General features: G+C 73.4%; 53 protein-coding genes. 25 read left to right on the top strand and 28 right to left on the bottom strand.

The window, feature by feature from the left end:
* Positions 1–181: 181 nt before the first annotated feature.
* The 9 genes from AB0D67_RS27230 (at position 182) to AB0D67_RS27190 (ending at position 11,416) form a co-directional block, all read left to right on the top strand.
* Complete coding sequence (locus AB0D67_RS27230) at positions 182–2,035, top strand: 2-oxoacid:acceptor oxidoreductase subunit alpha (protein WP_362941722.1); 1,854 nt, start codon at positions 182–184, stop codon at positions 2,033–2,035.
* Positions 2,036–2,093: 58 nt separating this feature from the next.
* On the top strand, positions 2,094–3,077 hold the full coding sequence (locus tag AB0D67_RS27225) for a 2-oxoacid:ferredoxin oxidoreductase subunit beta (RefSeq protein WP_362941781.1): 984 nt from the start codon (positions 2,094–2,096) through the stop codon (positions 3,075–3,077).
* A gap of 496 nt (positions 3,078–3,573) precedes the next feature.
* Complete coding sequence (locus AB0D67_RS27220) at positions 3,574–4,494, top strand: NAD(P)-dependent oxidoreductase (RefSeq protein WP_362941719.1); 921 nt, start codon at positions 3,574–3,576, stop codon at positions 4,492–4,494.
* A gap of 249 nt (positions 4,495–4,743) precedes the next feature.
* On the top strand, positions 4,744–5,409 hold the full coding sequence (locus AB0D67_RS27215; protein WP_362941716.1) for a polysaccharide deacetylase family protein: 666 nt from the start codon (positions 4,744–4,746) through the stop codon (positions 5,407–5,409).
* Positions 5,410–5,644: 235 nt separating this feature from the next.
* Positions 5,645–6,595, top strand: coding sequence for a glycosyltransferase family 2 protein (locus AB0D67_RS27210; protein ID WP_362941713.1), 951 nt, complete (start codon positions 5,645–5,647; stop codon positions 6,593–6,595).
* Positions 6,596–6,614: 19 nt separating this feature from the next.
* The gene (locus AB0D67_RS27205; protein ID WP_362941710.1) at positions 6,615–7,742 is read left to right on the top strand and encodes a GNAT family N-acetyltransferase; all 1,128 of its coding nucleotides are present in this window, start codon (positions 6,615–6,617) and stop codon (positions 7,740–7,742) included.
* 137 nt (positions 7,743–7,879) lie between these two features.
* Positions 7,880–9,286: a nucleotide sugar dehydrogenase gene (locus tag AB0D67_RS27200; protein WP_362941707.1), complete on the top strand. Its 1,407-nt coding sequence runs from the start codon at positions 7,880–7,882 to the stop codon at positions 9,284–9,286.
* Positions 9,276–10,472 (top strand): glycosyltransferase family 4 protein, encoded by a 1,197-nt coding sequence (locus tag AB0D67_RS27195; RefSeq protein WP_362941703.1) that lies wholly within the window; start codon positions 9,276–9,278, stop codon positions 10,470–10,472. Before AB0D67_RS27200 ends, AB0D67_RS27195 begins: the two co-directional genes overlap by 11 nt.
* 176 nt (positions 10,473–10,648) lie before the next feature.
* The gene (locus AB0D67_RS27190) at positions 10,649–11,416 is read left to right on the top strand and encodes a class I SAM-dependent methyltransferase (RefSeq protein WP_362941698.1); all 768 of its coding nucleotides are present in this window, start codon (positions 10,649–10,651) and stop codon (positions 11,414–11,416) included.
* Positions 11,417–11,531: 115 nt separating this feature from the next.
* On the opposite strand, the gene AB0D67_RS27185 is transcribed toward AB0D67_RS27190, so the two are convergent.
* Positions 11,532–12,362 carry a glycosyltransferase gene (locus tag AB0D67_RS27185; RefSeq protein ID WP_362941695.1) on the bottom strand — a complete coding sequence of 277 codons (831 nt, stop codon included), beginning with the start codon at positions 12,360–12,362 and terminating at the stop codon, positions 11,532–11,534.
* Positions 12,363–12,582: 220 nt separating this feature from the next.
* Between AB0D67_RS27185 and AB0D67_RS27180 the strand changes: the two genes are divergently transcribed.
* The 3 genes from AB0D67_RS27180 to AB0D67_RS27170 all read left to right on the top strand — a co-directional run bounded on the left by AB0D67_RS27180 (position 12,583) and on the right by AB0D67_RS27170 (position 16,556).
* Positions 12,583–13,146, top strand: coding sequence for a dTDP-4-dehydrorhamnose 3,5-epimerase family protein (locus AB0D67_RS27180; protein ID WP_362941690.1), 564 nt, complete (start codon positions 12,583–12,585; stop codon positions 13,144–13,146).
* On the top strand, positions 13,143–14,075 hold the full coding sequence (locus AB0D67_RS27175; protein WP_362941685.1) for a hypothetical protein: 933 nt from the start codon (positions 13,143–13,145) through the stop codon (positions 14,073–14,075). Before AB0D67_RS27180 ends, AB0D67_RS27175 begins: the two co-directional genes overlap by 4 nt.
* 321 nt (positions 14,076–14,396) lie before the next feature.
* Complete coding sequence (locus AB0D67_RS27170; RefSeq protein ID WP_362941680.1) at positions 14,397–16,556, top strand: DUF4082 domain-containing protein; 2,160 nt, start codon at positions 14,397–14,399, stop codon at positions 16,554–16,556.
* A 70-nt stretch (positions 16,557–16,626) separates the two neighbouring features.
* Here the strand turns inward: AB0D67_RS27170 and AB0D67_RS27165 are convergent, their stop codons facing one another.
* Positions 16,627–17,565 (bottom strand): LysR substrate-binding domain-containing protein, encoded by a 939-nt coding sequence (locus AB0D67_RS27165; protein WP_362941675.1) that lies wholly within the window; start codon positions 17,563–17,565, stop codon positions 16,627–16,629.
* Positions 17,566–17,635: 70 nt separating this feature from the next.
* Here AB0D67_RS27165 and AB0D67_RS27160 point away from each other — a divergent pair, with 70 nt between their 5' ends.
* Both AB0D67_RS27160 and AB0D67_RS27155 read left to right on the top strand, forming a co-directional pair.
* Positions 17,636–18,577, top strand: a complete 942-nt coding sequence (locus AB0D67_RS27160) for an NAD-dependent epimerase/dehydratase family protein (protein ID WP_362941670.1) — start codon at positions 17,636–17,638, stop codon at positions 18,575–18,577.
* Positions 18,574–19,488 carry an aldo/keto reductase gene (locus tag AB0D67_RS27155; protein WP_362941664.1) on the top strand — a complete coding sequence of 305 codons (915 nt, stop codon included), beginning with the start codon at positions 18,574–18,576 and terminating at the stop codon, positions 19,486–19,488. The genes AB0D67_RS27160 and AB0D67_RS27155 overlap by 4 nt, the downstream gene beginning before the upstream one ends.
* Here AB0D67_RS27155 and AB0D67_RS27150 read toward each other — a convergent pair.
* From AB0D67_RS27150 to AB0D67_RS27140, 3 genes are all read right to left on the bottom strand, one after another.
* On the bottom strand, positions 19,431–20,924 hold the full coding sequence (locus AB0D67_RS27150) for an O-antigen ligase family protein (protein WP_362941654.1): 1,494 nt from the start codon (positions 20,922–20,924) through the stop codon (positions 19,431–19,433). The genes AB0D67_RS27155 and AB0D67_RS27150 overlap by 58 nt on opposite strands.
* A gap of 110 nt (positions 20,925–21,034) precedes the next feature.
* Positions 21,035–21,706 (bottom strand): hypothetical protein, encoded by a 672-nt coding sequence (locus AB0D67_RS27145; RefSeq protein WP_362941647.1) that lies wholly within the window; start codon positions 21,704–21,706, stop codon positions 21,035–21,037.
* Positions 21,707–21,766: 60 nt separating this feature from the next.
* Positions 21,767–22,789 carry a hypothetical protein gene (locus AB0D67_RS27140; RefSeq protein WP_362941645.1) on the bottom strand — a complete coding sequence of 341 codons (1,023 nt, stop codon included), beginning with the start codon at positions 22,787–22,789 and terminating at the stop codon, positions 21,767–21,769.
* Positions 22,790–23,230: 441 nt separating this feature from the next.
* On the opposite strand from AB0D67_RS27140, the gene AB0D67_RS27135 reads away from it, so the two are divergent.
* A complete protein-coding gene (locus AB0D67_RS27135; protein ID WP_362941779.1) occupies positions 23,231–24,358 on the top strand; it encodes an acyltransferase in 1,128 nt (375 codons plus the stop codon).
* 42 nt (positions 24,359–24,400) lie between these two features.
* Here AB0D67_RS27135 and AB0D67_RS27130 read toward each other — a convergent pair whose 3' ends face one another.
* From AB0D67_RS27130 to AB0D67_RS27095, 8 genes are all read right to left on the bottom strand, one after another.
* On the bottom strand, positions 24,401–25,327 hold the full coding sequence (locus tag AB0D67_RS27130; RefSeq protein WP_362941642.1) for a glycosyltransferase family 2 protein: 927 nt from the start codon (positions 25,325–25,327) through the stop codon (positions 24,401–24,403).
* 36 nt (positions 25,328–25,363) lie between these two features.
* Positions 25,364–27,091: an oligosaccharide flippase family protein gene (locus AB0D67_RS27125; protein WP_362941639.1), complete on the bottom strand. Its 1,728-nt coding sequence runs from the start codon at positions 27,089–27,091 to the stop codon at positions 25,364–25,366.
* Positions 27,092–27,251: 160 nt separating this feature from the next.
* The gene (locus tag AB0D67_RS27120) at positions 27,252–28,439 is read right to left on the bottom strand and encodes a hypothetical protein (protein ID WP_362941636.1); all 1,188 of its coding nucleotides are present in this window, start codon (positions 28,437–28,439) and stop codon (positions 27,252–27,254) included.
* Positions 28,436–29,695, bottom strand: a complete 1,260-nt coding sequence (locus AB0D67_RS27115) for a DUF4910 domain-containing protein (RefSeq protein ID WP_362941633.1) — start codon at positions 29,693–29,695, stop codon at positions 28,436–28,438. The genes AB0D67_RS27120 and AB0D67_RS27115 overlap by 4 nt, the downstream gene beginning before the upstream one ends.
* A gap of 209 nt (positions 29,696–29,904) precedes the next feature.
* Positions 29,905–30,963 (bottom strand): SDR family oxidoreductase, encoded by a 1,059-nt coding sequence (locus AB0D67_RS27110; RefSeq protein ID WP_362941630.1) that lies wholly within the window; start codon positions 30,961–30,963, stop codon positions 29,905–29,907.
* Positions 30,948–31,622 (bottom strand): PIG-L deacetylase family protein, encoded by a 675-nt coding sequence (locus AB0D67_RS27105; protein ID WP_362941627.1) that lies wholly within the window; start codon positions 31,620–31,622, stop codon positions 30,948–30,950. Before AB0D67_RS27105 ends, AB0D67_RS27110 begins: the two co-directional genes overlap by 16 nt.
* The gene (locus tag AB0D67_RS27100; protein ID WP_362941624.1) at positions 31,619–32,536 is read right to left on the bottom strand and encodes a sugar phosphate nucleotidyltransferase; all 918 of its coding nucleotides are present in this window, start codon (positions 32,534–32,536) and stop codon (positions 31,619–31,621) included. Before AB0D67_RS27100 ends, AB0D67_RS27105 begins: the two co-directional genes overlap by 4 nt.
* Positions 32,533–33,768, bottom strand: a complete 1,236-nt coding sequence (locus AB0D67_RS27095) for a class I SAM-dependent methyltransferase (protein WP_362941621.1) — start codon at positions 33,766–33,768, stop codon at positions 32,533–32,535. The genes AB0D67_RS27100 and AB0D67_RS27095 overlap by 4 nt, the downstream gene beginning before the upstream one ends.
* A gap of 127 nt (positions 33,769–33,895) precedes the next feature.
* Between AB0D67_RS27095 and rfbC the strand changes: the two genes are divergently transcribed.
* Positions 33,896–34,615 (top strand): dTDP-4-dehydrorhamnose 3,5-epimerase, encoded by a 720-nt coding sequence (rfbC, locus tag AB0D67_RS27090; protein ID WP_362941618.1) that lies wholly within the window; start codon positions 33,896–33,898, stop codon positions 34,613–34,615.
* Here rfbC and rfbD read toward each other — a convergent pair.
* From rfbD to AB0D67_RS27055, 7 genes are all read right to left on the bottom strand, one after another.
* Complete coding sequence (gene rfbD, locus AB0D67_RS27085) at positions 34,605–35,462, bottom strand: dTDP-4-dehydrorhamnose reductase (RefSeq protein WP_362941615.1); 858 nt, start codon at positions 35,460–35,462, stop codon at positions 34,605–34,607. The two genes, rfbC and rfbD, sit on opposite strands and share 11 nt — an antisense overlap.
* Positions 35,459–36,562 carry a dTDP-glucose 4,6-dehydratase gene (gene rfbB, locus AB0D67_RS27080; RefSeq protein ID WP_362941612.1) on the bottom strand — a complete coding sequence of 368 codons (1,104 nt, stop codon included), beginning with the start codon at positions 36,560–36,562 and terminating at the stop codon, positions 35,459–35,461. The genes rfbD and rfbB overlap by 4 nt, the downstream gene beginning before the upstream one ends.
* Positions 36,559–37,626 carry a glucose-1-phosphate thymidylyltransferase gene (locus AB0D67_RS27075; protein WP_362941609.1) on the bottom strand — a complete coding sequence of 356 codons (1,068 nt, stop codon included), beginning with the start codon at positions 37,624–37,626 and terminating at the stop codon, positions 36,559–36,561. Before AB0D67_RS27075 ends, rfbB begins: the two co-directional genes overlap by 4 nt.
* 2 nt (positions 37,627–37,628) lie before the next feature.
* A complete protein-coding gene (locus AB0D67_RS27070) occupies positions 37,629–39,083 on the bottom strand; it encodes a sugar transferase (RefSeq protein ID WP_362941605.1) in 1,455 nt (484 codons plus the stop codon).
* Between the two features lie 243 nt (positions 39,084–39,326).
* The gene (locus AB0D67_RS27065) at positions 39,327–39,677 is read right to left on the bottom strand and encodes a hypothetical protein (protein ID WP_362941602.1); all 351 of its coding nucleotides are present in this window, start codon (positions 39,675–39,677) and stop codon (positions 39,327–39,329) included.
* A gap of 117 nt (positions 39,678–39,794) precedes the next feature.
* Complete coding sequence (locus AB0D67_RS27060; protein WP_362941599.1) at positions 39,795–40,418, bottom strand: GntR family transcriptional regulator; 624 nt, start codon at positions 40,416–40,418, stop codon at positions 39,795–39,797.
* The gene (locus AB0D67_RS27055) at positions 40,415–41,290 is read right to left on the bottom strand and encodes an EamA family transporter (RefSeq protein ID WP_362941596.1); all 876 of its coding nucleotides are present in this window, start codon (positions 41,288–41,290) and stop codon (positions 40,415–40,417) included. The genes AB0D67_RS27060 and AB0D67_RS27055 overlap by 4 nt, the downstream gene beginning before the upstream one ends.
* Before the next feature lie 205 nt (positions 41,291–41,495).
* Between AB0D67_RS27055 and AB0D67_RS27050 the strand changes: the two genes are divergently transcribed.
* Together AB0D67_RS27050 and AB0D67_RS27045 are read left to right on the top strand one after the other, a co-directional pair.
* Positions 41,496–43,685, top strand: coding sequence for a nitrate- and nitrite sensing domain-containing protein (locus AB0D67_RS27050; protein ID WP_362941593.1), 2,190 nt, complete (start codon positions 41,496–41,498; stop codon positions 43,683–43,685).
* Positions 43,682–44,035 (top strand): DUF742 domain-containing protein, encoded by a 354-nt coding sequence (locus tag AB0D67_RS27045; protein ID WP_362941590.1) that lies wholly within the window; start codon positions 43,682–43,684, stop codon positions 44,033–44,035. The genes AB0D67_RS27050 and AB0D67_RS27045 overlap by 4 nt, the downstream gene beginning before the upstream one ends.
* Before the next feature lie 91 nt (positions 44,036–44,126).
* On the opposite strand, the gene AB0D67_RS27040 is transcribed toward AB0D67_RS27045, so the two are convergent.
* Positions 44,127–44,618, bottom strand: a complete 492-nt coding sequence (locus tag AB0D67_RS27040) for a GNAT family protein (protein WP_362941587.1) — start codon at positions 44,616–44,618, stop codon at positions 44,127–44,129.
* 168 nt (positions 44,619–44,786) lie between these two features.
* On the opposite strand from AB0D67_RS27040, the gene AB0D67_RS27035 reads away from it, so the two are divergent.
* Complete coding sequence (locus AB0D67_RS27035; RefSeq protein ID WP_362941584.1) at positions 44,787–45,104, top strand: hypothetical protein; 318 nt, start codon at positions 44,787–44,789, stop codon at positions 45,102–45,104.
* Between the two features lie 120 nt (positions 45,105–45,224).
* Here the strand turns inward: AB0D67_RS27035 and AB0D67_RS27030 are convergent, their stop codons facing one another.
* Positions 45,225–45,560, bottom strand: coding sequence for a helix-turn-helix domain-containing protein (locus AB0D67_RS27030; protein ID WP_362941581.1), 336 nt, complete (start codon positions 45,558–45,560; stop codon positions 45,225–45,227).
* Positions 45,561–45,894: 334 nt separating this feature from the next.
* Between AB0D67_RS27030 and AB0D67_RS27025 the strand changes: the two genes are divergently transcribed.
* Both AB0D67_RS27025 and AB0D67_RS27020 read left to right on the top strand, forming a co-directional pair.
* Positions 45,895–46,809 carry an NAD(P)-binding domain-containing protein gene (locus AB0D67_RS27025; protein ID WP_362941578.1) on the top strand — a complete coding sequence of 305 codons (915 nt, stop codon included), beginning with the start codon at positions 45,895–45,897 and terminating at the stop codon, positions 46,807–46,809.
* A 3-nt stretch (positions 46,810–46,812) separates the two neighbouring features.
* A complete protein-coding gene (locus AB0D67_RS27020; RefSeq protein ID WP_362941575.1) occupies positions 46,813–47,694 on the top strand; it encodes an NAD(P)-binding domain-containing protein in 882 nt (293 codons plus the stop codon).
* On the opposite strand, the gene AB0D67_RS27015 is transcribed toward AB0D67_RS27020, so the two are convergent.
* The 4 genes from AB0D67_RS27015 to AB0D67_RS27000 form a co-directional block, all read right to left on the bottom strand.
* Complete coding sequence (locus AB0D67_RS27015) at positions 47,691–48,944, bottom strand: RNA polymerase sigma factor (RefSeq protein WP_362941572.1); 1,254 nt, start codon at positions 48,942–48,944, stop codon at positions 47,691–47,693. The genes AB0D67_RS27020 and AB0D67_RS27015 overlap by 4 nt on opposite strands.
* A 182-nt stretch (positions 48,945–49,126) precedes the next feature.
* Positions 49,127–49,501, bottom strand: a complete 375-nt coding sequence (locus AB0D67_RS27010; RefSeq protein WP_362941569.1) for a YciI family protein — start codon at positions 49,499–49,501, stop codon at positions 49,127–49,129.
* Between the two features lie 153 nt (positions 49,502–49,654).
* A complete protein-coding gene (locus AB0D67_RS27005) occupies positions 49,655–50,191 on the bottom strand; it encodes a tetratricopeptide repeat protein (RefSeq protein ID WP_362941566.1) in 537 nt (178 codons plus the stop codon).
* Positions 50,192–50,348: 157 nt separating this feature from the next.
* Positions 50,349–50,750 carry a nuclear transport factor 2 family protein gene (locus tag AB0D67_RS27000; protein WP_362941563.1) on the bottom strand — a complete coding sequence of 134 codons (402 nt, stop codon included), beginning with the start codon at positions 50,748–50,750 and terminating at the stop codon, positions 50,349–50,351.
* Positions 50,751–50,849: 99 nt separating this feature from the next.
* Here AB0D67_RS27000 and AB0D67_RS26995 point away from each other — a divergent pair, with 99 nt between their 5' ends.
* The 3 genes from AB0D67_RS26995 to AB0D67_RS26985 all read left to right on the top strand — a co-directional run bounded on the left by AB0D67_RS26995 (position 50,850) and on the right by AB0D67_RS26985 (position 52,848).
* Positions 50,850–51,473, top strand: a complete 624-nt coding sequence (locus tag AB0D67_RS26995; protein ID WP_362941560.1) for a TetR/AcrR family transcriptional regulator — start codon at positions 50,850–50,852, stop codon at positions 51,471–51,473.
* Positions 51,466–52,401, top strand: coding sequence for an RNA polymerase sigma factor SigJ (gene sigJ / locus AB0D67_RS26990; protein ID WP_362941557.1), 936 nt, complete (start codon positions 51,466–51,468; stop codon positions 52,399–52,401). Before AB0D67_RS26995 ends, sigJ begins: the two co-directional genes overlap by 8 nt.
* Before the next feature lie 90 nt (positions 52,402–52,491).
* A complete protein-coding gene (locus AB0D67_RS26985) occupies positions 52,492–52,848 on the top strand; it encodes a DoxX family protein (protein ID WP_362941554.1) in 357 nt (118 codons plus the stop codon).
* 102 nt (positions 52,849–52,950) lie between these two features.
* Here AB0D67_RS26985 and AB0D67_RS26980 read toward each other — a convergent pair whose 3' ends face one another.
* Both AB0D67_RS26980 and AB0D67_RS26975 read right to left on the bottom strand, forming a co-directional pair.
* On the bottom strand, positions 52,951–53,622 hold the full coding sequence (locus AB0D67_RS26980; protein WP_362941551.1) for an acetoacetate decarboxylase family protein: 672 nt from the start codon (positions 53,620–53,622) through the stop codon (positions 52,951–52,953).
* Between the two features lie 214 nt (positions 53,623–53,836).
* A complete protein-coding gene (locus tag AB0D67_RS26975) occupies positions 53,837–54,181 on the bottom strand; it encodes a hypothetical protein (protein WP_362941548.1) in 345 nt (114 codons plus the stop codon).
* Between the two features lie 513 nt (positions 54,182–54,694).
* Between AB0D67_RS26975 and AB0D67_RS26970 the strand changes: the two genes are divergently transcribed.
* On the top strand, positions 54,695–55,849 hold the full coding sequence (locus tag AB0D67_RS26970) for a methyltransferase (RefSeq protein ID WP_362941545.1): 1,155 nt from the start codon (positions 54,695–54,697) through the stop codon (positions 55,847–55,849).
* Positions 55,850–56,193 lie beyond the last annotated feature (344 nt).

Raw genomic sequence — 56,193 nt, 5'->3', positions numbered from 1 at the left:
GGCCCTTCACGACCCCCTCCGAAGCCCGACTCCGCGACCCGCAGAGGACGTGTGACGCGAGCACGCGTCTTTCCGCCGTGCGGGACGCGGAACACCCGAAGCGTGACCCCGAGGGATCTAGCATGGAAAGAAGAACGTGCCACCAGCGACGGCGCCCCACCGCGTCGAGGAGGACTGAGCTGTGACCAAGCAGGTTCAGCAACTCGACCGCGTGATCATACGCTTCGCCGGAGACTCCGGCGACGGCATGCAGCTCACCGGTGATCGCTTCACGGCCGGGACCGCGGAGTTCGGCAACGACCTGTCGACCCTGCCCAACTTCCCCGCCGAGATCCGCGCCCCCGCAGGGACCCTGCCGGGCGTGTCGAGTTTCCAGCTTCACTTCGCCGACCACGACATCCTCACCCCCGGCGACGCGCCGAACGTCCTGGTCGCGATGAACCCCGCGGCACTGAAGGCCAACCTGCCCGACCTGCCGCGCGGCGGCGACATCATCGCCAACACCGACGAGTTCACCAAGCGCAACCTCCAGAAGGTCGGCTACACCGCCAGCCCGCTGGAGGACGACTCGCTGGCCGAGTGGCGGGTGCACGCGGTGCCGCTGACGTCCCTGACGGTCAAGGCCCTGGAGGGCTTCGACCTGTCCAAGAAGGACGCCGAGCGTTCCAAGAACATGTTCGCCCTGGGCCTGCTGAGCTGGCTGTACCACCGGCCGACCGAGGCGACGATCCAGTTCCTGGAGACCAAGTTCGCCAAGAAGCCCGACATCGCCAAGGCCAACATCGCGGCCTTCCAGGCGGGCTGGAACTACGGAGAGACCACCGAGTCGTTCTCGGTGTCCTACGAGGTCAAGCCGGCCAAGCTGGCCCCGGGCGTCTACCGCAACATCTCCGGCAACCAGGCCCTGGCCTACGGCCTGATCGCCGCCTCGGTGCAGGCGAGGCTGCCGCTGTTCCTCGGCTCGTACCCGATCACGCCGGCCAGCGACATCCTGCACGAGCTGTCGAAGCACAAGCGGTTCGGCATCCGCACCTTCCAGGCCGAGGACGAGATCGCCGGCGTCGGCGCCGCGCTCGGGGCGGCGTTCGGCGGCGCCCTGGGCGTGACCACCACCTCCGGGCCCGGCGTGGCGCTGAAGGCCGAGACCGTCGGCCTGGCGGTGACCACGGAGCTGCCGCTGATCGTGGTCGACGTGCAGCGGGCCGGCCCGTCCACCGGCATGCCGACCAAGACCGAGCAGACCGACCTGCTGATGGCGATGTACGGCCGCAACGGCGAGTCGCCGGTGCCGATCGTGGCGCCGGCCACCCCGTCCGACTGCTTCGACGCGGCCGTCGAGGCCGCCCGGATCGCGGTGAAGTACCGCACCCCGGTCATGCTGCTGTCGGACGGTTACCTCGCCAACGGCTCCGAGCCGTGGAAGGTGCCGAGCGCGGCGGAGCTGCCCGACATCTCCGTCGACTTCGCCACCGCGCCGAACGGCGAGGACGGCACGACGTTCCTGCCCTTCGCCCGTGACCCGGAGACCCTGGCCCGCCCGTGGGCGATCCCGGGCACCGCGGGGCTGGAGCACCGGATCGGCGGCATCGAGAAGGCCGACGGCACCGGCAACATCTCCTACGACCCGAACAACCACGACAAGATGGTCCGGCTGCGCCAGGCCAAGATCGACGGCATCGCCGCCGACATCCCGCCGCTGGAGGTCGACGACCCCGACGGTGACGCCCGGGTCCTGGTGCTGGGCTGGGGCTCCACCTACGGCCCGATCGCCGCGGCGGTGCGGCGGATCAGGAGGGCCGGCGGCAAGGTCGCCCAGGCCCACCTGCGCCACCTCAACCCGCTGCCCGCCAACACCGGCGAGGTGCTGCGCGCCTATGACAGGGTGCTGCTGCCGGAGATCAACCTCGGCCAGCTGGCGCTGCTGCTGCGCGCCCGCTTCCTGGTCGACATCATCAGCTACAACCGCGTGCGCGGACTCCCGTTCAAGGCCGAGGAGCTGGCGAGCGTGATCCAGGATGTGATCGACAGTGAGTGACCTCATCACCAACGGCAGGGGCCTGTCCCTCGTCCCCAAGTCCGACGTGGCGCAGGGCATGAAGGACTTCAAATCCGACCAGGAGGTCCGCTGGTGCCCCGGCTGCGGCGACTACGCCATCCTCGCCGCGGTCCAGTCCTTCGTGCCGGAGCTGGGCCTCAAGCGCGAGAACATGGTGTTCGTCTCGGGCATCGGCTGCTCGTCGCGGTTCCCGTACTACATGAACACCTACGGGTTCCACTCGATCCACGGCCGCGCCCCGGCGATCGCCACCGGTCTGGCCGCCTCCCGCCCGGACCTCAGCGTGTGGGTGATCACCGGTGACGGCGACTCGCTGTCCATCGGCGGCAACCACCTGATCCACGCGCTGCGCCGCAACGTCAACCTCAACATCCTGCTGTTCAACAACCGGATCTACGGGCTGACCAAGGGCCAGTACTCCCCGACCTCCGAGGTCGGCAAGGTCACCAAGTCCACGCCGATGGGGTCGCTGGACAAGCCGTTCAACCCGGTGTCGCTGGCGCTCGGCGCGGAGGCGTCGTTCGTGGCCCGCACCCTCGACTCCGACCGCAAGCACCTGCAGTCGGTGCTGCGCCAGGCCGCCGAGCACCGCGGCACCTCCCTGGTGGAGATCTACCAGAACTGCAACATCTTCAACGACGGCGCCTTCGAGCAGCTCAAGGACCCGGCGCAGCGCGACGACATCACGCTGCGGCTGGAGCACGGGCAGCCGATCGTCTCGGCCACCAAGGCGGTCCGCCGTTCGGCCGACGGCGGCATCGAGGTCGTCGCCCGCTCGGAGGTGCGCGAGGAGGAGATCCTCGTGCACGACGCCCACCGCGCCGACCCCTCGCTGGCCTTCGCGCTGTCGCGGCTGGACGAGCCGGCGTTCGAGCACGTGCCGGTCGGCGTGTTCCGCAGCGTCGACCGCCCGAGCTACGACGAGCTGATGAGCTCGCAGCTGGAGGAGGCCACCGCCCAGGGCGGCCCCGGCGATCTGGATGAGCTGCTGCTCGCCGGGGACACCTGGCGCATCGGCTGACCGCGTCCGGCGCGGAGGAGCCGCCGAGGGCGGCTCCGGAGCCCGGGGCCGGCGGAAGGCCGGCGGAAGAAGGCACAACCACGGGGCCGCTCCCATGCGGGGGCGGCCCCGTGGCTTTTCTCATTGAAGAAACAGGGAGAACTTCCCGATACATCAGTTACCCGGTACATCGCCGGGTCCGTTGCGGTATGAAACGCGTGTGCCCCTCCGAGGCCCGGCCGGAGCGTCCGGCGGCGCCGTCATCGACCCCTGGGAGACACCCATGCCGACCGTCCCGGAATCCGAACGGCCGAGCGCGCCCGGGTATGAGGGCCCCGGCGGTTCCACGGACTCCGGGGGCCTCCCGGGCTCCGAGCACCCCGGCGGCTCCGGGGGCTCCCCGGGCTCCGGAGGCTTCACGGGTTCCGGGGATTTCACGGGCTCCGGTGCCTTCGCGGGCTCCGAAGGTCCGGGAGGCTCCGGGTCCTCCGGGTCCTCCGGCTGGCACGATCGCCGCGTGCTGGTGACGGGCGCCACCGGGTTCATCGGGACCCGCCTGGTGGAACGCCTGGCCGCCCTCGGCGCGCAGGTGCACGCGGTCAGCCGCAGACCCGGCCGGACGGCCGGGCACGGCCGGACCTGGCACGTCGCCGACGTCGGCGACACCGAGGAGGCCGGGGCGCTGGTCCGCTCCGTCCGGCCCGACGTCGTCTTCCACCTCGCCAGCGAGGTCGCCGGAGCCCGCGACCCCCGGCTCGTCCCGACGATGCTCCGCTCCAACCTGGCGAGCGTGGTCAACCTGCTGACCGCGGTCGCCGAGGACCCCGGGGCGCGGGTGGTGCTGGCCGGGTCGGTGGAGGAGCTCCGCCCGGACGAGGGCGACGCCGTGCCGTCCTCCCCCTACGCGGCCGCGAAGTCGGCCGCGCGCGGCTACGCCCTGATGTTCCACCGCCTGTGGGACGTCCCCGTGACGAACCTGCGCGTCGCGATGGTCTACGGCCAGGGCGAGCGGAACCTCGCCCGGCTGGTGCCGTACATGGCGTTGTCGCTGCTGCGGGGGCGGGAGCCGGCCCTGAGCAGCGGCAAGCGCGAGATCGACTGGATCCACGTGGACGACGTCGTCGAGGCGTTCATGGCCGCCGCCGCGACCCCGGAGGCGGCCGGCCGGAGCCTGGACGTCGGCTCGGGCACGAGGACGACCATCCGCGACACCGCCGAACTGCTGGTCCGGATCACCGGCGGCGTGGCGCGTCCCCGCTACGGCGCGCTCCCCGACCGGCCGCTGGACGGCGCCCGGATCGCCGACATCGGCCCCACCGCCGACGTGCTCGGCTGGCGGCCCGTCATCGGGCTGGAGGACGGCCTGCGCCGTACCGTCGCCTGGTACGCCGACCGGTTGCGGGCCGGCGAGTTCCAGGACACGCCGGGTCCGTCCTGATCCACCGGCTCGTTCCGGGGGTCCACCGGCCCGCCCGGCGGCCGGCCGCCGTATGACGGCCGACGCCGTACGGCGACCGCGGTCGCCCGGTCCGCCTCGGCCGTGTCGGCCCGGTGCCCGGCCGGTCCCGCGTCCGCCGTCTGTAACGGGGAACGCGGGCGGCCCCGATATCCCGGACGGAGCCGGAAGACCGCACACCGCCCCGCCGTCCGGTGTGGCCGGGGACCCCGGCCGGAGAAGGGGACGCTGGTGGAGTCGGTCGTCAACCTCACGGTCCACGGCGTCGGCCCGGCCGTCCGCCCGCTCGACGAGGGCGAGGACGAGACCTGGGTGGATGTGGAACGGTTCGAGCGGGTGCTCGACGCCGTGGCGGGCCGTCCCGACGTCCGCATCACCTTCGACGACGGCAACGCCTCCGACGTGGAGATCGCCCTCCCCCGGCTGCTCGAACGCGGCCTGACCGCGGAGTTCTTCGTGCTGGCCGGGCTCCTGGGCGAACCGGGCAGGCTGGACGCCGACGGGGTCCGCGAGCTCGCCGCGGCGGGCATGCGGATCGGCTCGCACGGCTGGGCCCACCGCGACTGGCGGCGGCTGGACGCCGGCCGGGCGCGGGAGGAGATCGACGGCGCGAACCGCCTGCTCGGTGAGCTGGTGGGCGGGCCGGTGACGAGGGTGGCCATCCCGTTCGGGTCCTACGACCGCCGGGTGCTCGGCATGCTGAGACGAGCCGGGGTGACCCGCGCCTACACCAGCGACGGGGGGCGGGCCCGCCCGGGTTCCTGGCTCCAGGCACGCAACAGCCTGCGGCACGACATCGACCCGGGCTGGGCGTCCCGTGTCGTGGACGGCACCCCGCCGCTGCCGCTGCGCGCCCGCAGGGCGGTCGCCCGGGTGGTAAAGCGGGTCCGCGGCTGACCGGCGCCCGGCGGCACCGGCCACACCGGTCACACCGGCCACGCGGAGCCTCACCACGACCCCCGGCGTCCGGCGGCACCGGCCGCACAGAACCTCATCACGACCCCCGGCGTCCGGCGGCACCGGTCACACGGAGCCTCATCACGACCCCGGCGTCCTCCGGATCTCACGGGCGGGTTCCAGCGCCTTTTTGGAACGCGGTAACGGCGTCCCGCTGCGGCGCGATGAGCCGTACATGACGTCTGGTGCCCCCAGGATCGCCGTGGTGGTCGTCACCTACAACAGCGCGGAGGTCCTCCCGGGCTGCCTGCGCTCCCTCGCCGAGGGCGCGCGCGGGACGAACCTCGCGCGCGTCGTCGTGGCCGACAACGCCTCCCGGGACGACTCGCTGCGGATCGCCGGGGAGGCGACGGACCTGCCGATCCGGACCGTCCAGCTCGGCCGCAACGCCGGGTACGCCGCGGCGGTCAACGCCGGGGTCGCGGAGCTCGCGGAGCCCGCGGAGCCCGCGGAGCTCGACCTCGCCGCGCTCGACGCGGTGCTGGTGGTCAACCCCGACTGCCGGCTGCGGCCGGGCTCGCTGGCCCCCCTCGCCGAGGCCCTCCGGCGGCCCGGGTGCGGCATCGCCGTACCGCGGCTGGTGAACCCGGACGGCAGCCTGCAGCCCTCGCTGCGCCGTACCCCGACCGTACGGCGGGCGCTGGCCGAGGCGGTGATCGGCGGCGGCCTCGCGGGCCGGATCGGCACCCTGGGGGAGCTGGTCACCGACCCCGCGGAGTACGAGCGGGCCGGTCCGGCCGCGTGGGCGACGGGCGCGGCCATGCTCGTCTCCACCGACCTCATCCGGGAGATCGGCCCGTGGGACGAGTCGTTCCTCCTCTACAGCGAGGAGACCGAGTTCGCGCTGCGCGCCGCGGACCGCGGATGGACGCTGTGGTACGAACCGTCGTCGGTGTTCGAGCACATCGGCGGCGACTCCGGCGTCAACCCCACCCTGGCCGCGCTGCTCACCGTCAACCGGGTGCGGCTGTTCCGGCGGCGCCGGGGCCCTGCCGCCGGATCCCTCTTCTTCACCGTGGTCGTCCTCGGCGAGGCGGTCCGCGCGCTCGCCGGTCGCCGTACGGCGCGGGCGTCGGTCATGGCGCTGCTGCTGCCGTCACGCCGGCTCCGCAAGCTCGCCGACTGACCGGCGACGGGAGACCACGATGACCATGCCCTCGGACGCGGCGCCGCCCGCGCGAACCGTCCAGGCCGCTCAGGCCGCTCAGGCCGTTCGGACCGTCCGGACGGTGGGCTTCGACGCGCTCACCGCCGAGGAGCTCGACGCCTGGCATTCGCTGCGGGCGGCCAACCCGCTGCTGGACAGCCCCTACTTCCACCCGGGCTTCACCGCCGCCGTGCACGCGAGCGGCTTCGAGGTGCGGGTCGCCGTCGGCCGGGACGGCGGCGGCACGGTCCGCGCCCTGCTGCCCCACCACCGCGAGGGGTCGCTGGCCAGGCCCGTGGGCTGGCCGGGCGCCGACTTCCAGGGGCCGGTGCTCGCGGCCGGGTCGTCCTTCCCTCCTTCGGCCCTGCTCACCGGCGGGGTGCGCGGCTTCTCGTTCGACCACCTCGTGGAGAGCTGCCCGGACTTCGCCCCGTGGGTGGAGTCGCGGCGGGCGTCGCCGTACATCGACGTCACCGGGGGGCTGGAGGGGTATCTGGGCCGGGCCTCGCGCAGCGGCCGGGACAACATGGCGCAGGCGCGGCGCCGCGCGAGGCGGGCCGAGCGGGACCACGGCGCGGTGCGCTTCACCGCCGACGCGGCCGACCCGGAGATCCTCGGGCGGGTGGTGGCGCTGAAGCGGGCGCAGTACGCCGCCACCGGCGTCCGCGACCACTTCGCCGAGCCGGGCCGCCGCGAGCTGCTGGAGCGGCTGCTGCGGGTGCGGGGCCCCTCGTTCGGCGGGATCCTGTCCGCGGTGCACGCGGGTCCGCACCTGATCGCCGCGCATTTCGGGATCCGCTCGGGAAACGTGCTGCACTGGTGGTTCCCCGTCTACGATCCGGCCTTCGCGGGCCTCGCCCCCGGGTGGATCCTGCTGCGTGAGATCGCCGCCGCCGCCCCGTCCCTCGGCATCACCCGCGTCGACCTCGGACGGGGGGACGACGAGTACAAGCGGCGGGCCAAGACCGGTGAGACGGCGGTGTGCCAGGGGCTGGTGACCCGGAGCGCGGCCCGGCGGGCGCTGCGGCGGGCGCGCGACTCGGCGGTGGCCGCGGCGAAGGCGTCTCCCCTGGGTCCTGGGTTACAAAATATGACCCGAAAAATCCGCACATTAATGAGAAATTAATGCCATAAGAGCCAGAGCTTCCATTTTTCACTTCGTAACGCTCGCAGAAAATCACCTGATCAAAGAACGAGCAGTGCGGGGCGCGGAAAACGCCTCCCGCCCGCGGACGGCGGACGACCCCATGGAGGCGGTCCCCAGTGAGAATCAGCGTTTTCGGGCTCGGTTACGTCGGCTGCGTCTCCGCCGCCTGCCTCGCCTCCGCCGGGCACGAGGTGGTCGGCGTCGACGTCAACCCGTCGAAGGTCGACCTGGTCGCCCGCGGCCTGGCCCCGGTCGTCGAGGAGCGCATCGGCGAGCTGACCGCGGAGGCCGTGCGGAGCGGCGCGCTGCGGGCCACGGCCGACGTCGCGGAGGCGGTCGGCGCGACCGACGTCTCGCTGGTCTGCGTGGGCACGCCGTCCGCACCGAACGGCAGCCTGTCCACCGCCTACCTGGAGCGGGTCGCCGAGCAGATCGGCCGCGCGCTGACCGCCAAGGCACCCGTCACCGGGACACCGGCCGATGCAGGGGCACCCGCCGGGACGCCCGCCACCCGAACGTCGGCGGCTGGAACCCCCGTGGACGGAGCCGGGCGGCACACCGTCGTCTTCCGCAGCACCATGCTCCCCGGCACCTGCGAGGACCTGCTGGTCCCGATCCTGGAGCGGGAGTCCGGCCTGGTCGCCGGGACCGGCTTCGGTGTGGCGGTCAACCCGGAGTTCCTCCGCGAGGGCACCAGCGTGCGCGACTTCTTCGACCCGCCCAAGACCGTCATCGGCGAACTCGACCGCGCGAGCGGCGACGTGGTGGCCGCGCTCTACGAGGGGCTGCCGGGCGAGGTGTTCCGGGTGCCGATCACGGTGGCCGAGATGACGAAGTACACCGACAACGCCTTCCACGGCCTGAAGATCAGTTTCGCGAACGAGATCGGCGCGATCTGCCAGGCGCTCGGGCTCGACTCCCACCGGGTGATGGACGTCTTCCTCGCCGACCGCAAGCTCAACGTCAGCCCGGCCTACCTGCGGCCGGGCTTCGCCTTCGGCGGCTCGTGCCTGCCCAAGGACCTGCGGGGCCTGGTGTACGCGGCCCGGCGGGCCGACGTCTCGGTGCCGCTGCTGGCGCACGTCCTGCCGTCCAACGAGGACCACCTGCGCCGCGCCTTCGAGCTGGTCACCGCCGCGGGCGGCCGCCGGGTCGGGCTGTTCGGGCTGTCGTTCAAGCCGGGCACCGACGACCTGCGGGAGAGCCCCATGGTCGAGCTGGCCGAACGGCTCCTGGGCAAGGGCTACGACCTGCGCATCTACGACGCCAACGTCTCCCTGTCACGACTGATGGGGGCCAACCGCGACTACATCGCCAGCAGGCTGCCGCACCTGGGCGACCTGCTGAGCGGCTCCGCGGACGAGGTGCTCGCGCACGCCGACGTCTGCGTCGTCGGCTGCAAGGACCCCGCCGTGCTGGACGCGCTGGCCGGAGCAGGAGACCGCGCGATCATCGACCTCGTCCGCCTCCCCGACGCCGCCGCGCGCCGGGCACACCCTGGATACGTGGGCCTTGGCTGGTAGGAAAGCACTCATCCTCGTCGAGAACCTCTCCGTGCCGTTCGACCGCCGGGTCTGGCAGGAGAGCACCGCGCTGCGCGACGCCGGCTGGGAGGTGCACGTCATCTGCCCGCGGGGCACGAAACGGGACACCGAGCCGTACGCCGAGGTGGAGGGGGTGCGCATCCACCGCTACCCGCTGCGGGCCGCGACCGGCGGCCCGCTCGGCTACCTGCGGGAGTACGGCACGGCGCTGTGGCACACCTTCCGGCTGGCCCGGCGGGTCGGGCCTGTGCACGTCGTGCACGCCTGCAACCCGCCCGACCTGCTGTTCCTGGTGGCGCTGGCGATGCGGCGGCGCGACGCCCGGTTCGTCTTCGACCAGCACGACCTGGTGCCCGAGCTGTACCTGTCGCGCTTCGGCCGCGGCGAGGACCTCCTCTACCGGGCCGTCCGCCTCCTGGAACGGCTCACCTACCGCGCTGCCGACGTGGTCATCGCGACCAACGAGAGCTACCGCGACGTCGCGATCCGGCGGGGCGGGAAACGGCCGGACCGGGTGTTCGTGGTGCGCAGCGCCCCGATGGTCGAGCGGTTCCACCAGGTGCCCGTCGAGGAGGGGCTCAAGCGGGGCAAACCGTACCTGCTGTGCTACCTCGGGGTGATGGGCCCGCAGGACGGGGTGGACTACGCGCTGCGGTCGCTGGCCCGGCTCCGCGACGAGCTGGGCCGTACGGACTGGCACGCGGTGTTCGTCGGCGCGGGCGACACCTTCGACGACATGGTGGCCCTCTCCCGCGAGCTGGGCCTGGCCGGCCAGGTGGAGTTCACCGGCCGGATCCCCGACGACGACCTGCTGCGCTACCTGTCCGCCGCCGACGTCTGCCTGGCGCCCGACCCGCTCAACCCGCTCAACGACGTGTCGACCATGAACAAGATCATGGAGTACATGGCGATGGCCCGCCCGGTCGTCTCCTTCGACCTGCGGGAGGCGAGGGTATCGGCCGGGGACGCCGCGCTGTACGCGCCGGCCAATGACGAGTCGGCGTTCGCCAAGCTCGTCGCCCGCCTGCTCGACGACCCGGAGGAGCGGCGGCGGATGGGCGAGATCGGCCGGGCCCGGGTCGCCGGGCCGCTGTCCTGGGAGCACTCCCGGGCGGCGCTGCTGGCCGCCTACGAGGCCGCCCGTCCCCGGCGCGCGGGGTCGTGACCTCCGGGCTCCGGGCTCCGGACGGAGGAGGACGTCGCGTCCGGGAAGCCCCGGCGCGGGATCCGCACCGCGGGACGCCGGCACCGGGCCCGTGTTGAGAGATCCCGGCACGGGACCCGCTTCGGAGAACCCCGGCGCCGGATCCGTACCGGCATGACGACGAAGGAGTGGTCATCGTGAGCGTGCTCGTCGAGACCGTCGTGTCCACCGAGGCCGCCCCCGTCGCGGAGGCCGTCGCCGACGCGGCGGCGGCGGTGGCGGGCGCCCTGCTGGGCGGGTTCGGACGGGCCCACCGGTGGCTCCGCCGCGCCGCGGGGCGGCTGCTCTTCGAACGCCGGTACGGCGTGCGGACCGCCGAGGTCGTGAGCCTGGAGGACTTCGGGCTGGCCCGCGACGACCGGGTCTACTACTCGGCGGCGAACTGGCGGACGCTGCGCCGGGCGCTGCCCGGGGACGAGGTCGGCGAGCGCGACGTGTTCGTCGACCTGGGGTCCGGCATGGGCCGCATGGTGCTGGAGGCCGCCTCCCGCTACCGGTTCGGGAAGGTGATCGGCGTCGAGCTGTCGGAGCAGCTCAACGACATCGCCCGGCGGAACCTCTCGAGCACCCGTCTGCGCCTGCGCTGCCGGGACGTCGAGCTGGTCCGGTCGGACGTGCTCGACTACCGGATCCCCGACGACGTCAGCGTGGTGTTCCTCAACAACCCTTTCCGGGGGGAGACCTTCGAGACCGTGATCGAGCGGCTGCTCGCGAGCGTGGACCGCAGCCCGCGCCGGGTCACGGTGATCTACTTCAACCCCACGGAGGAGGAGTTCCTCCTGGGCACCGGCCGTTTCCGCCCTCTGCGCACGGTGACGCACGGGCGCGGGACCCGGCAGGAGGGCCCGTTCGGCCTGACCCGGGTCTACTCGATCACCGAGAGACCCGATGCCCCCGACGTCTGAGCCCGCCGCGGCGGGCCCGCGGAGGCCGGTCCGCCCGGCGACGGCGACCGCCGTACGGCACGGCACGGCACGCGGAACCCGGGCGGTCGCCGCGCGGCGTGGCGCGGTGCGCGGGTCAGCGGGCCGGGCGGGCGCGGCTGCCGCCGTCCGTGCCCCACTGGACCCGGCCGTCGCGGCGGGCGCGCACCCGGGTCAGCACCCGGTCCGCGAGCAGGACGGCGAGGTAGCAGGCCGCGTCGAGCGGGCTCACCCGGCGCCCCCGCACCAGGGCGGCCAGCGAGCCGAGCCTCAGGCGTCCCTCGGCCGCGGACCGGCCCAGCCCGGCGAGCTGCCGGTTGCCGAGCCGTACCCGTACCCGCCGCCTGAGGTGCGCCGCGACGGTCGGGGCGGGCCGGACGACGGTCCGGGCCTCGGGCACGGTCGCCCGCTCGTGCGGGGCGAAGCTCCCGTGCACCCAGCCGTCGTCGGAGATCACGTCCGGCATGGGGAAGACCCTGGCGTGCCCCCGCTCGGTGAGGAGGTAGGCCCCGGCCCCGGCCAGCCCGCGCAGCGGCGCGATGAGCCGGTCGTGCACCCGGTGCACGCGCCGGGCGACCGGGCCGGTCCCGGTGAGGTCCCAGTCGGGAACCGGGGCGCAGGCGAGCACCCCCGGCCGGGCCGCGGCCGCGACGAGCGCGCGCACCGCCGCGGCGTCCAGCTCGACGTCGGCGTCCAGGTAGAGACGGGGGAACGTACGGCAGGCCGCGTCACCGAGCCGCAGCGCGTGGGCCTTGCCCGGGACCGGCGTCTCCAGGACCCGCACGCCCGGCCGCCGGGCGGCTTCCGCCGTACGGTCGGAGCAGGCGTTGGCCACCACTACGACGTCGAACTCGCCGGGCGCCGAACCGTCGAGCAGCCGGGCGAGGCCGCCCGCGATGACGGCCTCCTCGTCGTGCGCCGGGACCACGATACTGACCGCCGGGGCCTCCGGACCGTGCGCCGGAGCGTCCGGATCGTGCGAACCGTGCGCCGGGGCGCCTGGGTCGCGCGAAGCGTGTGCCGAGGGGTCCGGATCGTGCGGACCGTGCGCCGGGGTGTCCGCCGTGCCCGGCGCAGGATCGTTCACCTGGTCGCTCACCGGAACGCCTCCCGACCGACCGTGAAACCGCGAAAAAGGGGATGACGCCTTGAGAGTAGAGCGAACCGCCATCGACGGGGTGCTGTTGTTCGTACCGACGCCGCACCGTGACGACCGGGGTCTGTTCACCCGGACCTTCGACACGGTCGTCGCCGAGCGGGCCGGGCTCGACCCCGCCGCGTTCGTCCAGGACAGCCAGTCGCGCTCGCGCCGGGGCACGATCCGCGGCATGCACGGCCGTTCCGGCCGGGGCGAGGCCAAGCTGGTGCGCTGCGCGCGCGGGGCCGTGCACGACGTGCTGGTGGACGCCCGCCCGCACTCGCCCACCTTCGGCGAGCGGATCTCGGTGCTGCTCGACGACGAGAGCTTCGTGACCCTCTACGTGCCGCCGGGACTGCTGCACGGGTTCCAGGCGCTGACCGGGCAGACCGACGTGTGCTACCGCATCGACCGCGAGCACGATCCGGCCGAGGACCTGTCGGTCCGCTACGACGACCCGGCGCTGGGGATCGACTGGCCGCTTCCGGTCTCCGCGATCAGTGACCGGGATCTTTCCGCGGGATCGTGGGAACGACTCCGGGACCGGCTCCGAACCCCGGAAGCGACGAGGTGAACGACGCGATGCGATGGGGCAGGCTGCTCGCCGCCGTCCCGGTGGCCGCCGTGACGCTGCTGGCCGGATGCGGTACCCCCGCGCAGACCCCTCCGGCGAGGAGCGGCCCCACCCCCGGGCCGGCCGTGTCCACCACCGGCCCCGCTCCCGGGGCCGCCGGCCGCTGCCCCGGATATCCGACGCCGGCGTGCACGGGCGTGCCGTCCGGTGTGAGGCTCCGGACCCTGGCCCTGAACGAGGACGGCGCCGCCTACCGCGTCACCAAGTCCGGGACCGTCCTCGACGGCGTGCACATCCCCGGCGTGCTGCTCGTCCACGCCGACGACGTCACCGTCAGGAACAGCCGGATCGACGGATACGTCGTCAACGCCGACGGTGACAAGACCTTCCGGTTCACGATCGCCGACTCCACGGTCGGACCGGCCTCCGGCTGCCAGACCCTGCCCGGCATCGGCCAGGACAAGTACACCGCCCTGCGCGTCCACGTCCGCGGCCACGGCGACGGCTTCCGCGCCTCCGGCGACGACGTCACCATCCGCGACTCCTACGTCGACCTCTGCTCCAACCCCGGCGACCACTCCGACGGCATCCAGACCTACAACACCGGAAAGAACCTCACCTTCCACCACAACACCGTCGACCAACGCCACGCCAAAGACATCACCGCACCCATCTTCCTCACCGACGACCAGATCATGAACGCCACCGTCACCGACAACCTCATCATGGGCGGCACCTACAGCATCCAGTTGAGGAACGGGCGCGGGAAAATGGTCATGCGGGACAACAAGCTGGTCGACAGGTCGTGGGTCTACGGGCCCGTCGACTCGGAATGCGCGAAGATCGACTGGTCGGGAAACTCGCTGGTGACGATCGACGAGCAGTACCGCGTCACCTCGACCGTCGGCCCGCTGCCCTGCGCGGGCTGACCCGGCGGGGAAGGCGGGGCGCCGCCCCGGACCCGGACGCTCCGGCGCCGGGGGCCGGCGCGATGATCGGAAAATCGCGCGAAATGTTCACCTTTTCCGGCGCCGTTTTCGATGTCGTTTCCGGTTCCATTTCCGGCCTGTCGGATAACCGTTCGCCGGGCCGTCCGCATGGCCGCTCACCGAGCATCCCCGGACCGTTCGCAGACCAATACTCGTGAAAACGGTGCGTATCTGTGACCCCAGCCGCAACAATGTCCCCTGTGCGAGGACCAAGCGGACACATCATCGAGCCGGGCGAGAACCGGCGCGGAGGTCACAGGAATGTCCAGTACGAGCTCCCCGCGGCACGAGGGGAATAGCGAGAGCGCACCACCCGCACCATCCCGGCGGCGACCGCCGGTTCTGACGACGGCGCTGGTCGCCGTCCTCGCGGCGGCGACCGGCCCGGCCGTATGGGCCCTCACCCGCGACGGCGTCGCCTTCCGGGAGGCGGCCGCCGGACGTCCCGCCCCCGCCGTCTTCACCCCGGTCCCCGGCGACGCCTCCGATCCCGGCGCGTCCGGCTCCGGCGACGCGGACTCCCGCGCGTCCGGCTCCGGGACCTCCGGCACCGGCACCGGCTCCGATTCCGGCTCCGGCTCCGGCTCCGGCGCGAAGGAGACGAGTCTGTGGCGGCCGGACGCCCCGGTGCGGGCCGGGACGCACGCCGACCGCTCACCCGTCGAGCTCGGGACGCGCTTCACCGCGGCCCGCGGCGGCTGGGCGACGGGCGTGCGGTTCTACAAGGCCCGGGGCGAGCAGGGCGAGCACACCGGAAGCCTGTGGGACGCCCGCGGGCAGCGACTGGCACGGGTCACCTTCGACGACGAGACCGCGACGGGCTGGCAGGAGGCCCGCTTCGCCTCACCGGTACGGCTGGCCGCCGGGCGGACGTACACGGTCTCCTACCACAGCGTCCACGGCACCTACGTGGGCACCGCTGGCTCCCGCCCGGCCCGCTCCGGCCCGCTGGCCACGACGCGGCGCGACGCGGGCGTGTTCGGGTACGGCTCCAGCGCCTTCCCCCGGCGGTCGAACCCGAAGCGGTACAACTACTGGGTGGACGTCGTCTTCCGCTGGCGTCCCCAGACCGGGGAGCAGCGGGACACCGGGTCGTCCACCCCCCGGCCCTTCCCCGGGAAGACGACCCCGGCGCCGGACCGGGGAGGCTGGGAGGACAGGGGCTACTGGCCGGACCAGATCCCGTGGGACGGCGAGACCGCGTGGCCCGGAGACGACCCGTGGCCCGGCGGGAGCCCGGGACCGGACGAGGGCCGGGGTCCGGACGACGCCCGGCGCTCCGGCGGTGACCGGTGGCCCGGCGGGAGCCCGGCACCGGACGACGCCCGGCGCTCCGGTGGCGACCGGTGGCCGGGTGAGGGCCGGGGTCCGGGCAGAGGCCGGTGGCCGGGCAAGGACCGGTGGCCGGGCGTCACGCCCTCCCCGTCACCCGAGCCGGACGGCACCGCCACATCCGGCCCGTCCCCCGATCCGGGCGGGAACGCCACGTCCCCTCCGGACGACGACTCCGGCTCCCCGGGCGGCAGGACCCCCCGGCCCGAGCCGACCGGCAAGGGCTCCGGCGGACCTGGCGACACGCCCGGAACAGGCGGACCCACGCCCACGTCGAAGCCGGTCCCGCCGCGCGACCCGGACCCCGTCCCCGACCCCAGGGTGTGCGCGGGGTATCCGACGCCGGCGTGCACGGGCGTGCCGTCCGGTGTGAGGCTCCGGACCCTGGCCCTGAACGAGGACGGCGCCGCCTACCGCGTCACCAAGTCCGGGACCGTCCTCGACGGCGTGCACATCCCCGGCGACCTGCTGATCAACGCCGACGACGTCACCGTCAGGAACAGCCGGATCGACGGCTTGGTGATCAACACTGAGGGGAGCCGGACCTTCCGGTTCACCATCGCCGACTCCACGGTCGGACCGGCCTCCGGCTGCCAGACCCTCCCCGGCATCGGCCAGGACAAGTACACCGCCCTGCGCGTCCACGTCCGCGGCCACGGCGACGGCTTCCGCGCCTCCGGCGACGACGTCACCATCCGCGACTCCTACGTCGACCTCTGCTCCAACCCCGGCGACCACTCCGACGGCATCCAGACCTACAACACCGGAAAAAACCTCACCTTCCACCACAACACCGTCGACCAACGCCACGCCAAAGACATCACCGCACCCATCTTCCTCACCGACGACCAGATCATGAACGCCACCGTCACCGACAACCTCATCATGGGCGGCACCTACAGCATCCAGCTCAAGAACGCCCGCGGGCAGCTGGTCGTCCGGGGCAACAGGCTCGTCGACCGCTCGTGGGTCTACGGGCCCGTCGAGGCCGACTGCGCGAAGATCGACTGGTCGGGAAACTCGCTGGTCACCATCGACCAGAACTACCGCGTCACCTCGACCGTCGCCCCGCTGCCCTGCAAGGGATGACGGCGGCCCGGCGGGTCCCGGAGCCCGCTCCGCCGTACGCACCGCCGCGGGCGGGACACGCGGAGCCGGCTCAGGACCCGCCAGGCCGCTCGACGCCGGCCCGGCGCGGACCGGCGGCGCCGGCCGCGGCGAGCAGCGCGCCGGCGAGGCCGGCGACGTGCGGCCGCGCGCGCCGGCGGTCCGTCACCGCCATGCCGACGTACCTCGTGGGACGCGGCGGCTCGACCGGTACGACGACCAGGTCCGGGAACGGGTGCAACGCCACCTCGGGGATCAGGGCGACCCCGACCCCCGCGGCGACCAGTGTCTGGGCGAAGAAGTAGTCGGTGGTGGCCGCCGCGACCCGCAGCTCGGATCCGGCGAGCGTGGCGTACCGGCGGAGGAACTCACCCGTCTTCAGGCAGCCCATCACCCACCGCTCGGCGGTCACCTCGCCCAGTTCCACCGAGGGGCGGCCGGCGAGCCGGTGTCCGGCGGGTACGACGACGGACATCGGGTCCTCCATCAGAGGCGTCCACGTGAGGCCCGACCGGTCCCCGGGCGGGATCGGAAGCGGCCCGTCGAACCGGTACGCCACCGCGATGTCGGCATGCCCTTCCCGGACCATCGGCAGGCTGTCCTCGGGCTCGCGTTCCAGCACGGTCAGCTCGACATCCGGATGGGCGGCGGTGAACCGGGCGAGGGCGGCGGGCAGCAGGTACCGGCCCCCGCTGGTGAACGTCGCGATCGTCAGGGTGACGCGCCCGCTCGTGATCCGGTCGATCTCCTCACGGGTGTGCCGCAGTTCGGCGGAGACCGTCCGGGCGGCCTCGACGAGCAGCCTGCCGGGTTCGGTGAGCACCGTCCCCCGGGTACTCCGCCGCACCACCGGCGTGCCGATCGCGCGTTCCAGCGCGGCGATCTGCTGAGAGACGGCCGACGGTGTGACCAGCAGTGCGGCGGCGGCTCCGCTGAAGCTGCCGTGCCGGGCGACCTCCTCCAGGATCCGGAGCCGCTGGAAGTCGATCAACAGTTCTCCTAACAGCCGATTAAGCAGATGACCACTTCTGCTTAAAGCAGTATGACGGGAGGCTGAGGGCGTGAAAAAGGCATGTGTGATCGGCGGAAGCCGGTACTTCGGCAGGCATCTGGTGACGCTGCTCCGCGACTCGGGCGTCGAGGTCACCCTCGTCAACCGCGGCTCGCAGGCGCCGCCTCCGGGCGTCACCCACCTCGTGGCCGACCGCGACGACGAACGGGACCTCACCACGGCGCTGGGCTCCCGGTCCTTCGACGTGGTGATCGACCAGGTGTGCGGCACGCCCCGCCAGGCCGGGATCGCCGCCCGCGTCTTCGACGGCCGCGCCGGACGGTACGTGATGACCTCGACCATCGAGGTCTACGACCACGCCCTGAGCGACGGCGTTCCGGCGGCCGCCCCCGGCGTCCCGATGCCCGAGGAGGCCGTCGATCCGCGGCTGTGGCCGGCGGATCCGGGTCTGCCCTGGCACGACCCGCGTTTCCTGGAGGACAACTACGGCGAGGGCAAGCGGCAGGCCGAGGCGGTCTTCGTCGCCGAGGCCGCTTTCCCCTTCGTGAGCGTGCGCTCCGGCCACGTCATGGGCGGCGGCCCCGCCGACTTCACCGGCAGGCTGGCGCACTACACGGAACGCGTCCGCGACGGTCACGCCGTCGACGTCCACCGGGAGAACCACCCGTCGTCGTTCATCCACCACACCGAGATCGCCGAGTTCCTGCACTGGGCGGCGCGGGCGGACTTCACCGGCGCCGTCAACGCCCGCTCCCACGGCGAATTCGACGTCGTCGAGCTGTGCGAGCGGATCGCGAAGCAGACCGAGACCCGCCCGGTCTACCGGGTCACACGGGGTGCGGCCTCGCCGTACGCGTTCGGCCACTACTACGGCATGGACAACGGGCGGGCCGCCCGGCTCGGATTCGTCTTCTCACACACCGCCGACTGGCTGCCCGACGTCATCTCCGAAGCCCTGTCCTCCCAGAGCCCGCGAGGTACCCGATCATGATCACCCGAGTCGTCGGCGACGTCGCCGTCAGCGCCGTCGGACTGGGCGCCATGCCCCTGTCCATCGAGGGGAGGCCCGGTGCGGACCGGGCGATCGCCACCGTCCACGCGGCGCTCGACGCCGGGATCACGCTGATCGACACGGCGGACTCCTACCACTGGCACGCCGGCGAGACCGGTCACAACGAGGAACTGCTCGCCCGCGCGCTCGCGACGTACGGGGACGGCGCCGGCTCGGTGCTCGTCGCCACCAAGGGAGGACGGGGCCGGCCCGGTGACGGGTCATGGACGGTCGACGCCTCACCCGACCATCTCAGGCGGGCCTGCGAGGCGTCGCTGAGACGGCTCGGCGTCGAGGCGATCGGGCTCTACCAGCTGCACAAACCGGATCCCGCCGTCCCTTGGACGGACTCCGTCGGCGCGCTCGCCGAACTGCTCGAAGCAGGAAAGATCCGCATGGCGGGCGTCTCCAACGTCGACGCCGGGCAGATCCGCCAAGCCCGCGACATCCTCGGTGACCGGCTGGTGTCGGTGCAGAACCGGTTCTCCCCCGCCTTCCGGCACGGTGAGGCGGAGCTGCGCCTGTGTGAGGAGCTGGGTGTCGCCTTCCTGCCGTGGAGCCCGCTCGGCGGCGTCTCCCGTAGCTCGCTCGACGGCGCTTCCCGCTTCGACGCGCCCGGCCCGGCGTACGCGGCGTTCCACGAGATAGCCCACGAGCTCGGCGTGAGCCCGCAGCGGGTGTGCCTGGCCTGGCTGCTGGCCCGGTCCCCGGCCGTCATCCCGATCCCGGGGGCGAGCCGCCCCGAGACGGCCCGTGACTCCGCGGCGGCCGCCGGGCTGACGCTCGACCCCGGTCAGCTCATCCGGCTGGAGGAGACGGGCCGGGAGCCCGGCGTGGAACGCACGGGATGAGCCGTCCCGTCCCCGTCCGCGCTCCCGGACACCCGCGGCGGTTCCCCGGCGGCGCCGCCGGTGCGGGCGGGCCACCGTACGGCGCCGGTGTCCTGGCCCGCGTCGTGGCCGGAGGCGCGCGGGCGCGCCTCCCCGGCCGCGGTGCGCAGCAGCGATCCGGCGGCACCGATCAGCAGGAACGACAGGCCCGTGACGGTGGCGAAGGACAGCAGGTCGAAGGTGGCCGCCCCGACCAGCGGGACCACGAGGCAGGCCGCGAGGGTCAGGCCGAGGTCCCGGGTGGCGGGGTCGGCGCTCAGGTGACGGGCCCGCAGCCCCGAGTAGATCGCGCACACGAACAGCGCGACGACCACCGTGACGCCGATCAGCCCCGTCTCCACCGCCGACAGCAGGTACTGGTTGTCGAAGACCTGGTACTTGGGGGCGTACCAGGTGCCGGCCCCGCGTCCCAGCAGCATGTGCCTGGAGACCTCGTAGGCGGCGACGTCGTAGTCGTGCGTGCGGTAGCGGACGCTGTCGTCGGTGCCGGCGTTGGCGAACAGGTTGTAGAAGGTGCTGATGAGTCCGGGCGCCGTGAGCCGCATCAGCGCGAGGAACGCCAGCCCGACGAGCACGGACTGGATCCGCCGCCGGGCCGGCCAGCCGAGGAACAGCACGACCCCCACGGCCCCCAGGCTCAGCACCGCCGACCGGGAGACGGAGAACATCAGGCCCGCCCCGATCAGGGCGGCGCACGCCCACCAGCGCAGCGCTCTCCGTCCCAGCCGCCGGGCCTGGAAGCCGTAGTGGGCGGCGAGCGGGAGGAGCATCGCGCACACGACACCGAACTCGATCGGGTGACCCGTGGTCGCGGCGACCCGGCGGAAGTCGGACCTGGCGGTGACGAACCCGTCCTCGGAGGTGTAGCGGAGGATCGGGAGCCGGAGGTACCGGGTGAGGTCGAGGTCGAGCAGGAACTGGCAGGCGCCGATGACCGCGATGACCGCCCCCGCCACCACCGCGGTCTTCAGCACGAGGTCGAGACGGTCGGCGCCGCGCACCCCGTCGCACACCATCAGCGCGAGCCCGGCGCCCGCCACCAGCAGGATCAGGGCGCGGTCGGCGAGGTTGAGCTCGTCGGAGGGCAGGTAGCCGTAGGTGGCGTACCCGTAGGAGACCACCATCGCGGTCAGGTGGACGAACAGCGCGACGCGCACCGGCGTGCGGCCCTTGGCCATCCCCAGCGTGAGGGTGAAGTGCGCGCACAGCCAGCAGACGGCGGCGACCAGGGCCAGGATGTTCGCCGGGGTCAGCGACAGCGGCAGTCCCCGCAGGACCAGCCGGGCGGGAACGATCATCAGGGCCACGACGAAGAAGCAGACCAGGGTCGCGCCGTCGGCGCGACGACGGGCCGGCGGAGCGTGCACCGACGCGTCCGAGACGGGTACGGCGGGCACGGCCGGAGCGGAGGCGGCGCGCACCCCCGAAACGGACCCGGCGGGAGCGGACCCGGCGGGCGCTTCCGAAACGGATCCGGCGGGACTGGAGGCTGAGGCGGGGACGGTCGTCACGAGGCCGGTCCCCGCCGCCGGGCCGCGCGGGCCCGGGCGAAGCTCTCGGTCCCGAACGCCGCGCACAGGCTCGCCACGACGCCGATGCCCACCGCGGCGGCGACGCCCCGCAGCTTGCGGGTCCGCTGCGGCTCGGGGGTCGTCGCCGGCACCGCCTCGTAGGTGGTGATGTACGTCGCCTGGGGGGCCTTCACCGCCCGCTGCCGATTGGCCAGTTCGAGCTTGACCCGCGCGAGGACCCGGTTCACGATCTCCCGCGCGCCGTCCGGCGACGGGCTCTCCCCCTCGACGAAGAGGTACGGGCCGGTGGCCAGCGACTCCAGGTTGTTGCTGCCGTTGGTGACCTTGTAGGAGGTGGCGGCGTCCTCGGCGACGCCCAGCTCGGCCGCCATGTCGGGTGTCGCCATCACCGCGATGAGGATCGAGGCCGAGACGTTCAGTCCCTGCTCGAAGTTGAGCATGGGGTTGGTCAGGCCGTTGGGGTAGCGCGGGTTGCTCGGCAGGCTCCCGCCGGTCACCGGCGTGGTCAGGATGAGGACTGCGCTGGAGATGTAGGTGGTGGGAATCGTCGAGTAGACGCCCGCCGCGACGGCGAGGGACAGCACGAAGGCCGGGGCGGCGGCGTACCAGCGCCGGAACAGGACGAGAACCGTCCCCCAGAAGTCCATGCGTTTCCTCTCGAACCGGGACGGCGGCGGGTGGCGTGGGGCCCCACCGGCTCGTCCCTCCTACTCCTCGCCGCGACCGCCGGCGCGCGTGAAGACGACCGTGTCCGTCGCCCGCTCACCGTGGTCGTCGTCGAGGTCCCCATCGAAGTCCTCGGCGAAGTCCTCGGCGAAGTCCTCGTGGTCTCCACCGAGGCCCCCGCGGCCCGCGTGGCCCCCGCCGGGAGGCTCAGGCGGTTCCTCCTCGTCCAGTACCACCACGAGCTGCGCGGGCTCGTCGTGGAACGGTCCTTCGGCGGAGCCGCGGACGTCCCCCGGCGGATACGGCTGATACGGCGGATACACGGTCAGGGACGGCTCCGCGCCGGCCGTCGGGGCCGCCGTCGGGGCCGCCGTCGGGAAGGACGGGCCCGCGGGGGCGGCGGCACGGCGCCGCCCGCTCGCCCGCGCCTCCGTCACGCCGTACGCGACGCCGAAGCCGATGGTCAGCACCGCGAACAGCACCCCGCCCGCGGCCATCAGCTTGCTCGTGATCTTCGCTTCCGGGGTGGACGAGGGCACGACGTCGACGACCGAGATGAAGGTGGAACGCGGGGCCCTGAGCGCTTGCTGGCGGGTGAGCAGTTCCTTCCGGATGCGCTGCTTGGCCTTGAGGACCACGCTCTGGGCCTCGGCGGCGGACCGGCTCCGCACCTCCACGTAGACGAACGGGCCGTTGGTGCTGATGCCCAGCAGGTCCGGGTTGGTGCGTCCGTCATTGATCGTGATCTCGGTGGTGCCGCCCTGCACCAGGCCCAGTTCGGCCGCGACCTCGGGGGTGTTCATCGACAGGATGAGGATGCCGGCCGTGACGCGCAGGCCGTCACTGAACTGCAGAAGCGGGTTGGTCAGTCCGATCGGCCTGGTCGGGTCGGCCGGGAGCGTCCCGCCGGTCGCGGGGGTGGTCAGCACCATCGACGTGGTCGAGACGTAGGTGGTGGGCACGAGGTTGAACGCCAGCGCGGCGGCGACGAGCGACAGGGCGAGCAGCGGGGGGCCGATGAATCTCCGTCTGACCAGAGCGAAAACGGCCTTCCAGAAATCCATAGGTCTCCGCCCCTATTTGTGCCGGGGCGTCACCGGGCCCCGAGACAATACAGTCACCAATCGGAAAACGCGGGTTCCTCGTTACGTCGGTCGGCTGGGAGACCATTCCGGTCGGCACCCCCTTCCCGGATGTTACGTCTGGCGACCATACAGCGATAGACCCGTCGACAGGTCAAAAAAGGCCCGGATAACGGGGCTGTGCCGCCCGAGACGGGGGTTGATCGGATGGGGGCCTCACCCGGGGACGACCAGGACGGATCGACCGGGCCAGGGCCGGCCGGGGCGTCGGTGGCCCCGGTCCGGGCGGTGAGCCGGGGAGGCCCGGGACCCTCGGAGGCCGCCGCCGGCACGGAGCCCGCGACCCCCACGGAAACCGCGGAAACCGCGGAAGCCACGGAGTCCGCGGAGTCCGCGGCGGCCCGGCCCGGGGAACGCGGCCGGCTGCCGGGGCTCGACGGGATCCGCGGTGTGGCGGCCCTGTTCGTGCTGGTGCACCACTGCCGGCTGCTCGCCTTCCCCGGCTATCCCGCCGACACCGGGCCGGGCTGGCTCTCCTGGCTCGTCTACGGCCACTTCGCGGTGGTGGTGTTCATCGTCCTGTCGGGTTTCTCGCTGGCGGTCTCCCCGGCTCGGTCCGGGTGGCGGCTGGGCGGCGTGCGCCGGTTCGCCCGCCGCCGCGCCTGGCGCATCCTCCCGCCCTACTGGGCGGCCCTGGCCTTCAGCCTGGTGGTCGCCTGGACCCTGGTCCCCCAGCCCGGGGAAGGGACTCCCACCGCGAAGTCGGTGCTGGTCTACGGCCTGCTGCTGCACGACGTCTTCGGCGCGCCGAGCCCCAACGGCGCCTTCTGGTCCATCGCCGTGGAGGCGCAGCTCTACCTGGTCTTCCCCCTCCTGCTGCTGGTGCTGCGCCGGGCCGGCGCGTTCGCGATGCTCGCGGCCGTCACCGCCGTCGTGGTGGCGGTCGGACTGCTCGCCCCCGTGTCGCACCCGGTGGGCCTGCTGCTCCGGCTGACCCCGCAGTTCGCCGCGCTGTTCGCGGCGGGTGTGGTCGCGGCGGGCGTCCTCGCCGCCGGGGAGCGCGTGCGGCGGTTCCCCTGGCACCGGGCGGCGGCGCTCGCCTGCGTCCCGGTGCTGGCGCTGGTCGTCGCGCGCGGCCCCGCCTGGACCGTGGAACGTTACTTCTGGGTCGATCTCACGCTGGGTCCCGCCGTGGCCCTGCTGCTGGCGGGGGTGGCGACGGGCCGGCCGGCCGCGCTGGTACGGCTGCTGGACACGCGGCCGGTGCGGAGCCTGGGCTCCTTCTCCTACACGCTCTACCTGGTCCACGCGCCGATCGTCGTCGCGATCCACCGGCTGGTCGTCGCCCCGCACGTGCCCGGCGGCGTCCCGGCGTTCCTGGTCACCCTCGCGGTGGCCGGGCCGGTGAGCCTGGTGGCGGCCCGCTCGTTCGCGGCGGTCTTCGAGCTGCCGTTCCAGCGTCACCGCGGCTGGCCCGCGCTGCGCGAGGCGATGCGGGGCCGGATGTCACGGGCGCGCGCGGCGCTGCGTCCCGCCCCCGAACGCCCCTGACGCCTCCGCCGGACCGTGGAAGCGCGCCGTACGGCGGCGCCGTCACGGGTGCGGGCCGGCCGCCGGACGCCCGGCGACCCGGCCGGAGGTGACCAGGTTCGCCGCCATCCGGGCGAGTCTGCGTCCACGCCGGGCCGCGACCACGCGCTGGCGGCGCGCGTACATCCGGTGCACGGCGGCCCGCGCGCGGCGGAGCCGGTCGTCGGTGAGGCCGCTCCGGTCGAGCCAGCGCAGCAGCTCGCGGTACTGCAGGGTGGAGGAGAACCGGGCCTGCCAGGGGGGCACGTCCAGCCGGCGGGCGATCGTCCCCATGCGTTCGTGCTTCCAGTTGCGGTGGGCGAGCAGCTCGGGCACGTGCCCCCACGGCCCGGCCAGCGCCAGCTTCGCCGCGAACACCTCGTCCTCCCGGAGCATGTTGCGCCGGGGGATGCCGACCGCGACGGAGCGGCGCATCAACCCGTAGAGCGGGTCGATCAGCAGGTGGCTCTCGTTGAGCAGGCGCAGCATCTCGGCGAACCGCTCGACCGGGTCGTCGGAGCGCAGCCCGGTGCCCTCGTAGACGCCGGTCCGGGTGGTTCCGTCCGGGTCGGTGTAGGCGACCTGCGTGGTGACCAGGATGAGCCGCTCGTCCTCGGCGAAGGCCCGCAGCGACCGGGAGACGCATCCGGGCTCCAGCCGGTCGTCGTCGCCGACCCAGCGCAGGAACTCGCCCCGGGCGAGCCGCCCGGCGCCGATGAAGTTGTTGAGCAGCCCCACGTTCTCCGGCTGCCGGTGGTAGACGATCCGGTCGTCGGCGCGCGCCAGCTCCCGGCAGATCTCCTCCGTGCCGTCCGTGGAGGCGTTGTCGCAGATCACCAGCTCGATGTCCGGATGGTCCTGGGCCAGCACCGACCGGACCACCCCCTCCAGCCGCGCGGCGCCGTTACGCACCGGCAGCCCGACGGACACCAGCGTGCCGGGACCGGTCATCGCTTCTCCTCAACTCGGTGGGTTCGGGGCCCGGCGTCACCGGGCGGGGTCCGGGGGTTCGGCGTGGGTCAGGGGCCGGGCGTGGGCCGGCGCTCCCGGGCGGGGGCCGGATGATCGGACAGGCTCGGCGTGGTCGGGGGGTTCGGCGTGCTCCGGCGTTCCCCGGCCCGGACGGCGGGACCCGGCGGCCGCCGGTCCGGCCACCCGGGCGGCGAGCCTTCCCAGCTCGGCCCGCGGTACGACGAGGAGCACGAAGACGAGCGTTCCCGCGCCGCCCGCCACGCAGAGCCGTACGAACGGGACGTCCGGGGTGACGTGCGCCAGCGCGGTCATCACCGCCGCCGCCAGCGCGCCGCTCAGCAGCGGCCGCACCAGGGCGGAGGCGATCGGGGCGATGGCCACCCCGGCCCGGTGCAGGACGAGCGCGGTCAGCGGCAGCGCCACCAGCAGCGCGACCACCGCGTGCGCGACCGCCGCCCCCCGGATGCCGTCCAGGCGCGCGCCGGCCATCAGGGCGGGCACCAGCGCCACGGCCCAGCCCAGGTTGAGCCACACGGTGGACCGGGTCGCGCCCATGGCCGCGAGGATGTCCACCGCCAGGGCGGCCAGCATCCGCACGACCATGAGGATCGCGAGGAACCGCAGCACCTCGGCGGCGGGCGCCCAGCGCTCGCCGTACAGGAGGACCACCACCGAGGGGGCGAGCGTGCCGAGCACCACGGCGATCGGCAGGACGACGGAGACCAGCAGCGGTACGGCCCGCCCCACCCCCCGCGACAGCGACTCCCGGTCCTCCTCGGCCAGCCGGGAGAAGCCGGGCAGCGCGACGTAGCGGATGGCGGTGCCGACCAGGCCGGGCACCCAGCTGGAGATGTTGAAGGCCAGCAGGTAGAAGCCGAGCTGAGCGGCGCCGAGGGTGTCGCCGACGATGACGGAGTCGGCGTTCAGCAGCACCCCCTCGATGCCCAGGCTGACGCACAGGGGGAGTCCGAACACCAGGAGCCGGCCGGCGGCCGCGCGGTCCAGCCCGACGCTGATCCGCACCCGGGCGAAGACGACCACCAGCACCCCGGTGACGGCGGCGCCGGCGAGCTGGCCCCAGGCGAAGCTGTAGGCGCCGGCGCCCGCGGCGGCGAGCCCGATGGTCACCGGGGCGTTCACGCAGAAGCCCGCCAGGTTGGCCCGGGTGAGCCGGTCCTGCTGGAACCTGCGCATCAGCGCCGCGCTGCGCACGGCGGTCAGGCCGTAGACGAGGTTGGTGGCGCTGAGCACCCGGATCACCCCGGTGGCGCCCTCGTTGCCGGACATCTCCGCGAAGTACGGCGCGACCGCCCAGAAGACCCCGTACAGGGCGACGCTTGAGGCGATGGCCACGACGGTCGCGGTGGGCGCGATGTCCTCCAGCCGGCCCCGCCACTGCACGACGGCCGCGATGACGCCCGCGTCGTTGACGTAGAGGACGAACTGGCTGGCGGCCAGCGCGATGGCGTAGACGCCGAAGTCCTCGGGCACCAGCAGGCGGGCGAGGACGAGGCTCATGGTGAACGAGCCGGCCTTCATCACCAGGTTGCCGAGCACGCTCCAGCGCAGCCCGCGCCCCGCCTGCCGGCCGATCTCCCCGGCCTGGCCGCCGCCCGGATCCGCAGTGTCCGAACCGGGGTGGACCTCCTCCCGGAGCGCGGGGCCGCCGTCTGAGTCCGCGGCTCCGCCGGGCCGCCCGGGGGCGACGCCGGTGGCCGGCGCCGCGCCCTGACCGTCTTCCATCTCTCGCCTCTCACCGTCCGCCCACCGGCCGACGCCCTTCTCCGGCGTACGGCGGGCCAGGCGGGTCGCTCCCGGGCCGGTTCCTCGCAGGCCGACCCCTTTCCGATCGGGTCCTCCCGGCCTGTTCCTCTCAGGCCGGCCCCTCTCAGGCCGGCCCCTCTCAGGCCGGCCCCTCGACCCGCTCCAGCCAGATCTCCCGCCAGAACGGGATGAACGCCCGGGGGCAGCTCACGGTGTAGGCACCCGCGCAGACGATGCCCTCCAGGACGATGCAGGGGCTCTTCATCGTGAGCATCCGGCCGGTCCGCTCGTCGATGCAGCGGTCCACCCGGGACAGCACCCGCGCGGTCCGCCCGCAGTACCGCGACATCTCCTCGTCGAACCCCATCCCCCGGTTGAGCCGGTCCTGGTTGAGGGTCCTGAGGATCTCCGCCTTCGACTTGATCCGGACGAGCTCGCCCGGTCGCAGGTCGAGGGTGGCGCCCGGCGTCGCGCCGGTGAGCCGCCCCGCGACGAACCCCCACCGCATGCCGTCCCGGAACCGCAGCCACCCGGGCAGCTTCCGGCTGCGGTCCTGGACCCGGTTGAAGATCCCGATGAGGAGGGCTCGGAGCACGAACAGCGGTCCCGCGTTGCCGGTGCGCACGTCCATGACGTACTGCCGGACGTCCTTGAGCGGCAGGCAGGACGGCGCGGCGCGCAGCATCTCGGTCCCCTGGCAGGAGAACCGCTCCTCGCCGTCGGGGCCCGGCTCCTTCCTGGCGGCCGCCTCGAGGAGCGGCAGCAGGCGACGCCCCGGCGCGGGACCGGGCGGCACGGCCGGCTCCGGAGCGGACCCGGACGACACGGCCGGCCCCGAAGCGGCCCCGGACGGCGCGGGCCCGGACGGCACGGCCGAGCCCAGCGCGCCGAGCGCGGCGAAGGAGCCGTCCCCCCGCCCCGGTACGGCGGCGCCGGGCGAGGCCCCCACCGGATCGGCGGGGGCCCCCGGTTCCGGAGGGGCGTCGGGGTCGATCCGTCTGAGCCACGCCTCCTTCCAGTACATGAGGCAGGCCGTCTGGCAGCCGCCGTGCGCGCTGCCGTCGCAGCGCGCGCCGGTGAGGTGGACGGCGCGCTCCATCCGCCGCATGCCGCTGCGGCCGATGGTGTCGCACACCTTGTGCGCCACCTTGTGCACGGTGAGCCGCCGCCCGCAGTAGGCCAGCATCTCCGGCATGAAGGGCAGGCCCTCCAGTTCGCCCCGCTCGTCCAGCGTGGCCAAAATCTCGGCCTCGCCGCGCACCTCTACCAGATCTCCCACCCGGAGGCCGAGGGCGTCCGCGTCCGGGGCGGTCCGTGTCGCCGTCATCCCAGCTCCTTGAGCAGTCCGGCGTCGCGGAGGTCCCGCGCCGCGTCCTCCACCACGTGGAACGGCAGGCCGGACCGTTCCGCGACGTCCAGCAGGCCGTGGTCGCCGTCCGAGAGGTTCAGCACCCACAGCATCGCCATCTGCGCCTGTTTCGCGTCACTGCGCCCGCCCAGCGAGCCGTACAGGCCCCTCCTGCCGAGCTGCGGCTCGCCGTACGGGCTGAGGTTGAGGTACCGGCGGTCGCCCTCCAGCACCCGGGTGATCTCCCAGCAGGCTTCGAGGGTGTCGGCCATGGCCTCCGGCGTCACGAAGCCGGGGTCGTCGCCCGAGGTGTGGTACTCGGGGTAGCCGGCGTACGGCGTGCGGGTCAGGCAGCCCACCGGCAGGTCGAACCCCGGGGAGCAGAACTGCCGTTCGTCGTAGCCGTACGGGGAGAAGTCCACGACCTCGTGGGGCCGGCCCGAGGCGCGCAGCACGTGGGCCGCGGCCCGGTCCACGGCGGCGTCGCCCCGCCTGCTGCGCTTGTAGGTCAGGTGGCCGCGGTCCCCGGCGCAGGCCAGCACGAGGCCGTGCCGGATGTCTCCGGCGCGCTCCCGGTTGAGGGCCAGCCAGGTGATCGCGCCGATGGTGCCGGGCGCGAACAGGAAGCGGTAGGTGTAGTGGGGGTCGGTCCCGGCCAGCCGCCGAGCGAGGCGGGTGGCCACCGCGATGCCCGCGAGGTTGTCGTTGGCCAGCGACGGGTGGCACACGTGGCAGGAGACGAGCACCTCCTCGGAGGTGCGGCCGGGCACCACGTGCTCGCCGTAGGTGAGGTGGCCGTCGGCGAGGGTCGAGTCGATCCGGACCTCGTAGCGGCCCTCCGGCAGGGCCGCGAGCGTGTCCTCCGGAAGGCAGAAGCCCCAGGTCTCGGCGTAGTAGCTGGTGCGGTACGGGGTCAGGCCGGGCTGCTCGGGCAGCGTGTGCAGGTGGGGGCGCAGCTCGGCGAGGGTCATGGAGGCCGACACCGGGACGCTGTATCCGACCACGTGCAGGTTCGACGCGGCGAAGTCGACGACCCTCCGACCGGAGGCGTCCTTGACGTAGGCGTCGCGGATGTTCCACTCCTTCGGCACGGTCCAGTCGAGGACCTGCGTCCCCGTCGGGACCTCGCGGATCCGGAGCGGGACGCTCTCGCCGACGATGTCCAGGGTCCGGCGCACGCCGTCGCCGGTGATGCTCCGGCACAGCGGGTAGAGCCGCTCGACCAGGGCGTGCATCTCCCGGCCCTCGTCCCCGGCCGTGCCGGGTGCGTCCGGCCGGGCCGGTCCCGCCGGATCGGATGAGCCGGTCCGGGTCGTTCCGGCCGTCCCCCCCTCGTCGTCGGCCTCCCGCCGGGCTCCGGGCCCGGCGGTTCCGGAGGTTCCGGGGGCTCCAGGGGTTTCGGGCCCGGGGGTTCCGGGGGCTCCGGGCCCGGGGGTTCCGGCGGTCATCGGCGGCCGTCCCTCGGCCGGAGCGCGTCGCCGGCGACCGGCCGGAGCGTGTCGTCGACGGTGCCGGCCGTCCGCCGGTCCGCCAGCCGGGCCAGGCGGGTGAAGCGCCGCTGGAAGTCGTGCCCCGTCAGGCCGTGCCGCTCGTAGGACTCCACCAGCTCGGCCGCGCCCGCCTTGACCGTCCAGCGCGCCTGGTAGCCGGGCAGCGCGGCGCGCACCCGGGAGAAGTCGACCCGGTAGGACCGCGGGTCCGCCCCGGCCTCGCCGGTGATCACCAGCCGGGAGCCGGGCACCGCCTCGGCGACCTCGGCGGCGATCTCCGACACCCGCACGTTGTTCTGCTCGGTGCCCACGTTGAACGCCCTGGCGTGCACCGCGTCCCGAGGCGCGGTCAGCGCCAGGACGAAGGCGTCGGCGATGTCGCGGGCGTGCACCAGCGGCCGCCACGGGGTGCCGTCGGACAGCACCCGGACCTCCCCGGTCAGCAGCGCGTGCCCCACGAGGTTGTTCAGCACGATGTCGGCCCGCAGCCGGGGCGAGAAGCCGAACGCGGTGGCGTTGCGCAGGAACACCGGGCTGAAGTCGCCGTCGGCCAGCTCGGCCAGGTCGTCCTCGACGCGGACCTTGGACTCGGCGTACGGGGTCACCGGGCGCAGCGGCGCGTCCTCGCCGACCAGGTCGTCGCCGCCGGAGGCGCCGTAGACCGAGCAGGTGGAGGCGTACAGGAACCGCCGCACGCCCGCGTCGCGGGCCAGCCGGGCCAGCCGTACCGACGCGTGGTGGTTGATCTCGTAGGTCAGCTCCGGCGCCAGCGAGCCGAGCGGGTCGTTGGACAGCGCGGCCAGGTGGATCACCGCGTCCACCCCGGCCAACTGTGCGGCGGTGACGTCCCGCAGGTCGGTCGGGTGCCCGCCCGGGTCGGCGGGCGCGGGGCCCAGGACGCAGTCGGCGAACAGCCCGGAGTCCAGGCCGGTGACCTCGTGACCCGCCCCGGCCAGCGCCGGGGCCATCACGCTCCCCAGGTATCCCTGATGCCCGGTCAGCAGCACCCGCATCGCGTCTCTCCTCCAGCCAGATCAAGGGTCAGCTTGTTTACGTGGAACGCCTCGGCGTAGCGGGCGTGGCATTCGATCCCGCGGATGCGGGCCAGGCCGAGGAACGCCTCCCGGTCGTACCAGGGCCGCCGGCGCTGGGAGGGGTAGTGCTCGTGCAGCAGGGACGCCTTCGCCTCGGCGACCTCCGGGGCGAGCGGCTGGTAGACCGACGGCCGCCCGAGGTCGCCGTCCCATTTGACGATCTCGTAGCCGAGCACCTGGTGGTCGCGGAAGGCCGTGGGCACGAGCTTCGCCAGGCCCCGGTGGTCCTGGTGGGCGTCGCCGGGGTGCGGCGCGAACAGCAGGTCGGGGTCGGTCCTCGCGCGCAGGTCCTCGACCGCGTCCTTGGCCTCGTCCCAGTACGCGGGCAGCCGCCCGTCGGGCAGTTTCAGCACGGTCAGCCGCAGGTCCGCGCCGGGGCAGAAGGCCGCGAGGGCGGCGTGCTCCTCGTCCTCCCGCTCGGTGCCGCCGCCGGAGAGCACCAGCGCGTCCACCCGCAGGCCGGGGCGGGCCGTACAGAGGGTGAGCAGGGTGCCGCCGGCGCCGATGGCGAGGTCGTCGCAGTGCGCGGCGAGCAGGGCGATCTCGCCGTGGCCCGGCGGCGTCCGGAATCCGATCACGGGGTCCGCGCCTCCGGTACGGCTCGGGCAGCCGGTCCCTCCGGGGCCTCGGCGGCCGTACCGGCTGTGGCTCCGACCCCCGCCGGTACGGCCGCCGCGGCCCGTGGGACCGTTCCCGGCGGAGGCGGCGGCGTGCCGGGTTCGCGCTCCCACAGCGCCCACGGCCGCTCGCCCCGCGAGTACGCCTCGTCCAGGGCGACCCGCTCCCGCACCGTGTCGGTCGGCCGCCAGTAGCCGCGGTGCGGGTAGGCGAGCAGCCGGCCGCGCTTGGCCAGCTCGGCGCAGCCGTCCGTGACGAGGTCGCCGCCCGGCGGGATGTGGTCGAAGACCTCCTGCCGGAGCACGAAGTACCCGCCGTTCACCCACAGCGGCATCCGGCTGACCGGGGTGATGCCGCCGACCAGCCCGCGCTCGCCCAGCTCCACGCAGTGGAAGGTGTCCGAGGGCGGGACGACCATCATCGAGGCGCCCGCGCCGGAGGCGGCGAAGCGGTCGATGATCTCCGGCAGCGGCGCGTCGGTGAGGACGTCGGCGTAGTTGGCGAGGAACATGTCGTCGCCGCCGAGGTGGTCGCGGACCCGGCGCAGCCGTTCGCCGATGGGCGAGTCGATGCCGGTCTGCACGAACGAGATCGACCACTCGGAGATGTCGGTGGACAGCAGCTCGACCCGGCCGCCGCGCAGCACGAAGTCGTTGGAGGTGGTCTCCTCGTAGTTCAGGAAGAAGTCCTTGATGTGGTGCGCGCCGTAGCCCAGGCACAGGACGAACTCGGTGTGCCCGAAGTGCGCGTAGTACCGCATCACATGCCAGATGAGCGGGCGGGGGCCCACGAGCTGCATGGGCTTGGGCACGTCACCGGGGGTCCCGCTGCGCATCCGCGTGCCGTACCCGCCGCAGAAGAGGACGACCTTCACGGCTTCACCTCGACGATCTCCAGTCTCGGGATGGGGAAGACCAGCCGGCCGCCCCACTCGCCGACGAAGGACAGCTGGCCGGTGAGCTCCTCGCGCAGGTTCCACGGCAGGACCAGCACGTAGTCGGGCCGGTCCTCGGCGATCCGCTCGGGCGGGTGGATCGGGATCCGCGCGCCCGGGGTGAACCTGCCGTGCTTGTAGGGGTTGCGGTCGACGGTGTAGCGGAGCAGGTCGGGGCGGACGCCGCAGTGGTTGAGCAGCGTGTTGCCCTTGCCCGGCGCGCCGTACCCGACGACCGTGCGGCCCTCCTCCGCGGCCCGCAGCAGGAACCCCAGCAGGTCGCGCCGGACGCGGGCCACCCGGTCGGCGAACTCGGCGTACCCGGCCAGTTCGTGCAGGCCGGCGGCCTTCTCCTCGGCGAGCGCCTCGGCCACCCACTCCGACGGCTCGCCCGCCGCCTCCTTGGGGCGGGCCCACAGCCGGATCGAGCCCCCGTGGGTCGGCAGCCGCTCGACGTCCACCAGGGCCAGCCCGCCCGAGGCCAGGGCGCGGCGGGCGGAGGCGACCGTGTAGTACTGGAAGTGCTCGTGGTAGATCGTGTCGTACTGGTTCAGCTCCATCAGCGTCAGCAGGTGCTGCACCTCGATCGAGACCCACCCGTCGTCGGCGACGAGCGCGCGCAGGCCCCTGGTGAAGCCGACGACGTCGGGGATGTGGGCGTAGACGTTGTTGGCCACGACGAGGTCGGCCGGCCCGTGCCCGGCGCGCACCTCCGCGCCGGTCTCCGGGCCGAGGAACGCCTCCAGTGTCGGCACGCCGCGCTCCCTGGCCGCCTGCCCGACGTTCGCCGACGGCTCGACGCCCAGGCAGCGGATGCCCCGGTCGACGACGTGCCGCAGCAGGTAGCCGTCGTTGCTCGCCACCTCGACGACGAACGAGCCGCCGTCCAGCCCCAGCCGCTCCGCCGCGTCGTCCACGAACCGCCGCGCGTGCTCCACCCACGACGTCGAGTAGGACGAGAAATAGGCGTACTCGGTGAAGGTGTCCTCGGGGGTGATCAGCGGCGGGATCTGCGCCAGCCAGCAGACGGTGCACACCCGCAGGTGCAGCGGGTAGGTCGGCTCCGGCTCGTCGAGCCGGTCGGCGGTCAGGAACCGCTCGCAGGGCGGCGTCGCCCCCAGGTCGACGACGCCGGCGAGGCTCGTCGAACCGCACAGCCGGCAGGTTGTCATTCGTTACGCTCCCTCGCCGCGTGACGCGGCTCGACCGATGTTCGCCAAGATCACTTCAGCGGGCGGGGACCCTTGAATTTCGCCCGTTTCCTCCGCCGCGTTACACCGCCGTGGCATGCTTCGGCCCATGAAGCCGCTGAGCATCGACGGCGCGTGGGTCCACGCGCCGCGGGTCCACGCCGACCGGCGCGGCACGTTCGCCGAGGTCTTCCTCTCCGACGGCCTGCGGGAGGCGACCGGGCGCGGACTCGGTCTGGCCCAGGCCAACTGCTCCGTCTCCCGGCGCGGGGTGGTGCGGGGCGTCCACTTCGCGGACGTGCCGCCCGGCCAGGCGAAGTACCTCACGTGCGTCTCCGGAGCCGTCCTGGACGTGGTGGTGGACATCCGGGTGGGTTCGCCCACCTTCGGCCGGTGGGAGACGGTGCGCCTGGACGAGGAGTCGCGGCGCGGCCTGTACGTCGCCGAGGGGCTGGGCCACGGCTTCATGGCGCTCACCGAGGAGGCCACGGTCGTCTACCTGTGTTCGGAGCCCTACACCCCGGCCCGCGAGCACGGCGTCCACCCGCTCGACCCGGCCGTCGGCATCGAGTGGCCGGCCGGCGTGGAGCCGATCCTGTCGGACAAGGACGCCGCCGCGCCCACCCTCGCCGAGGCGCTCGCGGCGGGTCTGCTGCCCCGCTACGAGACCTGCGTGGCGCACTACCGCCGCCTGGCCGCCGTGGACCGTGCCACCGCCGCGGACGGGGCCGCCCGGGTTCCGGACCCGTACGGCACCGCCCCCGGCCCCGCCCTGGACGCCGCCCCCGGCCTCCCCGTCGTGGGCGGCGCCGGCGGCCCTAGCCTCTGACCAGCACATCGGACTCTCGCAGCGCCTCCCGCCAGTGCCGCAGCGGCGGCAGCCCCGCCCGCCGCCAGCGGTCGTGTCCCAGCACTCCGTAGGCCGGTCGCCGCGCCGGACGGGGGAACTCCCCGGCCGTGACCGGGTTGACCCGCGCCGGGTCCGCGCCGGCCAGCTCGAAGATCTCCCGGGCGAAGCCGTACCAGCTCGTGGCGCCGGATCCGGTGGCGTGGTAGACGCCCGGCGGGGCGTCCGAACGGCCCAGCGCGACGATCCCGGCCGCGAGGTCGCCGGCCCAGGTCGGCTGGCCGAACTGGTCGGCCACGACGTCCACGACCGGCCGCGCCCGCTCCGCCGCGAGGATCGCGCGGACGAAGTTCCGGCCGGCCCCGCCGTACAGCCAGGCGGTCCGCACGACGTAGCCGGAGTCGGGGAGCGTCTCCAGCACCGCGCGCTCGCCCGCGAGCTTGGTGCGCCCGTAGGCGTTGACCGGCCCGGTCGAGGCGTCCTCGGGATAGGGGGCGCGGGCGGAGCCGTCGAAGACGTAGTCGGTGGACGGCTGGACCAGCCGCGCGCCGGCCGTCCGGCACGCCTCGGCCAGCGCCCGCACGCCGTGCCCGTTGACGGCCAGCGCCTCGGCCTCGCGGGTCTCGGCGTCGTCCACCGCGGTCCACGCGGCGCAGTTCACCACGACGTCGGGCCGCAGGTCAGGCACCAGGCGGTGTACGGCGTGCGTGTCGCGCAGGTCGAGGCCGGCCCTGCCGAGCGCGACGACGTCCTCGCCGTCGGCGGAAAGGCGGCGCAGCAGCTCGGTGGCGAGCATGCCGGAGGCGCCGGTGACCAGCCAGCGGGTCACGCGTCCCCCTCGCCCGGCGCGGTCACCGCGAGACCCCGGGGAGCCTCGCGGGCGTCGCCGCCTGACGCGACCCCGGCAGCGACCCGGGAAGCGTCCCCGAGGGCGGGCCGGGGCTCCCCGCGGCGCTCCTCCACGGCGGCCTTCCACCAGTCGGGGTTGTCGGTGTACCAGCGGACGGTGTCGGCCAGCCCCCGGTCGAACGGCACGGCCGGGCGGTAGCCGAGGGCGCGCAGCCTCGCGTCGTCCAGCGAGTAGCGGCGGTCGTGCCCCTTGCGGTCGGTGACGCGCTCGACCATGTCCCATCCGGCGTCGCAGGCCGCGAGCAGCCGCTCGGTGAGCTCGACGTTGTTCAGCTCCGCCGTACCGGCGATGTGGTAGACCTCGCCGGGCTCGCCGCGCTCGGCCACCAGGCGGATGCCCGCGCAGTGGTCGGCGACGTGGATCCAGTCGCGCACGTTGCCGCCGTCGCCGTACAGGGGCACCTTCAGGCCGCGCAGCAGGTTGGTCACGAAGAGGGGGATCACCTTCTCCGGGTACTGGTAGGGGCCGTAGTTGTTGCCGCAGCGGGTGACCGACACCGGCAGGCCGTAGGTGACGGCGTAGGCGAGCGCGATCATGTCGCCGCCCGCCTTGGCCGCCGCGTACGGCGAGCGGGGCCGCAGCGGCGCGGACTCGTCCCAGGAGCCGCTGTCGATCGACCCGTACACCTCGTCGGTGGACACCTGCACCACCCGCGGGACACCCGCCGAAAGGCACGCCTGCATCAGCGTCTGCGTGCCGAGGACGTTGGTCCGGGTGAACTCGGCCGGCCCTTCGATCGACCGGTCCACGTGGGACTCGGCGGCGAAGTTGACCACGAGGTCGTGGCCGGGCACGACCTCCGCCAGGAGCGCGGCGTCGCAGACGTCGCCGCGCACGAAGTCGTGCGGGACGTCGCGCAGGTTCGCCGGGTTGCCGGCGTAGGTCAGCTTGTCGAGGACCGTCACGGCGACGCCGTCCGCGGCGAGCGAGCGGGCGAAGTGGGAGCCGATGAACCCGGCGCCGCCGGTGACCAGGACACGGCGGAACACGCGGGCGGCGGTGCGACCGGAGTCTGTCATGAAATTATCTGCACCTTGCTGTGATCGCCCAGCACGAGGCGGTGGGCTCGGGGGATGGCGGGGGCGGGGGTGACCTCGACGTCGTGGCCGATGAGGGACGCCTCGATGCGGGAGACCCCGCGGATCGAGGACCTGGGCAGCACGATCGAGTACTCGATCTCGCTGCCGGAGATCAGGCAGCCGGCCGCGATGGAGGTGAAGGGGCCGACGTAGCTGTCCACGACGTGGGTCCCGGCGCCGATGACGGCCGGGCCGACGATGCGCGACCGCTCCACCACGGCGCCCGCCTCGACGGCGACCCGGCCGATCAGCTCGCTGGCGGCGTCCGCCCGGCCGTCCACCCGGGGCTCCAGCGACTCCAGGACCAGCCGGTTGACCTCCAGCATGTCGGTGACGTTGCCGGTGTCCTTCCAGTAGCCGGTGATGACGGTGGAGGAGACGCGCCTTCCCTCCTCGATCAGCCACTGGATCGCGTCGGTGATCTCCAGCTCGCCCCGCCACGACGGCTTGAGCCCGGCCACCGCGTCGTGGATCGCGGGGGTGAAGAGGTAGACGCCGACGAGCGCGAGGTCGCTCTTGGGGTCGGCGGGCTTCTCCTCCAGCCCGACGACGCGGCCGGTGGCGTCCAGCTCGGCCACGCCGAACTGCCGGGGGTCGCCGACGCGGGTGAGCATGATCTGGGCGTCCGGCCGTTCGCGGGTGAACCGCGCCACGATGTCGTCGATGCCGCCGACGACGAAGTTGTCGCCGAGGTACATGACGAAGTCGTCGCCGCCGAGGTAGTCGCGGGCGATCAGCACGGCGTGGGCGAGGCCCAGCGGCGCCTCCTGCCGCAGGTAGGTCACCTCCAGGCCGAACGCCGAGCCGTCGCCGACCGCCGCCTCGATCTCGGCCTGCGTGTCGCCCACGACGATCCCGACCTCGCGGATCCCGGCGGCTCCGATGGCCTCCAGCCCGTAGAACAGGACGGGCTTGTTGGCGACCGGGACGAGCTGCTTGGCGGAGGTGTGGGTGATCGGCCGCAGCCTGGTGCCCGACCCTCCGGCGAGCAGGAGTGCTTTCACTGTCAGTAGGCTCCTTCTCCGCCGGTGACGGCGCTCCAGGTCTTCCACAGGATCTGCAGGTCGAGCATGAGCGACCAGTTCTCGACGTAGCGCAGGTCCAGGCGGACCGACTCCTCCCAGCTCAGGTCGGAGCGGCCGCTCACCTGCCACAGGCCGGTCATGCCGGGCCGGACGACCAGGCGGCGGCGGACGTCGGCGCCGTACTGGGCGACCTCGTCGGGCAGCGGGGGCCGCGGCCCGACGAGCGACATCTCCCCCCGCAGCACGTTGAGGAGCTGCGGCAGCTCATCGAGGGAGTAGCGGCGCAGGAACGCGCCGACCCGGGTGATCCTTGGATCGTTCCGTATTTTGAACAGCACGCCGTCGAACTCGTTGTGCGAGGTGAGCTCCACTTTGCGGCGTTCGGCGTCCACCACCATGGTGCGGAACTTCACCACGCTGAACTCCCGCCCGCCCCTGCCCACCCTGACCTGCCGGAACAGCGCCGGTCCCGGGCTGGTCGCCCGGATCAGGACGCTGATGACGAGCATGGGCACGGCCAGCAGCAGCAGGGCCGCGGCGGCGCCGGCCCGGTCGAACAGGCTCTTGGCGAGGTGTTTCGCGCCGTCGAACTCCGGGTGCTCCACGTGCAGCAGCGGCATCCCGGCCACCGGGCGGATGCTGATGCGCGGGCCCGCGACGTCCATCAGGGCTGGCGCCACGAACAGGTCGGTGCGGGCGTCCTCCAGGCCCCAGGCGAGCCGGCGCAGCGCGGCGCCGTCCAGTTCGGGGCAGGCCAGTACGGCGACGGCGTCGGCCTCGGCCTTGGTCACGACCTCGGCGACGTCGGTGAAGCCCCCGAGGACCGGGACGCCGTCGACGTCGGCCGTCTCCGCGGGGGCGGGCAGGCACGCGGCCACGACGCGCATGCCGTGGTGCGGCTGCCTGCGGAACTGCATCACCAGGTCGAGCACGGACTCGCGGTGGCCGACGGCGACCACCCGGCGCATGTACTCGCCGGTGGAGCGCCGCCGGTGGAGCCGTTTGCGCATGCGATATCGGAAGAGAATCGTCAGGAGAAGGGCGAGCGGGAACATCGCCATGACGAAACTCCGGGCGATGGTCGTCTGTGTCGCGTATGCGCCGATGGCCACGGCGGCGGTAAGTCCCACGCCTCCGTCGAAAACCGCCCGGAACTCCTCCGTTCCCTCGCCATGCGCGCGTCTTCGGTACGCGCCGGCGATCGCGAGCGAGAACGGCCACGCCAGGGCCAGGCCGAGCCCCAGCAGCGCCTCCGTCCTCGGGATGAACGCGCCGAACCACAGACGGATCCCGAGGACCGTCTCGCAGGCGACCACGGCGCAGGTGACGTCTCCCGCCAGCAGGACCCGCGCGTAGGAGCGCGTCCAGATGCTCGGAGCACTGCGTGCGACATCATCCAGAAGCCCTGTGGCGGGCTCTGCTGTCCCCACCCTCATACCAACCCCACCCGGATGCCCTAGGCGTTACCGTAACGGGACGCCCATCGCGTTTCCTTGGTTGACAGCATTACCGAATGCACCGGCAGCGCGGATATTCCAGGGAAATCCTAGAGATCGCCATTGAGCAGGGGAATAGCAGCTCAGTGTCCACTACCGGCCGAAGTCAGGAGACATCGTCATCTTGACGGAACGGTCCAAACATGCAGGTTTTCTGAGGTACTTTTTCTGAAAAATGGTGATTTAGTCGTATTCAAAGTCGGGCAGCGGGGCCGGAGGCTCCGGACTGCGCCAGACGACCACGGACTCCCCGCCGGAGGCGTCCGCCGCCGCGCCGAGCCGTTCCGGGTCGAAGTCGGGCAGGTAGCGCAGACGCGCGAGGAAGGCGGCGTCGACCGCCGACCTGGGCACCACGCAGCTCTGGCCGTCGTGGTCGAGCAGGATGTACAGGATGTCCGCGTCCGAGCCGCCCTCGATCCGCACCTCGGCGAGGTCCTCCCACGCGAGGGCGGCGACGCTGCCGTCCACGTAGTGGCAGGCAACGCCTTCTTCGGTGACGTACACGTAGGAGTCCGGCACTGAGTCGCCGTGCATGGCCGCGATTCTGACGACTGCCGGGCACCCGGTGCAATAGAAACGTGCGAGCCGGGCGAGTCACCCGCCTGTCATCCCCGGCCCGGACGGGCCCGGCGGGGACGTCTCAGCGGCCCGTCAACCCTCGCCCCAGCCGTGGTCCAGGTGCGCGGCGACGGCGCGCCGGGCGGCGTCGGCCGGGCCCCGGGCGACCGCGTCGAGCAGCTCGCGGTGCTCGGCGACCAGTACGTCGCGGTCGGTGTAGACGGTGCGCAGCCGGACCAGGCCGAGCCGGGTCTCCGCGGCCAGCGCGCCGTACAGGCGCTCCAGCCGGGGGCTGCCCACCGCGACGACCATCGCCTGGTGCAGGGCCATGTGCTCGGCCACCACGTCGGACCACGGGGCGCCGGCGGGCAGCCCCGCCATCCGGTCCAGCGCCGCGTCGGCGGCGGCGACCCGCCGCCCGGCGAGCGCGACGGCCGTCAGGTCCTCCAGCGGGCGCCGGACGAACATCAGGTCGTCCAGGTCGGCCAGGGTCACCTCGGCCACCTGCGCGCTGCGGTGCCGCTCCCTGCGCAGCAGACCCTCATGGACGAGTACGGCCAGCGCCTCGCGGACGGTCGGCCGGGCCACGCCGTACGCGGCGGACAGCTCCTGCTCCGGCAGCGGGGTGCCCGGAGCCAGCTCGCCGGAGAGCACCCGGCGGCGCAGGGCGTCGGCGAGGGCCTCGACGGCGGAGACGGGACGGAGCGGAACGGTCACGCCGACGACCCTATTGCCGCCGCCGGGTCCTCGCGGCCGGGCCGCCGCCGCTCGGGGAGCGCCACCACGGCGAGGCTCACGCCGAGCAGCGCCAGACCGGCCCCCGACTGGAGGGTGAGCCGCTCCCCGAGGACCGCGACCCCGAGCAGGGCCGCGACGGCGGGCTCGGCGAGGGAGAGGGTGGCCGCGGTGGCGACGGGGGTGGTGCGCAGGCCCCTGCCGTACAGGATGTAGGACAGCGCGGTGGTGACGCAGCCCAGGTAGAGGGCGGTGAGCAGGCCGCGCGGCTCGGTCAGCCAGCCGGCGCCCGTCCACAGCAGGACGGGCAGCATCACGACCGCCGCGCCGCCGAACATCGCCCCCATCACGGTGTCGGAGGAGCCACCGGCGCCGATCACCCGGGCCGCCGCCACCACGTAGAACGCGTACAGCAGGCCGCCGAGCATCGCCAGCAGGACCCCGTCGGCCCGCACCTCGCCGCCTCCGCCCGTCAGCACGGCGCAGCCGGCGACCGCCGCCGCGGTCGCTCCGGCCCACCGCCGGGTGGGCCGGGTCCGGTCGAGGATCCAGGTCAGCAGCCCGGCGAAGACCGGGCCGCTGCCGATCGCGACCACGGTGCCGACGGCCACCCCGGTCCGGCCGACCGCGGCGAAGAAGCAGAGCTGGTAGGCGGCCACCGCCAGGGCGGCCGCCACGAGCAGGCCCCGGTGCGGGAGGGACCGTACGGCGGGCCCGGCCACGGCCGCGAGGACCAGACCTCCGACGACCAGCCGCGCGGCGGCCAGGGAGACGGGATGGACCCCGGCGGCGAGCAGTCCGGCGGTGCCCGCGGTCCCCCACAGGACGGCGGCTCCGACCACGGCGAGCTTCATGTCCCACATTGTCTGACAACCAGACAGAGCGTGTCCAATCGACCTTCGGAGACGGACGGCCCGCCCCCGGGGGGCGCCCCGGGGCGGAAAAGATCCCCGGTTTCCCCGGAGCGCAAATACGAGCCGGATACGAATCACTCGCATCTCTGGTCGCGGAAGACAGCCGTTGCTAGGGTTTCGCCACTGCTGACAGCCCATATCCGTAATGCGAGGTCTGATGGGCGACCGCAAACCTTCGATCAAGGTCAAGATCTTTACCCTGCTACTTGTACCAATTGTCTCGCTTGTAGCAATTTGGGGATTTGCGGCGGCCCTCACCCTGCAGAGCGGCCTGGAACTGCTGCGGACCGGCAAGGGTTACGAGTACGGAGTCGTCCCCACCCGGGCGCTGACCACCACGCTCCAGCACGAACGCATGCTCTCCCTCGCCTACCTGGGCGGCAGCGGCTCCCGCGCCGAACTGGACGCCCAGCGGAGCCGTACCAACGCCGCACGGGCCGAACTGGAGCGACTGGCGCCCCTCCTCGCGGACAACACGCTCCCCGCGGTGTGGGAGCGGATCGGCCGGCTGAGGACCGCGCTGGACCGGCTCACCGAGATCAGGAGCGGGGTGGACACCCGCACCGCCACCCGCCTGGCGACCCTGGACGCCTACAACGCGCTGATCGGCTCGGCCTTCGACTCCTACAGCAAGATCAACTCAGCGGACCCCGTCCTGGCCGACCAGACCCGCGCCGTCGTCATGGTGGGCCGCAGCCGCGAGATGCTCAGCCAGCAGGCCGCGCTCATCTCCGGCGCGGTCGCCTCGAAGACCATGACCGCCGCCGAGCGCACCCGGTTCGGCGAGCTGGCGAGCAACCGCAGACTGCTCTACTCCCTCGGGTTCGACCAGTTCGACACGGAGTTCCGGGAGCTCTACCGGAAGCTGGAGGACTCCCCCGCCTACATCGCGTTCGGGCGGGTCGAGCACACCGCCCTCGCCGGAGGCCGGCCCGACTCCTTCTGGGCGGCGAACGCGAGGGCGCTGTCGGACTCCTTCGACGAGCTCGGCGGCCAGGCCAGCAGGCGTCTCACCGAACGCTCGGGGCCGGTCGCCACCGGCATCCTGGTCCGGATCGGCGTCGCCGGCGGGCTCGGCCTGGTGGCCGTGGCCTTCTCCGTGTTCATCTCGGTGCGGTTCGGCGGCCGGCTCGCCGCCGAGCTCGGCGGCCTCCAGCGCGCCGCCCTCGACCTGGCCCACCGGCGGCTGCCGGACGTGGTGGAGCGGCTCCGCAAGGGCGAGGACGTCTGCTCGGAGGTCCGCGAGCTGGACCACGGGACCACCGCCGAGGTCGCGAACGTCGGCCGGGCGTTCTCCTCCGTCCAGCGGACCGCCATCGAGGCGGCCGTCGGCCAGGCCGAGCTGCGCAGGGCCGTCAACAAGGTGTTCGTCAACCTCGCCCGGCGCAGCCAGTCGCTCCTGCACCGGCAGCTCGCCATGCTGGAGGCGATGGAGAAGCGGGCCGGAGACCCCGACACCCTTGAGGACCTGTTCGCCATCGACCACCTGACCACCCGCATGCGCCGCCACTCCGAGGGACTGATCATCCTGTCCGGCGCCGCCCCCGGCCGGGGCTGGCGGACGCCCGTCATGGTCTACGACGTCGTCCGCGCCGCCGTCGAGGAGGTCGAGGACTACCGGCGGGTGACCGTGGCCGTGCCGCCCGGCCCCTGCGTCCTGGGAACGGTCGCGACCGACGTGATCCACCTGGTGGCCGAGCTGGTGGAGAACGCCGCCGCCTTCTCCCCCCCGAACACCACGGTGCGGGTCGGCGGCGAGGTCGTGGCCCGCGGCTACACCATCGAGGTGGAGGACCGGGGGCTCGGCATGACCCCCGAGGAGATGGCCGGGCTCAACGAGCGGCTGGCCGGCCCGCCGGAGTTCGACCTGGCCGGCAGCGACCGTCTCGGCCTGTTCGTGGTCACCCAGCTCGCCGCCAGGCACGGCATCCGCGTCACCCTGCGCCCCTCACCGTTCGGCGGCACCACGGCGATCGTTCTCCTGCCGAACGAGCTGATGGCCGAGCCGTCCGCTCCCCGGGCCGCCCACCGGGCCGACGCCGGGCGGCTCTCCCCCGGCGGCCTCCCCCGCCGGGTACGGCGGACCGCTCCGGCGCTGACCGCTCCGGCGACGACGCCGTCCGCCGCGCCCACGCCGCCCGCCCGGCTCACGCCGCCCGCTCAGCCCGCGCCGTCCGCTTCGCCCACGCCGCCCGCCCGGCTCGCGCCGCCCGCTCAGCCCGTGCCGTCCGCCCCGCCCGCGCCGGACGAGACCTCCGAGCCGGTCACGGGCAACCTGCTGACGTCGTTCCGCAACGGCTGGCACCGCGCGGAACAGGAGAAGGGAGTGGAATGACGGATCACTGGCTCGACGACGCCGGGCCGATCGTCCGCCCCTACACGCTCACCCGGGGCCGGACCAGGGGCAGCGGGACCTCGTTCGACCTGCTGGCCACGGTCGTGGCGATCAGGTCGCCCAAGGATGACCTTCCTCCCGAGCATGAGCTGATCATGGAAGCCTGCCGCTCTCCGGCCTCGGTGGCCGAGATGGCCTCGGCCACCGGCCTGCCCGTCGGGGTGATCCGGGTGCTCGTCGGCGACCTGCGGGACTCCGGCCTGGTCGCGGTCCGGCCGCCCACCCCCATCGCCGCGCTTCCCCGCGAGAGCGTGCTGCGCGAGGTCCTGACCGGCCTGAAGGGGCTGTGAGCCGCCGACCGCCGTACGCACAGCCGCCCCGGGACGAAGCCGGACGGGACGCCGGCCCGGCCGTACGGCGGCCCCCGGGTGGCGCCGAGGATCAGTCGACGGCCAGACGGGCGTGCCGTTCCACGTCGTGCCGGACGTCCCCGTACCGCAGCTTGGCCCGCTCCACCCCCTCGACCAGGAACCCCGCCCTGGTCGCCACCGCGCACGAGGCCGCGTTCTCCGTACGGTGACCGAGCTCCAGGCGGAACAGGCCGCGCTCCGCGAAGGCCCAGTCCGCGAGCCTGCGCACCGCCGCCACCGCCACCCCCCGCCCCCTGGCGTGCGGGGACGTCCAGTAGGAGACCCAGCCGGTGTCGTGGGCGTCGATGTTGCTCACCGCCACGTTCCCCACGACCTCGCCGCCGGCCACCACAGCGAACGCCCGCGCGTCGTCACGGAAGCGCCATGTCCCCATCCATTCCAGCGCCGCCCGCCGGGTGTCGACCGGCCAGGCCGACTGCTGCGCCATGTCCGGAGAACTGAACGCGTCGAGCACGACTCCGATGTCGTCGGGGTGCCAGTCACGCAGTTCGACCTCGATCATGCCGCGCAGGGTATGCCACCGGCGGCACGCCGGGAAGACCCGCCGCGGGCCCCTCGCCCGCCCGGGCCGGAGACCGGCCCCGATCCGGGATGCGGGGCACCGCGCGGTTCCTCTGACGAATTGAGAAGTCCCAGATAGATCTAAGGCTGTATGGGCACTCAAGCTCGTATGAGTGACGATTCGCAGAGCCACGACTTTCGAGAGAAGGGATTCGGGGGCGAGACCTCCGACCGGCCGAGGACCATGGGGGAGATAGCGATGAATCTGGCGGTGAGCGAAGCACTGGCCAACCACGGCCATCACGCGCTGGTCAACGCGCACGAGGCCGCGGCCAGCAACCACGAGAGGATGGCCGAGGCGGGAGTGGGGGACGTGGACGAGCATCTGAACCTGGCGCAGTGGCACCGGTGGTGCGCCGTCGTCGAGGATCAGCTCGCGGACGAGGCCGACCAGCGGACACCGGCCAGGAGGAAGACCGACACCTGAGGGAAGGGCGGCGTCTGCGCCCCATCGCCACTCTTCGCTTGACGATGCCGCCGAGGCATCATCCAGGACGGTGGCCGTCCGGTCGCCCCCACGACCGGACGGCCCCGTCCGAACCCCGCGTCAGTCGCGCGGGATGGCTTCGATCGTCCGCATGTTCTCCTCACCCCATACGCCGAGCGGGATGAGCGCGGTGTTGAGCGACTGCCCGAAGTCGGTCAGGGAGTACTCCACCTTCGGCGGGACCTGGTGGTAGACCTCGCGGTGCACCAGGCCGTGCGCCTCCATCTCCCGCAGCATCTGGATGAGCATCTTCTCGCTGATCCCCGACACCGACCGCTTCAGCTCACCGAACCGTTGCGGCTCGTGGTGGAGCGCCCACAGGATCAGCGCCTTCCATTTGCCGCCCACGATGTCCACGGCGGCGTCGAGCCCGCACGAGTAGGTCCGCTTCTTCATCCCGCTCCCCGCACTCCGGGTCCGCCCCGTGGCCCCTTCACCCGCCGCGGCCTCCCGTACGGCTCGGCGTGCTTACGAAAAGGTAGTTACCTGACTAAATAGTAGGTACTTGAGGAAAGCTCAGCAACGACCCAGGATCGGAACGTCCCTGCGGGCCCCGCCGGGACGTCCGGGCCGGTCCCGTCGCGCGCCGCACCACAGGCGTCCGGCGGAGCCGCCATGCCCGCGGGACCGCCATGCCCGCGGGACCGCCATGCCCGCGGGACCGCCACGCCGGCGGGGCCGCCATGCCGGAAAGACCGCCCGGCCCGTATCCGACGAACCGGAGAAGACCATGACCATGACCATGGACAACGACGCGCCCGTGACGGTCCTCGGACTGGGGGCGATGGGGACGGCGCTGGCCGGGGCGTTCCTGAACGCCGGCCGCCGCGTCACCGTGTGGAACCGTACGGCCTCCCGCGCCGAGCCCCTCGTCGCGCGCGGCGCCGCCCTCGCCGCCACCGCCGCCGACGCGACGGCCGCGAGCCCGCTCGTCGTCGTCTGCCTGCTGAACGACGACACCGTGCGCGAGGTCCTCGGCGGGGCGGCCGGCTCCCTGGCCGGCCGTACCGTGGTCAACCTCACCAACGGCACGCCCCGGCAGGCCCGGGAGACGGCCGCGTGGACGGCCGGGCACGGCGCCGGCTACGTGGACGGCGGCATCATGGCGATCCCGCCCATGATCGGCACTCCCGGATCGCTGGTCTTCTACAGCGGCTCGCCGGAGGGCTTCCACGCCCACGAGCGGACGCTCGGCGCGCTGGGCCGCGCCATGTACCTCGGGGAGGACGCCGGACGGGCCGCGCTGTACGACATCGCGCTGCTCAGCGCGATGTACGGAATGTTCGGCGGGTTCTTCCACGCCCTGGCCCTGACCGGCTCGGAGAAGGTGCCGGCGTCGGAGTTCACGCCGCTGGTCACCCCCTGGCTCACCGCGATGATGACCTCCCTCCCCCGGATGGCGGAGGCGATCGACTCGGGCGACCACTCCGCCTCGGCCTCCAACCTCGCCATGCAGGCGACCGGCTACGTCAACCTGCTGGACGCCAGCGCCGAACAGGGCGTCAGCACCGAACTGGTCGAGCCCATGCGAGCGCTGCTCGACCGGGGCGTCGCCGCGGGCCTCGGCGCCGGTGACGTCTCCGCCCTGGTGGACCTGCTGTACAGCGCCCCCGCCGGAGCGACCGGCGCGAAAGAGGGTGAGTAGACGATGACCCACGACCGGCCCGCCCCGGTGACGGTCCTCGGCCTGGGCCCGATGGGACAGGCACTGGCCGGGGCCTTCCTCGCGGCCGGCCACCCCACGACCGTGTGGAACCGTACGGCCTCCCGCGCCGAGCCCCTCGTCGCCCGCGGCGCCGTCCTCGCCGCCACCGCCGCCGACGCGGCCGCGGCGAGCCCGCTCACCGTCGCCTGCGTGATCGACTACGACGCCGTCCACTCCGTCGTCGAACCCGCGTCCGCCGCGCTGAAGGGCCGGACCCTGGTCAACCTCACCGCCGACACGCCGGAACGCGCCCGCCGTACCGCGGAGTGGGCCGCCGGGCACGGCATCGACTACCTCGACGGCGCCGTCATGACCCCGACGCCGACCATCGGGGGACCGGCGGCCGTGGTCCTGTACAGCGGACCGGAGGAGATCTACCGGGCGCACGAGGCGACGCTGGCGGCCATCGGCGGCACCGCCTCCCACCTAGGGGCCGACCCCGGGCGGGCGGCGGCGTACGACGTGAGCCTGCTCGACCTCTTCTGGACGTCCATGAGCGGCCTCGTCCACGCCTTCGCCCTGGCGTCGGCTGAGGGCGTCGCGGCCCGGGAACTGGCCCCGTACGCCAAGGGCATCGGCGCGCTGCTGCCCACCCTCATCGACGAGTTCGCCGGGCATGCCGACGATGGTCGCCACCCGGGCGACCGGTCGGCGATCCTGTCGGCCCTGGCCGGGATGGAGCACATCGTCCACGCGTCACGGGCCCGCGGCCTGGACACCGGCGTGCTGGACGCCGCGGTGGCCGTCGCGCGGCGGGCGGTCGACGCCGGGCACGGCGGTGACGGCTTCTCCCGGCTGACCGAGGTGATCGCCTCTCCCGCCTAACCGGCGGCCGCCCGGGAGAGGAAGAGGGCCCGCTCCCGCTCGTTGCGGGTCAGCGCGGCGGCGCGCTCGAACTCCTCTCGCGCCTCGTCGTGACGGTCCAGCCTCGCCAGCAGATCACCCCGTACGGCCGGCAGCTGCGGATACCCCCGGAGCGCCTTCTCCTCCGCCAGCCCGTCCACGATCTCCAGGCCGCGGGCCGGGCCGTACGCCATGCCCACCGCGACCGCGCGGTTCAGCTCCACGACGGGAGAGGGGGCGACGTGGGCGAGCAGCCGGTAGAGGGCGGCCATCCGCTCCCAGTCGGTGTCCCCGGTGGACCTCGCGCGGGCGTGGCAGGCGGCGATCGCGGCCTGCAGGCCGTACGGGCCGAGGGTGCCGAGCGCCTCGGCGCGCCCGAGCGCCTCCAGCCCGCGGCGGACCAGCAGCCGGTCCCAGAGGTTCCGGTCCTGGTCGCCGAGCAGGACCGGCTCGCCGTCAGGACCCGTCCTGGCCGGGATGCGGGACGCCTGGATCTCCATCAGGGCGACCAGCCCGTGCACCTCGGCCTCGCCGGGCATCAGGCCCGCCAGGACCCGGCCGAGGCGTAGCGCCTCCTCACAGAGCGACGGGCGCGCCCAGTCGTCACCGGCCGTCGCCGAGTAGCCCTCGTTGAAGACGAGGTACACGACCTCCAGGACCGAGGAGAGCCGTCCGGGCAGCTCCGCAGGCGGGGGGAGCTCGATCGGCACCCGCTTCTCGGCGAGGGTGCGCTTGGCCCGGGAGATCCGCTGGCCGACGGTCGGCTCGGGCACCAGGAAGGCCCTGGCGATCTCCTGCGTCGTCAGGCCGCCGAGCAGGCGGAGGGTGAGGGCCAGGCGTCCCTCGACCGGCAGCACGGGGTGGCAGGCGGTGAACAGCAGACGCAGCACGTCGTCGCCGATGTGGTCGTCGAGGGCGTCGTCCAGCCCGGCCTCGGCCGCCTCCTGCCGGACCTCCAGGTCACGGCCGACCTCCCGGAGCTTGTGCTCGTAGCGGGTCCTGCGGCGCAGCAGGTCGATCGCCCGGTGCTTGGCGGTGAGCATGAGCCACGCGCCCGGATTCTCCGGGACGCCGGCCTGTGGCCACTGCTCCAGCGCGGCGACCAGGGCGTCCTGCGCCAGTTCCTCGGCCAGGCCGACGTCGCCTGTCATCCGGGCGAGTCCCGCGATCACCCGGGCCGACTCGATCCGCCAGACCGCCTCGATCACCCGGCGAGGGTCTTCGCTCGTCACGGTCACCGATCCAAACACCTCGTCCCCGTCCACGGCAATCCTCACCGCGGACGGGGACGGAGCAGGCGTGACCGGACGGGCGTGATCGGGCGGCCCCGCCACGGCCGGCGATCGGGCCCGAGCGGCCGGGCGACGGGCCTCAGCCGGTCAGACCGGGGCGGCCGGGCGACGGGCCGGACGGGTCAGGCCGGGGCGGCGAAGTCCTCGGGGCCCATGACGCGCCGGATCTCGGCCTCGCCCTCCCAGCCCTGCCAGAGGTCACGGTGCAGCCGCAGGAACCTGGAGGACCACTCGACGGCCTCCTCCTTCGACCTGACCTGGTAGAGGGCGTAGCTGATCAGTTCCTTGGCCTCGGCGAACGGCCCGTCCGTGACGCTCAGCCGTCCCTCGGCGAGCTCGACCCGCGCGCCCTCCGCGCTCGGGGCCAGTCCCGCGGTGTCGAGCAGGGCGCCTGCCCCGGTGGCCTCCTCACCGAGCTTCATGATCGCCTCCATCAGCTCGGCGGGCGGCGGGGTGGCGGGCTGGGCGGTGACGCGGAGGGTGATCAGGTATCGCATGGGGTTCTCCTTCGGTGTGGTCCGGAGGCCGGACTCCTCGGTTCCTTCCGGCCCTCTGACCACGCTTCGAACGGGACGAGGCCGTTTCGACACCGCGGCCGGATCTTTTTCAAGATTTTTTCTACACCGGCCTCCCGCGGCGAGGCCGGCGGGTCAGCCCTCCGGTTCTTCCGGCTTCTCGTCCGGCTGCCACACGGCGTCCAGGTCGTCGGCGTAGTACTCGATCGCCCGCCGGTAGTCCCGCACCCCGGGGTCGCCGCTGGTGGCCGTCAGCGTCCTCAGCAGCAACCGCACCGCCTCGCGGCCCTCGCCGACGTTGTACAGGGCCATGGACAGGAACGTCTGCAACGCCGGATCCTCGGGGAACTCCTCCAGCCCGCGGCTCAGGGTCTCCACGGCGGAGCCGTACCGGCCCAGCACCCGGTAGGTGCTCCCCAGTCCGAGGAAGGCCCCGCGTCGATCCTTCCGTGACAACCCCGCACCGCCCAGGGCGCGCTCGTAGAACGGGACGGCCCCGGACTCCAGGCCGAGCATGTCGTGCACCCAGGCCGTCTGGTAGGCGACCTCGGCGTCCTCCGGATACCGCTCGGCCAGCGCCACCAGCCGTTCCCTGGCCTGCCCGGCCTCGCCCTGTTCCCGCAGCCTCACGGCTTCCGCCAGCGCCGCGTCCCGCTTCTGATCATCACTCATGCCACCTCACGCTGGCACACCGCGCTCCGATCGGCAAAACGCCGGACGTCTCGCGGTGGGACGGCGGACGACCGCCGCCCCACCGGCCGGGCCGATCCACCGCCGCGCCGTCCGGCGACCGGTCCCGCCTGCCCCGGATCCCGCACGCCCCGGGGCGTCAGGGAATCAGGGGGACCCGCCGGGCGCGGACCGTGCGACGGCTGATCCGCCAGCCGCGGTCGCCGCGCACGACCGTGTCCTCGTACGTCACGCTGCCCACGGTCCCGTCGGCGTTGACGCCGAAGCCCTTCGACAGGGCCCGCACGCGGCCGTCGGCCGTCCCGGTGAGGACGATGTTGGTGACGTGGTGGGCGACGGGGTGCGCCACGCCGGGGGTGAGCGTGGCCTCCCAGAGCGCCTCCAGCCCGGTGAGCACCCCGCCGCCGAGATCGGTGACGTCGTATACCACGTCGGGGAGGAACAGCTCGTTCCAGCCGTCGAGGTCGCCGGCGTCCGTCAGGTGGCCGTGCCGGTTGATCAGGTCCGTGATGGTCACGCGGTCCTCGACGGTCAGGGTCATGGCGTCCTCCGCTGTCTCCGGGCAAAACGGGGACCTCCCCGTTTAGGGGCGCTACGATAAGCGGGGAGTTCCCCGGACGGCAAGCGGACGGAGCGGCGGATGGCACCCGGCACCGGCGGATCGGCGTCCAAGGCCGATGCGAACCGGCCTCGCAGGGCGGACGCCTCGCGCAACGCCGCCCTGCTGCTCGCCGCCGCGCGCGAGCTCATCGCCGAGTCCGGCTCCGGGACCGCGCCGGACGAGATCGCGCTGGACGAGGTGGCGCGGCGGGCCGGCGTCGGCAACGCCACCCTCTACCGCAACTTCCCCACCCGCGGCGACCTGCTCGTCGCCGTGTACGCCGACGAGGTGGCGGCGCTGTGCCGGCGGGGAACCGGCCTGCTCGAAGACCCGTCGCCGGTCGACGCGCTGTTCTCCTGGCTGGACGACTTCGTCACGCACGTCTCGACGAAACGGGCCCTCGCCCTGGCCGCCACGGAGGGTCCCGTCGGCCGCCGCACCGAGCTGTTCGACCGGTGGCACGAGTCGATCCGCTCCGCCGCCGCCGGGCTGCTCGACCGGGCACGGGAGGCCGGCGCCGTACGGCCGGAGCTCACCGTGACCGACCTGCTGGCCCTGGCCAGCGGGGCGGCCCTCACCGGGACCGACGCGGCGCACGCGCGGCGGCTCACAGCGCTCCTGCGCGGCGGCGTCGGGCCGGGCGGGAACCCCGCCGATGGATGAGCCGGACGCCGTACGCGGGCCGGGGACCCCGGAGGCCGGAGACAGAGCCGGAGCCGGAGCCGGAGCCGGGCGGGACGCCGAGCGGGAGTTCGCCGAGCACCGCGGCCTGCTCCACGCCGTGGCCTACCGGGTGCTGGGCAGCGTCACCGAGGCCGAGGACGTGGTGCAGGACGCCTGGCTGCGCTGGAGCCGCGTCGACGTGGCCGCCGTCGCGGACACCGAGGGCTACCTCGTCCGGGTGGCCACCCGGCTGGCGATCGACCGGCTGCGCAGCGCGCGCGTGCGACGGGAGTCCTATGTCGGGCCGTGGCTGCCCGAGCCGATGATCACCTCCCCCGACGTCGCCGAGAACGCGGTGCTCGCCGAATCGGTGTCGACCGCGATGCTGCTCGTGCTGGAGGCCCTGTCACCCATGGAACGCGCGGTGTTCGTCCTGAGCGAGGTCTTCGGCTACAGCCACGCCGAGACGGCGCGGTTCGTCGGACGCGGCGACGTGGCGGTTCGGCAGATCGCCCACCGCGCCAGGAAGGCGGTGGAGGCGGGCCGCCGCCGCTACGACGCCGACCAGGCGACCAGGCGGCGGGTCACCGAACGGTTCCTGGCCGCCTGCGACGGCGGCGACCTGAACGCCCTGATGGAGGTGCTGGCGCCGGACGTGACGATGACGAGCGACGGCGGCGGCCTCACCGGCGCGCCCCGCAAGGTGATCCGCACGCGCGAGCACGTGGCCCGGGCGGTCGCCGTCCTCTCCAGGCGCAGGCCGTACGGCTCGCACAGCCGGGTGCTCCAGGTCAACGGCGGGCCGGGGATCGTCGTCCACGCGGGGCGCACGCCGTTGCTGGCGATCACGCTGCACCTGCGGGACGGGATGGTCGCGGCCGTGCACGTGGTCAGCAACCCGGAGAAGCTGACCGGCGTCGCACCGTGACCCACATCACACGGGGGCGCTGTCACCTCCCGGAGGGCCGCCTCGTCCGTGGAGCGGACAACCGTCGTTCCCACGGATCAGGAGACCCTCATGTTCGCCGCCTACCTCGCGGTCACCATCCTCGCCGCGGCCCTCAACGGCATGACCGCCGTCGCCGACATCATCGGCCACGACTATCCCAAAGCGCAGGCGGACAGGGTCCGGGTCCCCCGGTCCTGGGTGCTTCCGCTGGGCCTGCTGCTGGCGGCGGGCTCGCTGGGGCTGCTGGCCGGGATCGCCGTGCCGGTGCTGGGCACGCTCGCCGCCGCCGGGCTCGTGCTGTACTTCCTCGGCGCGCTCGCCGCCCACCTGCGGGTCGGCGACCGCCGCCTCGGCCTCTGGGCCGTGTTCTTCGCGGTGGCGGTGGCCGCCCTGGCCGTGAACGTGGCCTACCACGGCCTCCGGTGACGCCCCGCCGGCGTCCGTCGCCCGCGCCGTACGGCCGGGTCACCGTACGGCGCGGGCGGCACCCTGTCCGAAGACGGACACGACGCCGGGCGACCGCCCGTGTCAGTCCATCACCGACTCGCCGCCCGGATAGGCGAAGGAGGACCGGGGCGAGTAGAACCCCCACACGATCTGCAGCGGATCGGCCGGGCGGAGCGCGTGGACCGGGTGGCCCGGATCCAGGAACTCCAGCGAGACGACCTCGAACGGGTCGACCGGCTCCGCCACGAACGGATAGTTCCCGCCGATCCGCCGCCCGCCGACCTCGGTGATGTACCGCAACTGCCCGCGGTTGACGGCCGCGCCGGTCCGCCCGACCCGCGCGGTCGTACGGATCACCGGCACACCGTCGGACTCGGTCGTCGCGACCAGCGTGTCCCCCTCGACCTCGATCGTCGTGCGGCCGGGGGTGGCCGGCACCCCGCGCGCGACCGCGTACCCGCGCACCACCGGGCTGGAGTTGAAGTAGTGCGTCCACCAGCGGCCGGGGGTCACGCCGTCGGGCGCGTAGGCGTCCTCCAGGTCCGGCCCGATGTAGGTCAGCGAGTAGGCGCCGAACCCGGAGGTCTGCTCGGGCCGGTCGACGACGTACTGGTTCATGAAGACCTGCCGGTCGGCCATCGGCTTCAAACCGTCGGGCACGAGAGCCGCGACGGCGTCGGGGTCGGCGGGCACCCACCCGAAGTAGATCATCCGGCTGTTGACGACGAGCTGGGGCGCGACGAGGTCGGACACGCTCTCTCCCTGGCTATCGACGACGCATAGCCGGAACTTACGTGACGCCCTCACACAGGACAACGACGCGAGCGGAAGTCCGGTCCCGCCGGATCCACCGCGTCGTCCCCGGTTCCCGTCCTCGGCTCCCGGCCCCCGATGGCGGGAGCCGAGGACGGCGCGGCCCCCGGGGGCGGCGCGTGGTCGCGCCGCCCCCGGTGCAGGTCACGCCGGCCTAGGCGCGGCCTCCGTCCTTGATGGACACGATCGCCGCGGTCTGGAACCTCTTGTGGCCCTTCCCGTCGCCCCCGACGACCGCCGTGTACTTCTTGGTGAACACGTTGACCTTGTACGTGATCTTCAGCTTGTGCTTGGTCTTGCACCGGTTGTGCCAGTACACCGTCACAGAGGTGTTGCCCTCTCCCCATGACCAGGCGAAGCAGCCGGCGACACCGCGATGGACGTCCGCCGACGCCGGAGCGGCTCCGGCGCCGACCCCGAGGCCGGCGGCGGCGACGGTGGCGGCGGCGACGACGGCGACGCGGGTGCGCAGGCTCGCCGTGCGGGTGCTCATGGACATGAAGATCTCCTTTTCTGGGTGATCCGGTCACCTCACCGGGGTGAGGCGTCCGTTTCTCCGGGGTTCGCTGACACGCCGGCGCGGATGCCGTCTCCGGTGGCCGGCATCGGTGTGATGACGACTCCGTCACGACGGCCGGCGGGCGAGGCGACGCCCTTGTCCGGAGTCTTTTCGTGAACGGGACGTCGGCCTGAGGCCGTGGGCTTCACGCCCGGGACCCGGCGATGCGTCCACCGGGCACGTTCATCACCCTGCCACCGGAAGGGCCGTCCGCCCCAGCGATTTTTGTCCAAGGTCCGGCTCGGGACGCGACGCTGGACGCTGGACAAATCACACCTGGGCGTCTGCCTGCGGCGACCCGCGTCCCGGATACCGTTCCAGCCCGCCCGGGGTTCCGTCCCGGTCCGGCGATCCGGACGGGAGACGGCGCCGGAGACGGCCCCGGAGCCCGCGATCCGCCGGCCGGCACGCGGGTGTGCCCGCGCGTCCCTCGACTCGCTAGCCTGAGGGGCGATGAACCGTCTGAGCACGTCGAGAGGTGAGTTCGACCTCACCCGCTTCCCCGAGGATCCCCGCGACCCGCTTCGCGCCTGGGACGCCGCCGACGAGTACCTCCTGCGGCACCTCGGGGAGACCGAGGGCGGACCGGCCGGCCTGACGGGCACCGTGGTCGTGCTGGGCGACCGCTGGGGCGCCCTGGTCACCGCGCTCGCCGATCACCGCCCCGTGCAGATCACCGACTCCCACCTCACCCAGGAGGCCACCCGGGCGAACCTCGCCCGCAACGGCGTCGCCCCCGGCACGGTACGGCTCCGCACGACCATGGACGAGCCGCCGGAGCGGATCGACGTGCTGCTGATCCGGGTGCCCAAGACGCTCTCGCTCCTGGAGGACCAACTGCACCGCCTCGCGCCCCGCGTGCACGCGGGCACCCTGGTCGTCGGCGCGGGAATGGTCACCGAGATCCACACCTCGACGCTCCGGCTGTTCGAGCGTCTCCTGGGGCCGACCAGGACGTCGCTCGCGGTGAAGAAGGCGCGGCTCATCTTCTGCGCCCCGGACCCCTCGCTGCCCCGGAGCGCCACCCCGTGGCCGCGGAGCCACACGCTCCCCACCGGCGTCGGCGCGGTCTCGGGCCTGACCGTCACCAACCACGCGGGCACCTTCTGCGCCGACCGCCTCGACATCGGCACCCGCTTCCTCCTGCGGAACCTGCCGCCGCTCCACGGCCGCGGGCACGTCGTGGACCTGGGCTGCGGCAACGGGGTGATCGGGCTCGCCGCGGCACTGGCCGACCCCGAGGCCGAGGTGACGTTCATCGACGAGTCCTACAACGCGCTGGCATCGGCCGAGGCCACGCTCCGGGCGAACGCCGGTACGGACGTCACGGCGACGTTCCTGGCGGCCGACGGCATGTCCGGTGTCCCGGCGGGGACGGTGGACCTGGTGCTGACCAACCCGCCGTTCCACACGCACCGGGCGAGGACCGACGCGACGGCGTGGCGCATGTTCAACGGGTCACGCGCCGCGCTGCGCCGCGGCGGAGAACTGTGGGTGGTGGCCAACCGGCATCTCGGCTACCACGTGAAGCTGCGCCGTCTCTTCGGCGACTGCGAGGTCGTCGCGAGCGACCCGAGGTTCGTCGTCCTCCGCGCCGTCAAACGCTGACCGCCGGATGGCGCGCCTCCGCCTGCGGCGGTCGTCGGAGCAGACGGTCGTGGAGAGGTTCCCGTCTCCTCCGGGACACGGATGTCCGCTTCCTCTGCGGATCGGCGCACCCGGCGGACGGCCCGGTTCCCCGTCCGGGACGAACTCGCGTCGTCCCTCCGTGTGGTCGCGGTGGGCTCGGTTCCGGGCCGAGCCCACCGCCTGGGGCCTGCCCGGGTCCTGACCGGTGCTCACCCGATGCGGCGTGTGCCGTCGCCGTGGGGAGACCGGGGGTGTCCGGGCGGGTTCGGTGCCGGGTCGTCAGTGTTGCTGGGTCAGCAGGCCGGGCCGGTAGGGCAGCAGGC

Origin of the sequence: Streptosporangium sp. NPDC048047 (genome assembly GCF_040653115.1) — a bacterium.
GTDB lineage: Bacteria > Actinomycetota > Actinomycetes > Streptosporangiales > Streptosporangiaceae > Streptosporangium.
This window is presented reverse-complemented; position numbering and strand designations above follow the sequence as displayed.

What these genes read in the sequence shown, in the direction of transcription:
- AB0D67_RS27225 (WP_362941781.1), top strand. Translation starts at nt 2,094, where the DNA reads ATGAAGGACTTCAAATCCGACCAGGAGGTCCGCTGGTGCCCCGGCTGC.
- AB0D67_RS27210 (WP_362941713.1), top strand. Translation starts at nt 5,645, where the DNA reads ATGACGTCTGGTGCCCCCAGGATCGCCGTGGTGGTCGTCACCTACAAC.
- AB0D67_RS27205 (WP_362941710.1), top strand. Translation starts at nt 6,615, where the DNA reads ATGACCATGCCCTCGGACGCGGCGCCGCCCGCGCGAACCGTCCAGGCC.
- AB0D67_RS27170 (WP_362941680.1), top strand. Translation starts at nt 14,397, where the DNA reads ATGTCCAGTACGAGCTCCCCGCGGCACGAGGGGAATAGCGAGAGCGCA.
- AB0D67_RS27155 (WP_362941664.1), top strand. Translation starts at nt 18,574, where the DNA reads ATGATCACCCGAGTCGTCGGCGACGTCGCCGTCAGCGCCGTCGGACTG.
- AB0D67_RS27145 (WP_362941647.1), bottom strand. Translation starts at nt 21,706, where the DNA reads ATGGACTTCTGGGGGACGGTTCTCGTCCTGTTCCGGCGCTGGTACGCC.
- AB0D67_RS27140 (WP_362941645.1), bottom strand. Translation starts at nt 22,789, where the DNA reads ATGGATTTCTGGAAGGCCGTTTTCGCTCTGGTCAGACGGAGATTCATC.
- AB0D67_RS27130 (WP_362941642.1), bottom strand. Translation starts at nt 25,327, where the DNA reads ATGACCGGTCCCGGCACGCTGGTGTCCGTCGGGCTGCCGGTGCGTAAC.
- AB0D67_RS27125 (WP_362941639.1), bottom strand. Translation starts at nt 27,091, where the DNA reads ATGGAAGACGGTCAGGGCGCGGCGCCGGCCACCGGCGTCGCCCCCGGG.
- AB0D67_RS27120 (WP_362941636.1), bottom strand. Translation starts at nt 28,439, where the DNA reads ATGACGGCGACACGGACCGCCCCGGACGCGGACGCCCTCGGCCTCCGG.
- AB0D67_RS27115 (WP_362941633.1), bottom strand. Translation starts at nt 29,695, where the DNA reads ATGCACGCCCTGGTCGAGCGGCTCTACCCGCTGTGCCGGAGCATCACC.
- AB0D67_RS27110 (WP_362941630.1), bottom strand. Translation starts at nt 30,963, where the DNA reads ATGCGGGTGCTGCTGACCGGGCATCAGGGATACCTGGGGAGCGTGATG.
- AB0D67_RS27095 (WP_362941621.1), bottom strand. Translation starts at nt 33,768, where the DNA reads ATGACAACCTGCCGGCTGTGCGGTTCGACGAGCCTCGCCGGCGTCGTC.
- rfbC (WP_362941618.1), top strand. Translation starts at nt 33,896, where the DNA reads ATGAAGCCGCTGAGCATCGACGGCGCGTGGGTCCACGCGCCGCGGGTC.
- rfbB (WP_362941612.1), bottom strand. Translation starts at nt 36,562, where the DNA reads ATGACAGACTCCGGTCGCACCGCCGCCCGCGTGTTCCGCCGTGTCCTG.
- AB0D67_RS27070 (WP_362941605.1), bottom strand. Translation starts at nt 39,083, where the DNA reads ATGAGGGTGGGGACAGCAGAGCCCGCCACAGGGCTTCTGGATGATGTC.
- AB0D67_RS27065 (WP_362941602.1), bottom strand. Translation starts at nt 39,677, where the DNA reads ATGCACGGCGACTCAGTGCCGGACTCCTACGTGTACGTCACCGAAGAA.
- AB0D67_RS27055 (WP_362941596.1), bottom strand. Translation starts at nt 41,290, where the DNA reads ATGAAGCTCGCCGTGGTCGGAGCCGCCGTCCTGTGGGGGACCGCGGGC.
- AB0D67_RS27050 (WP_362941593.1), top strand. Translation starts at nt 41,496, where the DNA reads ATGCGAGGTCTGATGGGCGACCGCAAACCTTCGATCAAGGTCAAGATC.
- AB0D67_RS27045 (WP_362941590.1), top strand. Translation starts at nt 43,682, where the DNA reads ATGACGGATCACTGGCTCGACGACGCCGGGCCGATCGTCCGCCCCTAC.
- AB0D67_RS27040 (WP_362941587.1), bottom strand. Translation starts at nt 44,618, where the DNA reads ATGATCGAGGTCGAACTGCGTGACTGGCACCCCGACGACATCGGAGTC.
- AB0D67_RS27035 (WP_362941584.1), top strand. Translation starts at nt 44,787, where the DNA reads ATGAGTGACGATTCGCAGAGCCACGACTTTCGAGAGAAGGGATTCGGG.
- AB0D67_RS27030 (WP_362941581.1), bottom strand. Translation starts at nt 45,560, where the DNA reads ATGAAGAAGCGGACCTACTCGTGCGGGCTCGACGCCGCCGTGGACATC.
- AB0D67_RS27025 (WP_362941578.1), top strand. Translation starts at nt 45,895, where the DNA reads ATGACCATGACCATGGACAACGACGCGCCCGTGACGGTCCTCGGACTG.
- AB0D67_RS27020 (WP_362941575.1), top strand. Translation starts at nt 46,813, where the DNA reads ATGACCCACGACCGGCCCGCCCCGGTGACGGTCCTCGGCCTGGGCCCG.
- AB0D67_RS27010 (WP_362941569.1), bottom strand. Translation starts at nt 49,501, where the DNA reads ATGCGATACCTGATCACCCTCCGCGTCACCGCCCAGCCCGCCACCCCG.
- AB0D67_RS27005 (WP_362941566.1), bottom strand. Translation starts at nt 50,191, where the DNA reads ATGAGTGATGATCAGAAGCGGGACGCGGCGCTGGCGGAAGCCGTGAGG.
- AB0D67_RS27000 (WP_362941563.1), bottom strand. Translation starts at nt 50,750, where the DNA reads ATGACCCTGACCGTCGAGGACCGCGTGACCATCACGGACCTGATCAAC.
- AB0D67_RS26995 (WP_362941560.1), top strand. Translation starts at nt 50,850, where the DNA reads ATGGCACCCGGCACCGGCGGATCGGCGTCCAAGGCCGATGCGAACCGG.
- sigJ (WP_362941557.1), top strand. Translation starts at nt 51,466, where the DNA reads ATGGATGAGCCGGACGCCGTACGCGGGCCGGGGACCCCGGAGGCCGGA.
- AB0D67_RS26985 (WP_362941554.1), top strand. Translation starts at nt 52,492, where the DNA reads ATGTTCGCCGCCTACCTCGCGGTCACCATCCTCGCCGCGGCCCTCAAC.
- AB0D67_RS26975 (WP_362941548.1), bottom strand. Translation starts at nt 54,181, where the DNA reads ATGTCCATGAGCACCCGCACGGCGAGCCTGCGCACCCGCGTCGCCGTC.
- AB0D67_RS26970 (WP_362941545.1), top strand. Translation starts at nt 54,695, where the DNA reads ATGAACCGTCTGAGCACGTCGAGAGGTGAGTTCGACCTCACCCGCTTC.